Here is a 57671-nt window from a genome sequence, read left to right as displayed (position 1 = left end):
TTTATGGTTTGAATTCGAGGATCGCAAAATTCAATTACTTCGCCAGTATCGGTCATAATTATATGGTCGTGCTGTTTGTCAAAATACGATTTTTCATAATGCGCTTGATTTTGACCAAATTGATGCTTTCTAACTAGAGCACAGTCTAAAAGTAATTCTATAGTATTGTAAAGTGTAGCCCTACTGACACGGTAGTTTTTATTTTTCATTTTGATGTATAGATTTTCTATATCAAAATGATCTTCATTTTCATATATTTCTTGGAGGATTGCATAGCGCTCAGGCGTCTTGCGATGCCCGTTATTTTCAAGATACATTGTAAAAACGTTTTTTACAATCTCTTGATTTTTCGAATTATTTGAAGCTATAAGTGTCATGGTTGCAAAGATAATTTATTTTGTAAGAACTGTCTAAATCAGTTGATAAGTTTGTCAATTGTTGAAAAATATTTTACGAAGTATAAATCCTAATTACTTTATCCACTCCTTCAATTTTTTTGATATTGAGTATTAATTTTTTTAGAATAGTGTTATTTTGAACAATTACGGTTACTTGGCCTTCAAAAATTCCAGCTTCAGTAGATAGTGATATACTTTGAATATTGACATGCATATTATTTGATATCACTTTAGTCAATTGGTTGGTCAAACCTAACGAGTCCATTCCTGTAATTTTAATGATAGCTTTGAATTCCTCTTGACTTGAGTCAATCCATTTGGCTATCATTATTCTGTAGGCATAGTTAGATTGTAAACCAATAGCATTTGGACAATCGCTTTTATGAATTTTAATACCTTCATTTACCGTAACAAAACCAAAAACTTCATCTCCTGGAATTGGGCTACAACAAGGTGAAAATTTATAATCTAATTTATCATGTTCTTTACCAAAAACTAATGTGTCATAATTAGTACTTACTACTGGCTTATTTACATCTTCATTGGAATGCGTGTTGTTAGATCTTTTGATTTTATTTTTAAAGAAACTTAAAAATTTATTGCTCTTTTGAGAGGCAAAGTCTTTGAGTTGTTGGTTTTCAATAGCGCCAATTCCTATTCTATAAAATAAGTCCAAACTAGTTTTGAGCTTGAAAAAATTAACTAATTCGTTAACAGTTTTTTCGTCTAAGTTTATTTTAAGGTGTTTCAGTTTTCTAGTCAACAACTCTTTTCCTTCTTCGCCAATTTTTTTAGTATCCTCATTTAGGACATTTTTAATTTTTGTTTTAGCCCTTGCAGTGGTCACGTAATCTAGCCAATGAGAAGTTGGTTTTTGATTGGGAGAAGTAATCACTTCTACTTGGTCGCCACTTTTTAATTCGTAATTTAAAGGTACAAGTTTTCCGTTGACACGTGTTCCGCGGGTACGAACACCAATCTCTGAATGTATTCCAAAAGCAAAGTCAAGAGAGGTGGCACCTTTGGGTAATGATTTAATGTCTCCTTTTGGAGTAAAAACAAAGATTTCTTGCGAATATAAATTCATTTTAAAATCTTCAACAAAATCTACCGCATTGGTTTCGGCATTTTCTAATGCCTCGCGTAATAAATTTAGCCAAATATCTAATCCGCTTTCTTCTGTAGCTCCATTTTTGTATTTGTAATGCGCTGCATACCCTTTCTCGGCAATCTCATCCATGCGTTCGCTTCGAACTTGGATTTCTACCCAACGGCCTTTTGGTCCCATTACAGTGATGTGTAAGGCTTCGTAACCAGTTGATTTTGGTGACGAAATCCAATCACGCAAACGACTTGGACTCGGACGATAGTGGTCAGTTACAATAGAATATATTTTCCAAGCTAAAAATTTCTCGTCATGAGGATTCGATTTATAAACAATACGCAAAGCAAATTTGTCGAATACTTCGTCAAAACTAACTCCTTGTACTCTCATTTTTCTTCGTATAGAGTAAATGGATTTTGGCCTGCCTTTAATTACAGCTTCAACTCCTTCAGTTTCTAATGAAGCTTTTAAAACGTCAGAAATATTTTTTATGTAGTTGTCTTGTTCTTCTTTGGTTTCTTTTATTTTACTAACAATATCGTGGTATACAGCCGGCTCTGTATATTTTAATCCTAAATCCTCTAACTTTGTTTTGATATTATAAAGACCTAATCGGTGCGCCAAAGGGGCATAGATATATAAAGTTTCTGATGCGATCTTTGTTTGCTTGTCCTCTCGCATAGATCCCATAGTTTGCATATTATGCAAACGGTCAGCGAGTTTGATTAAAATTACTCGAACATCATCGTTGAGAGTTAAAATCATTTTTCGAAAATTCTCCGCTTGGATAGACGCATTTAAATCTTTTTGGACTAAAGATATTTTGGTCAACCCTTCCACCATTTGAGCTACTTTCGGATTGAATAGACGTTCGATATCTTCAACAGTAATGGGAGTATCTTCAACAACATCGTGCAATAAGGCTGCTGCAATAGAGGTAGCGCCTAAACCTATTTCTGAAGCCACAATTTTAGCCACCGCAATAGGATGGAAAATGTAAGCTTCTCCAGATTTTCTTCTTTGATCTTTGTGAGCGTCAACAGCCACGTCAAAAGCTTTCCGAATCAATTTCTTATCACTATCCGTTAGTGTTTGGTAACTAATTCGGAGTAATTCTTTGTATTCTTGGGCAATGGCCTTATTTTCTTTCTCAATATCTATTTCTGTCATAGTAGCCGGGGTTCAATTTCTAAAATTAGAAAATAACGACCAATTACACAAGTGAAATTTGAGAATAATTTTAAGAAAGAATTTAAAAACCTCTTTGTCTTTTGGCTTCAAAAATTAAAATAGCAGCAGCGACAGATACATTCATAGAATCAATTTCGCCTTGCATCGGAATGATAATATTTTTCTTGGCTGCGTCTCGCCATTCTTGGGATAATCCAGTCGCTTCTGTTCCAACAACTAATGCCGTTGGGGTAGTGTAGTTTTCTTTATGGTATTCGTTTGAGTTTTGTAAAGTAGCGCAGTAAAAGTCAATTTTATTGTCTTTCAAAAAAGCGATGATTTCAGGAGTTGTTCCTGTGGCAATTTGATTAGTAAATAAACAACCTACACTTGAGCGCACAATATTAGGATTGTATAGATCGCTTTTGGGATTAGCAATAATCACTGCATCTAAATTTGCGGCGTCAGCGGTACGCAATAAAGCCCCAATGTTGCCTGGTTTTTCAGGAGCTTCGGCAACTAAAATTAATGGATTTTGAGATAATTGTAAATCAGATAACTGCGTAGATTTAGTTTTGGCTACAGCCAAAATACCTTCGGTAGTATCACGATAGGCTAATTTTTGAAAAACCTCTTTATTGATTTCTATTAATTCGGCTGTAGGAGCCATTTGTTGTGCTTCTTTTTCGGAACAAATCTCAGGTAAAAAAAGTACAGTTTCGATTAGGTAACCGCCTTTGATAGCAATACTTATTTCGCGTTGTCCTTCTATTAAAAAAGAGCCGCTTTGCTTGCGTGCTTTTGCTTTTTCCTGCAATAACACCAATGATTTGATAAATGGATTTTGTAAAGAGCTAATTTGCTTCATTTTGAATTATGCTGTTTTTTGAACTACTTCAAAAATTTTAGCATCTTCACATTTCAACGTTTTAAATGGGAATTTAACTAATAATGCGTAATCGTGAGTTGACATTAATACTGTTTTTCCATTCTCATTAATTTTACGAAGTACTTCTAAAACTTCAGCACTGGTTTGTGGATCCAAGTTACCTGTTGGTTCATCGGCTAAAATTAATTCGGGGTCATTTAATAAGGCTCTTGCAATAGCTACACGTTGTTGTTCTCCGCCTGAAAGTTGGTGCGGCATTTTAGTAGCAAAATCTTTCATTCCCACTTTATCTAATACTTCATCAATTTTTTGAAGCATTTCAGGAGTATCTGTCCAACCTGTTGCTTTCAAAACAAAAAGCATATTGTCTTTTACAGAACGATCAGGTAATAATTTAAAATCTTGAAAAACAATTCCGATTTTTCTTCTCAAAAAAGGAATATCATCTTCTTTTAAAGTAGCCAAATCAAAATCTACAATATGTCCTGCACCTTCTTTAAGTTCCAAATCGGCATACAAAGTCTTCAATAAGCTACTTTTCCCTGAGCCGGTTTTGCCAATTACATAAATGAATTCGCCTTGCTTTACTTCAAGGTTTACATCAGATAAAATGATTCTTCCTTCTTGATATATTGTAGCGTTTCTTAAAGATAAAATGGATTGTGACATAATTTGCATTTGTTTAAGTGGTAAAAGTAATTATCAATTGCCAAATTTCAAGTATCAAACCCTAATTTTTTTTATTTTTTTGTTAAAACATTTGTTCATAATAAAAACGGATAGCTGTTCGTTATAAAGGGTATAAAACGATACATTTGAATTTTAAACAAAAATCACAATGCGTATACTTTCTGGGATTTTATTCACCCTATTTTTTTGTGGAACTTTTTCGGTTTCAGCTCAAAAGTCATCCATATACAATTCCAATATAAAAGAGTATGAAACTGCGGTTTCTCTTTTCAATGCGGGGCAATTTGGGAATGCTAAATTGGTATTTGATCGCTTAAATTCCAGTTCACTCCATCCAGAGTTACAATCTGATTTAATGTATTACACGGCAATATGTGCGATTCGCGAAAGACAACCCAATGCAGGTGTTTTGATGGAGCGATTTATAAATAATTATCCAACGAGTACCAAGAAAAATACGTCTTATTTAGAAATTGGGCATTTTTATTTTCAACAAGAGAATTATGAAAAAGCATTGACTTGGTACGATCAAGTAGATGAAATGTATTTGTCCGTTAGCGAAAGCGAGAAATACAATTTTCAAAAAGCATATAGTTTTTTTATTACCAAGAACAAAAAAGAGGCTACGACTTATTTTAATAAAGTTGTAGAAAGTGAAAATTATGGATCGCAAGCCAAATATTATTTGGGTTTTATGGCTTATGAGGGTGATGATTATAAACAAGCTACCAAGTATTTTGATGCAGTATCCAATGAGGGAAAATACAAGGAACGAATGTCCTATTACCAATCAGATATGAATTTTAAGTCAGGAAACTTTCAAAAGGCTATTGATTTAGGAATTACAGCACTACCAAAATCTTCTGTTGAAGAACAATCAGAACTGAATAAGATTATTGGCGAAAGCTATTTTAATTTAAAAGAATATGCCAAAGCAATCGACTATTTAAAGTTGTATGAGGGTAAAAATGGAAAATGGACGAATACTGATTTTTATCAATTGGGATTTGCATACTATCAGCAAAAAGAGTTTCAGAACGCAGTATCTCAGTTTAACAAAATTATTGACGGTAAAGATTTTATTGCGCAAAACGGCTTTTACCATTTAGGACAAAGTTATTTGAGTTTAAATAAGAAACAAGAAGCGCTAAATGCTTTTAAAAATGCTTCTGAAATGGATTTTGATAATTCATTAAAAGAAGAATCGAGTTTGAATTATGCGAAATTGAGTTACGAAATTGGAAATTCGTATGAGAGTGTTCCTAAAATTTTACTTTCTTATTTAGAACAGTTTCCTCAAAGTTCAAGCGCATCTTCCATCCGAAAATTGCTAGTTGATTCTTATATTTCTTCAAAAAACTACAAAGGAGCGTTGCTTATTTTGGAAAAAAATGAGAGTCAAGAGAATAAATTGGCCTATCAAAAAGTTCTTTTCTACAGTGGATTGCAATCTTTTACAGATGGCGAGTATCAACTAGCTTTACAACAGTTTGAAAAAGCGATTGGTCAACAAAAAGACGCTTTTATAACTGCTAGAGCTACGTTTTGGAAAGGAGAAACCCAATTTGTATTAGATGATTTTAAAAATGCCTTGTTGTCATTCAAACAGTTTCTTACTTATAGCGAAGCAACAACAACTCCTGAGTTCAGCAATTGCAATTACAATATTGCTTATGCGTATTTTAAAATGAAAGAGTACGATCAGGCAGGAAATTATTTTCAAAAACAAATTGACAAAGGCACAGACAAAGTACGTTTGAATGATGCCTATTTACGCCTTGCTGATTGCCGCTTTGTAACATCTAAATACGGTTCGGCTATGGAGGCTTATGCCAAAGTAATTGAGCAAAAAAGTGTGAATGCGGATTATGCGCTTTACCAGCGAAGTTTGTCTTTTGGTTTCATTGGAAAGAATGATAAAAAAATCGAAAGTCTAGTTTCGTTTTTAGAGCAGTATCCAAAATCAGAATACCGCGATGATGCTTTATTTGAATTAGGAAATACGTATGTCACTTTAAACAAAGATGATCAAGCAATAAAAACCTATGACCAATTAATCGTAGAATATGGAAACGGTTCGTTTGTTTCAAAATCAATATTAAGACAAGGTCTAGTGTATTACAATGCAGAAAAAGATGAAAAGGCACTGGCGAAATTTAAAAAGGTAGTAGCTGATTTTCCTAAATCTTCCGAAGCATTAGAGGCGGTATCAACTGCCCGTTTGATTTATGTAGAAAATGGCAAAGTAGATGAATATGCTGCTTGGGTAAGAACATTAGATTTTGTTGCTGTAACTGATGCCGATTTGGATAATGATACCTACGAGTCTGCAGAAAAGCAATACCAACAAAGTAATACTTCTGAAGCGATTAGTGGTTTCGCTTCCTATTTAACTGTTTTTCCAAAAGGAATTCATGCTTTACAAGCGCACTTTTATTTGGGGCAATTGCGTTATGCAACTGGTTTAGAGGAAAAAGCTGCAACTAATTATGATTATGTTATTGCAGAGCCTCGAAATGAATTTACTGAGCCTTCATTGGTGCGTTTGGCTCAAATTGTATTGAAATCAAAGGAGGTTGATAAGGCAATAGTAGTTTTAACTCGAATTGAGAACGAAGCGGATTTGCTATCCAACAAAACATTTGCGCAAGCAAATTTGATGAAATTGTATTACGATAAAAAAGACTATGCTAATGCTGTTGTGTATGCAGAAAAAGTGTTGGATAATCCTAAAATTGAAGTTGATGTAAAAAATGATGCGCAAATTGTAGTGGCTCGATCCGCAATGGAGACTGGTGATGAAGCCAAAGCTAAGGCAGGTTATGAAAAATTGATTTCATCTCAAGGAGAGTTAGGAGCAGAGGCCTTGTATTATGAGGCTTATTTCAAAAATAAAGCGGCTAATTATGAAGAATCGAATGCATCAGTGCAACAATTAGCTAAAAATTATTCTGATTATAAATGGTATGGTGCCAAAGGTTTGTTGTTAATGGCGTCCAATTTTTATGCTTTGAAAGACAGTTATCAGGCTACATTCATATTGGAAACCATTATTAAAAATTTTTCTGAATATCCTGAAATTGTGTCTAAAGCGCAAGCAGATTTAGATACTATTAAAGTAGAGGAGTCAAAAACAAATTCATCTATAATTAAAGAATAGCTATTTCATTATATAATATCCAACTCATTATGATAAAAATTTTTCAAAATACAGTCTTTTATTCTTTTGCTTTATTATTTGTTCAATTTGGCATAGCACAGAAAAAAAACGAAAAAATAAGAACTGAAGAAGTTAATGTGGTAAAATCATATACTCCAACAATTTCTGATGCTTTTAAAATTAAAGAGACACCTTCTTTGAATGACGAAGTTAACTCGGTTAAAGAGACTGTAAAGTATAGTATTTTTTCTTTTCCAGTGGCATCTACTTTTACTCCTTCGAAGGGTGGTGCTGAAAGTGTCGAAAAAGAAGAATTAGGACGTTTTTATAAAAGTTATGCAACATTGGGAGCTGGTAATTATGGAACCATAAATGCCGAGTTATTTGTTACTCAAGATTTAAATTCAGAGGAATATGTGGCGGGTATGTTTCGCCATTTGTCTTCTCAAGGCGGAATTAAAGGAGTGGATTTAGATAATGCATTTTATGATACTTCTTTGGATCTAACCTATGGAGCAGAGGCTAAAGAGTTGTCTTGGAATGTGAATTTAGGGTACCAAAATCAAATCTATAATTGGTATGGATTACCAACGGCTTTTATGAATTTGATTTCGCCTACAATAAAGACTAGTTTGATTAACTCGATTGATCCTAGACAGGTTTATAATACGATTGCTTTGGACTCTAAAATTGAGTTTAACGAAAGTATTTTGGAAGCGGCAAGCTTCAGATTTGCTCATTTTTCAGATGCTTTTGGTTCGTCAGAAAATCGATTCTATGCCAAACCTTCATTTAAATTCAACGCTTTTGGCAAAGAAATCAAGTTAAATGCTATCGTAGATTATTTAGGCGGTCAATTGGATGAAAATTATACAAAAACCAATTTGAATCCTATTGAATATCGTTTCACCAATTTCGGAATTTCGCCTAGTTATGAATTAGAGAAAGACGATTGGACTATGCGTTTGGGTGTGGGAATGTATTATAGTTTAGGCGGAAAAAGCAGTACAAATAAGATGTACTTCTATCCGCAAGTTTCAGCCTCACACAAAGTAGTGGGTGATTTAATGATTTTTTATGCTGGAGCAGAAGGTGGCTTGGACCAAAACTCGTATTTGAATTTTGTAGATCAAAATCCGTTTCTATCGCCAACTTCTATTATAAGTCCAACAGACAGAAAATATGATGTTTTTGCTGGTTTAAAAGGTAAATTGGCAGCTACAATTAGCTACAATATTAGAGGTTCATTCAGCAATGAAAAAAATAAAGCCTTGTTTAAAAGCAATGATTTCTCAGCTGAATTGACTAACCAGCCGTATGCTTTTGGAAACTCACTTCAAGTTGTTTTTGATCGAGTTAAAACAGCGCGCCTTTTTGGAGAAATAAAAGCAGATCTGTCTGAGGCATTGCGTTTTGGAGCCAATGGGACAATCGCTTTTTACAATACAGAATCACAGAAAGAGGCGTGGAATTTACCTGCTATACAATTGAATGCGAATGTAGATTATACTATTAATTCAAAATGGTATGCTGGGGCAGATGTATTTTTTGTAGGTTCACGAAAAGATTTACAAATAAATAGAGATATGGCTTATATACAAATTTACCCGCCAGTTTATAATAACGCTCCAACTACCTTAAAATCGTTTGTAGATTTGAATGCTCATTTAAGTTACAAACACAGCGCGCGATTGACTGGTTTTTTAAAAGCCAATAATATTGCGAATCAATCCTACCAAAAATGGTTGAACTATCCAGTTCAAGGATTTCAAATAATATTAGGGGCTAATTATAAGTTTGATTTTTAATTGAGCGTTTCTTTGAGTACTTTCAAACAAAAAGCACACGTTTATTATTTGCAATTAGTTCAGGATCGAATAGATGTCTTTCGGGATATGATTGCTGCTTTGACTGAAGATTCTAAAAACGATGCCAAAGGTTCAGCAGGCGATAAGCACGAAACGGCTTTGTCGATGATGCATATCGAACAAGAAAAACTAAACCACAAACTGAGCGAGGTCTTGGCTCAAAAAGCCATTTTAGATAAAATCGATCCTTTAAAAGTTTTGGACACGATTGCTTTAGGAAGCTTGGTTAAAGCAAAAGGGATTTTTCTGTACTTAAGCACTGCTTTGCCAAAAGTAAGTATCGAGGGAATTAACGTCATTGCTTTGTCGCCACAATCGCCACTTGGCGCTAAGTTGATGGGAAATAAAGTTGGTTTTACTTTTGAGATTAATGGTACACGCTATTTGGTTGAAAGTGTTGAATAAACTACACTTTTTGTAGATTTTATCGCTTGAAATTATAAAATGTAACTTAAAATTTATATTTCACTTCATTTTAATTACATTTTAAATATAAAAACTAATTTTAGGTTTTTATTTGTAAGTTAATTTTAAGTTTATGTTTTTCAATCGTAACTTTTAGCCCATCTTTGCCGTATCAAAATAACACAAAGTAAATTGTAAGATTATGTGCGGAATATTAGCCATCATAGGAAAAGGAAAAGATGAACAATTAGTGAGAGAACTTTCAAAAAGAATGACCCATCGTGGTCCAGATGAAAGTGATATTCATATAACAGAGAATGGGCATATTTTAAGTCACGAACGTTTGTCAATCATTGACTTGCATTCAGGGCGCCAACCCATTCAAGGAACTTCTACAGCTTGGATGGTGCATAATGGAGAAGTGTACAATCACCAAGCATTAAGAGATGGAGTTTTGAATGGACATACTTTTAGAACTAAATCCGATTCAGAGGTAATTGTGCATTTGTACGAAGAATTTGGTTATGATTTTTGTCAAATGTTGGATGGAGATTGGGCATTTGTTGTAGTTGACGGAGATGATTTTATTGCAGGTAGAGATCCAATGGGAGTTAAGCCATTGTATTACGGTTTAGACGACAGAGGAAGAATCTATTTTGCTTCTGAAATGAAACCTATTGCTGACCAATGTAAAACGTTTTCCACTTTTCCTCCAGGGCATTATTACACTCCAAATACTGGTTTTGTAAAGTACTACCAACCTGTTTATGAAGATTACACTAGAGCAGATCAAGATTTAGATTTGGATTTGATTAGAGAAACCTTGACTGAGGCGACTCGCAAACGTTTAATGAGTGATGTGCCAATTGGGGTGTTGCTTTCAGGCGGTTTAGATTCGTCTTTAACTTCTTCAATCGCTTCACGATTATTGAAAGAAAGTGGTAAAAAACTACATTCGTTTTCAATTGGTTTAGACGCTGATGCTCCTGATGCTAAAGCGGCAAAAAAAGTAGCTGAATTTTTAGGTACAGAACACCACGAAGTACACTTTACCATTGAACAAGGAATTGAAATTTTAGATAAATTGATTTGGCATTTGGAAACTTATGATGTGACGTCAATTCGTGCGAGTACACCAATGTATTTCTTGTCAAAAGCAATTACTGATATGGGAATCAAAGTAGTACTTTCAGGAGAAGGTGCTGATGAGATTTTTGGTGGGTATTTGTATTTTAGAAACGCACCAACGGTTGAAGATTTCCAAAAAGAAACCATTGAAAGAGTGCAGAAATTATTTACTGCCGACTTATTAAGGGCAGATAAATCAACTATGGCTCACGGTTTAGAGGCGAGAGTTCCGTTCTTAGACAAAGCATTCTTAGATATGGCTGTTCGTATCAAACCGGAAGAAAAAATGCCGAAAACGTATGATGGAAAAGAAAAATACATTTTAAGAAAAGCATTTGATACTCCAGACAATCCGTATTTGCCAGATGAGGTATTGTGGAGACAGAAAGAGCAGTTCTCGGATGGTGTTGGGTACAACTGGATTGATCAATTGATTGAGTATTGCTCTTCTCAAGTTACTGCCGATCAATTAGCTGGAGCTGAATCTGAGTTTCCTTATAACACGCCTACGACTAAAGAAGCCTATTTCTACAGATCCATTTTTCATAAATACTATCCACAAGTAAGCGCAGCACAAACCGTTAGAAAATGGATTCCAAAATGGCAAGAAAATCAAGATCCGAGTGGTAGAGCCAATGCAGCTCACGTTCAAGCCGATGTTGCAATAGCATTGTAATTTTAGATTAGTTTTATTAATGTTGGAAAAAGACGTTTCTCTTCATAGAAACGTCTTTTTTTGTCAAAAAATATAAACAAATGTTGATAACTTAACATTTATAAAAGGGATTTTCTTTCTCAAATACCCCCTGTTTTTATATATTTGCTCGTTATACAATTTTACATTTTAGAATAAAAATATGAGTGAGGAAATTAACAAGAATAATTATTCAGCGGATAGTATTCAGGCATTAGAAGGAATGGAGCACGTAAGAATGCGTCCTTCGATGTATATTGGAGATGTAGGAGTGCGAGGGTTGCATCATTTAGTGTATGAAGTAGTAGATAACTCTATTGATGAGGCAATGGGAGGTCATTGTGATACCATTAGTGTTGCTATCAATGAAGATGGATCGATTTCTGTTGAAGATAATGGTCGAGGTATTCCGGTAGGAATTCATAAAAAAGAAGGTGTTTCCGCTTTAGAGGTTGTAATGACTAAAATTGGTGCCGGAGGAAAATTTGATAAAGATTCGTATAAAGTTTCAGGGGGTTTGCACGGTGTAGGGGTATCATGTGTTAATGCATTATCATCTCACTTAAGAGCTACGGTTCATAGTAGTGACGGAAAAATCTACGAGCAAGAATACGAACGTGGTAAAGCTTTGTATCCAGTAAAACAAATTGGAGATACTACTAAAAGAGGAACAATTGTTACTTTTTATCCAGATCCAACTATTTTTACGCAAACTACAGAGTATTCATATGAGACATTGTCAGCGCGTATGCGTGAATTGTCTTTCTTGAATAAAGGAATAAAAATCACTTTTACAGATAAAAGAGAAGTAGATAAAGACGGAAACTTCCTTTCAGAAGTGTTCCATTCTACTGAAGGATTGAAAGAATACATTCGTTATTTAGATGGAAACCGTGAGCCAATTATTGCGCACGTAATTTCTATGGATCACGAAAAAGGTGAAATTCCTGTTGAGGTAGCCTTGATTTACAATACAAGTTATTCTGAGAATATCTTTTCGTATGTAAATAACATTAACACACACGAAGGAGGGACGCATTTACAAGGTTTTAGAAGTGGTTTGACAAGAACGCTTAAGAAATATGCTGATGCTTCTGGGATGTTAGATAAATTAAAATTCGAAATTGCTGGTGATGATTTCCGTGAGGGACTTACCGCTATTATTTCGGTTAAAGTATCAGAGCCTCAGTTCGAAGGACAAACGAAAACTAAATTAGGGAATAGAGAAGTAGTTTCTCCAGTGAGTCAAGCTGTTGGAGAAATGTTAGAGAATTATTTGGAAGAAAATCCAAATGATGCTCGTATCATTATTCAGAAAGTTATTTTGGCTGCCCAAGCCCGTCACGCTGCAAAAAAAGCACGTGAGATGGTACAACGTAAAACCGTTATGGGTGGTGGTGGATTACCAGGAAAATTATCAGATTGTTCTGAACAAGATCCAGAAAAATGCGAAGTTTACCTTGTCGAGGGAGATTCGGCAGGTGGAACTGCAAAACAAGGGCGTGATAGAAATTTCCAAGCGATTTTGCCTTTGCGTGGTAAGATTTTGAACGTGGAAAAAGCGATGCATCACAAAGTTTTTGAAAGCGAAGAGATTCGAAATATCTTCACGGCTCTTGGGGTAACTGTTGGTACGGCAGAAGATAGTAAAGCATTGAATATTGAAAAATTACGTTACCACAAAGTAATTATTATGTGTGATGCCGATGTCGATGGAAGTCACATTGCTACCTTAATATTAACGTTCTTTTTCCGTTTCATGAGAGAATTGATTGAAAGAGGTCACGTATATATTGCTGCACCTCCTTTGTACTTGGTGAAGAAAGGAAACAAAAAAGAGTATGCTTGGACAGAAGATCAACGTGATTTAGCTAACGAAAGAATGGGAGGTAGTGCTGCTATTCAACGTTATAAAGGTCTTGGAGAGATGAATGCAGAGCAATTGTGGGAAACTACAATGGATCCGAGTTTTAGAACTTTACGTCAAGTTACCATTGAAAATATGGTAGAAGCCGATAGAGTTTTCTCTATGTTGATGGGAGATGAAGTACCGCCAAGAAGAGAATTTATTGAGAAAAATGCGGTGTACGCTAAAATTGATGCGTAACAAACCATATTAAAAACAGTTATTATATAATTATTAAATAAAAAAACATGAAAGTTACAATTGTAGGAGCAGGAAATGTAGGAGCAACCTGTGCTGACGTAATCTCGTATAGAGGTATTGCAAGTGAAGTAGTATTATTAGATATTAAAGAAGGTTTTGCTGAAGGTAAGGCTATGGATATTATGCAATGTGCTACGAATACAGGATTTAATACTAAAGTAACCGGAGTAACAAATGATTACTCTAAAACTGCAAATAGCGACGTTGTTGTTATTACTTCTGGAATTCCAAGAAAACCAGGGATGACACGTGAAGAATTAATAGGTATTAATGCAGGAATTGTAAAAACAGTTGCTGAAAATGTATTGGTTCATTCTCCAAACACAATTGTAGTGGTAGTTTCTAATCCTATGGATACAATGACTTATTTAGCATTGAAATCAACTGGTTTACCAAAAAACAGAATAATCGGTATGGGAGGCGCTTTAGATAGCTCTCGTTTTAGATATTATTTATCTCAAGCTTTAGACAAGCCATCAAACGATGTTTCTGCCATGGTTATTGGTGGTCACGGTGATACTACTATGATTCCGTTGACTCGTTTAGCTTCTTATAATGGTATTCCAGTTTCTGAATTTCTTTCTCAAGAAGAATTAGATAAAGTGGCTGCATCTACTATGGTAGGAGGTGCTACTTTGACTGGTCTTTTGGGAACTTCAGCTTGGTATGCTCCAGGTGCTTCAGTGGCTTATTTAGTAGATAGTATTTTGAATGATCAAAAGAAAATGATCGCTTGTTCTGTTTTCTTAGAAGGAGAATATGGACAAAATGATATTTGTATTGGAGTACCTTGTATTATCGGTAAAAATGGTGTGGAAGAAATTTTAGACATCACTTTAAATGATTCAGAGAAAGCTTTATTTGCTAAAAGTGCAGATGCAGTAAGAAATATGAATGCTGATTTAAAATCAGTTTTAGCATAAAATTGTAATATAATTTAAAAAGACTGCGTTTTTGCAGTCTTTTTTTTGAGATTAATTGACAAATAAATTGGTTAATCTTAACCTTAAATTATATATTTGCTCGGTTTAAAAAAATGATTACTTAGATTTGGAGTGATATATTCACTTTGATTTAAGTTTTAATCGTTGTATTACAGCGATTTAAGGAAAAATAAATATAAAAGATTAATTAATTTTTAGTAATAATGCAGAATAAAGGCCTCATTAAATTTTTCGCAATTCTATTTGCATTGGTAAGTATTTACCAACTTTCTTTCACTTTCATAGCTAACTCAGTAGCTAGCGATGCTAAAGCTTTTGCAGGTGGAAATCCTGAAAAAGAGTTAAAATATTTGGATTCGATTGGTAAAGAAAAAGTATTAAATCTTGGATTTTCTGATTTTACTTATAACGAGGTAAAAGATAAGCAAATCAATAAAGGTCTTGACTTAGAAGGAGGAATCAACGTGATTCTTCAGGTTTCTGTTAAAGACATTTTGAAAGGTTTATCTAATTATTCTAAAAACCCAGTTTTCAATAAATCGTTAGATGATGCTACGGCTAATCAAAAAGGGAATCAAACCTATATTGATGCTTTTTTTGAAGCTTTTGAAGCTAACTCAAATGGAACCGTAAAATTAGCTTCTCCTGATATTTTTGCTAACAGAAATTTACAAGGTGAGGGTGGAGTAGATTTCCAAATGACGGATGCTCAAGTAAAAAAGGTAATCAAAAGAAAAGTTGATGAATCTGTTGAAAGTGCTTTTGGAGTATTAAGAAAACGTATAGACAAATTCGGAGTAACACAACCTAATATTCAAAAGTTAGGAGAGTCTGGAAGAATCTTAGTTGAATTGCCAGGTGCTAAAGATGTTGATAGAATTAAAAAATTATTACAAAGTACTGCTCAATTAGAGTTTTGGGAAACCTATAAAATTGAAGAAATTGGAAACTTTTTAATGGCTGCAAATGAGTCATTGAAGAAAACCGAAATCAACAAAACGGCTCCTCAAAAAGTGGTTAAGGATTCATTAAGTGCTTTATTGGCTGATACTAAAGATGCTGATGCTACTAAAAAAGGAAACAATCCTTTATTAGATAAAATTATTGCACAAGGTGGTGGACCAGTTTTAGGATTATTTGCTCCAAAAGATACCGCTACTGTTGGTGAGTATTTGAGAAGAGCTGATATTAGAATTTTATTAGCAGGTGACCAACGTTATGCTAAATTTGTTTGGGGAAAACCAACTAAAATTAAGGATGCAAAATCAAAAGAAATTGATGCGGTTGAATTGTATGCTTTAAAAGGAAATAGAGATAACATTGCTGCAATGAGTGGTGGTGTAGTAACTGATGCAAGTGATACTTTTGACCAACTTGGAAAACCAGCCGTTTCCATGCAAATGAATGGTAAAGGAGCAAAAGCTTGGGAAGAATTAACAGGTAGAGCTTACACTCAAAAAAGCAATATTGCTATTGTTTTGGATAACGTTGTATATTCTGCTCCAGGAGTTTCTAGCGGACCAATTGCAGGAGGAAGATCAGAAATTTCGGGTGATTTTGATGTTACTGAAACAAAAGATTTAGCTAATGTTTTAAAAGCAGGTAAATTACCAGCTTCTGCAGATATCATTCAATCTGAAGTGGTTGGACCATCTTTAGGACAAGCAGCTATTGATGCGGGTACAACATCCTCTATTGTTGGATTTATATTAGTTTGCTTTTGGATGGTGTTTTATTACGGTAGAGCAGGTTGGTATGCTAATTTAGCTTTGTTCTTAAACTTGTTATTCTTATTCGGAATTATGGCTAGTTTTGGTTTTGTTTTGACCTTGCCAGGTATTGCGGGTATCGTTTTAACATTAGGTACTGCGGTTGATGCAAATATCATCATATACGAAAGAGCCAAAGAAGAATTGCGAGAAGGAAAATCATTAACGGATACAGTAATTGCTTCTTATGGATGGAAAGGTGCTATGAGATCAATAATTGATGCTAACGTTACTCACATTTTAACTGGAGCGATCTTATTTATTTTTGGAACAGGATTGATTAAAGGTTTTGCCTTAACTTTATTAATTGGTATTGTAACTTCATTATTTACTTCGATTTTTATTGCTAGAATTTTTATTGATAGAAATGTTAGTACTGTAAATAATTTAACGTTTTCAACTTCTATCACAAAAAATTGGTTTACCAATTTTAACTTTGACTACATACGTATTAAGAAAGTAACTTATGTTATTTCATCTATCGTTGTTATTGTAAGTTTAATTTCAATTTTCTTTGTGAATGGATTGGATCAAGGAACTGATTTTGTTGGAGGTAGAACATTCCAAGTTAAATTTGAAAAACCAATTGATGCTTCTGTAGTAGCAGAAGAATTATCAAAAGAGTTTGGAACAACAGTCGAGGCTAAGATTTTCGGATCTGATAATCAATTGAAATTGACTACCAAATATAAAATTACTGAAGAAGGTCTTGATGTAGATAAAGAAGTAAACGAGAAATTGTATGCTGGATTGAAAAAATACTATAATGGTATTACTTACGATCAATTCATTAATTCATACGATGGAAAAAAAGTAGGAGTTTTACAAGCTTCTAAGGTAGGTGCTTCTATTTCTGAAGATATCAAAACAAATTCGTATTGGGCCGTAATTGGTGCAATGGCAGTTATATTCTTATACTTGATGATCTCTTTCCGTAAGTGGCAGTATTCATTGGGAGCAATTGCTGCAGTAGCGCACGACGTAATTTTTGTTTTAGGAATTTACTCTTTATGTTATAAGTTTATGCCTTTCCATATGGAAATGGACCAACATTTTATTGCAGCTATTCTTACTGTAATTGGGTACTCTATGAATGATACTGTAATTGTATTTGATAGAATTAGAGAGTTTATTTTAGGTAAACGTAAAGGTACTTTTGAAGAAATCGTTAATGCTTCTATTAACACTACTTTATCTAGAACATTAAATACTTCATTATTAATGATTATTGTATTATTGACGATGTTCATATTTGGAGGAGAATCAATTAGAGGATTTATCTTTGCGATGTTAATAGGTATTTTTGTTGGAACTTATTCTTCACTATTTATTGCAACTCCTGTTTTAGTAGATACAATTTCTAGAGAAGAGAAAAACCAAATTGAAAAAAATCATAAATAAGCATAAATAATTGTTCTATAAATTATAAGGGGGATTCGACAAATGTTGAATCCCCTTTTTTTATCAATTTAATTTGGAATGCAAAAATTGATTATTTTTGATAAAACTAATTCTCAAAAAATGAAAAAAGTATTTATAACTATGTTAGTATCTTCGACAATTGTATCAGTTAGTCAAGCTCAAATAAATTATCCTCAAACCAAGAAAACTGATAAAGTTGATTCCTATTTTGAAACTAAAGTATCCGACCCTTATCGTTGGTTAGAAGACGATCGTTCTCTTGAAACGGCTGATTGGGTAAAAGCCCAAAATCAAGTGACATTTGGATATCTTGCCACTATTCCTTTTAGAGATGCGATTAAGCAACGTATGGAAAAATTATGGAACTATGAAAAGGTTTCAGCACCATTCAAAGAAGGAAAGTACACCTACTATTATAAAAATAATGGATTACAAAACCAGTCCGTTCTGTATCGAAAAGATGCTTCTGGTAAAGAAGAACTGTTTTTGGATCCTAATACGTTTTCCAAAGATGCTACAACTTCATTGGCTGATATTAGTTTTTCGAAAGACGGTTCGCTTTGTGCCTATTCCATTTCTGAGGCAGGAAGTGATTGGAGAAAAGTAATTTTCATTAATGCAGAAACTAAGCAAAGCATTGGCGACAAATTAATAGATGTTAAGTTCAGTGGTTTATCTTGGAAAGGAAATGAAGGAGTCTATTATTCAAGTTACGATAAACCGAAAGGAAGTGAATTGTCAGCAAAGACTGACCAACATAAATTGTATTTTCATAAATTAGGGACTAATCAATCAGAAGATATATTAGTTTTTGGCGACAAAGAGAAAAGACGCTATGTTGGAGGTACTGTTTCAGAAGACAATCATTATTTGTTTATTTCAGCTGCTAATTCCACTTCAGGAAATGAATTATATCTAAAAGATCTAACTCAACCCAATAGCGAAATTAAATCGATCCATTCTGGTTTTGAGTACGATGTAGACGTTTTGGATAGTAAAGGTTCAAAGTTGTTTATTGTAACCAATTTTCAAGCGCCAAATAAGCGCGTTGTTACTGTTGATGTTGCTAATCCGTCTCCAGCCAATTGGAAAGACTGTATAGCCGAAACAGACCAAGTATTATCCCCTTCAACGGGTGCAGGATTTATTTTTGCTAATTATATGAAAGATGCCGTTTCGGTAGTTAAACAATTTGATTACAATGGAAAATTAGTGCGCGAAATCCAATTGCCTGGATTGGGAACGGCTTCTGGGTTTAGCGGTAAGAGTGAGGACGAAGCATTGTATTTTTCGTTTACCAATTATGTAACTCCAAATACAACCTATAAATTTTTGCCTCTTGAAGGAAAGTCTTCGATTTACGTGCAACCAAAAGTAGATTTCATCAGTGATAATTATATTTCTAAACAAGTGTTTTATTCTTCAAAAGATGGAACTAAAGTACCTATGATTATTACCTACAAAAAGGGGACTGAATTAACAGCCAAAAATCCAACTATTTTATACGCTTACGGAGGATTCAATGTGAGTTTAACTCCTTCTTTTAGTATAGCCAATGCGGTCTGGTTAGAAATGGGCGGAATCTATGCAGTAGCCAATTTAAGAGGCGGCGGAGAATACGGTAAAAAATGGCACGATGCGGGGACCAAAATGCAAAAGCAAAACGTTTTTGATGATTTCATTGCAGCTGCAGAATATTTAATTGCAGAAAAATACACATCATCTGACTATTTAGCGATTAAAGGGGGTTCTAACGGAGGTTTATTGGTTGGAGCTACAATGACGCAACGCCCAGATTTAATTAAGGTAGCATTACCCGCTGTTGGCGTAATGGATATGTTGCGTTACCATACTTTTACAGCTGGTGCTGGTTGGGCTTACGATTATGGAACTGCTGACGATTCTAAAGCGATGTTTGAGTATATCAAAGGCTATTCTCCAGTGCATAATGTGAAATCAGGAGTGAAGTATCCTGCAACAATGGTTACCACAGGAGATCACGATGATAGAGTAGTGCCAGCGCATAGTTTTAAATTTGCTGCAGAATTACAGGCTAAACAATCAGGTGTTAATCCAGTGTTAATCCGAATTGAAACCAATGCGGGTCACGGTGCAGGAAAACCAGTTTCTAAAACTATTGAAGAAGCAGCTGATTTGCAAGCCTTCACTTTATATAATATGGGAGTGAAAACATTGCCAATGAAATAAAAGTAACTTTATAATAATAAAAAAGGCTGTTCGTAATAATGGACAGCCTTTTTTGTATTAATTAAGAGCAGATTATAAATATATGTTACTCTTTCATTGATTTTGATGTAAAAACAAAATAGATTCCAATCAAAATAAAAGGAATACTCAACCATTGTCCAGTTGATAAAAGACCTAAAGCACTTTCAAAACCTCCTTGACTTTCTTTAACGGATTCGACTACAATTCGAACAGAAAATAATAATATCAAAAACAATCCGAATAGGTAACCTGATTTCTTACGCGCTTCCGTTTTCCAATACAAGAAAAACAAAATGGCAAAGACAAAAATATAACAGAAGGCTTCGTACAATTGTGTTGGATGTTTAGCAGGAACTTGTTCTAAAAGGGTGGTAAATTTTGGGTCGGTTGCAATGGCTTTATACGCTTCGCTAGGGTCTGCAATTTGAGTAGCATTAACCGCATCTCTTGGACTAAAATAATCTCGGATGAATTTAATTCCAAAAGACGAAGATGTTGTTTCACCAATAATTTCTGAGTTGAAGAAGTTTCCCAAACGCACAAAAATTGCCCCACTCGCTACTGGAACAACTATACGATCTAAAATCCATAATTGTGGTCTTTGAAGAATGTTTTTGCTGTAAAAATACATCGCTAATATAATTCCGATAGCTGCGCCATGACTTGCTAAGCCTGTAAATCCTGTAAAATGAAAACTAGGCTCAAATCGAACAGGTAAAAAGATTTCTAATAAATTGTTTCTGAAGTATTCCCAGTCGTAAAACAAAACATGTCCTAAACGAGCACCAGCTAATGTAGCCAGCACCATCCAGATGAATAATGAATCTAGTTTTTCAATAGATTCTCCTTCACGAACGAAAATATGTTTCATAATGTACCAGCCCAATCCAAAGGCAATTACAAACATTAAGCTGTAATAGCGAATCATGAAAAAGCCTAAATCAATTCCTTCTGATGGATTCCAAACAATGGCTAAAGTCTGTGTCATTTTGTGTATTTATTTAGTGTAAAAATAAAGTTTTAATTGAATTTATAATTTGTGATGGCATTTTTTGGGAGGAACCGGATCATAACCACTTCCGCCCCAAGGATGGCAACTCAGAATGCGTTTAGTTCCTAAAAATAAGCCGTAAACTAAACCATGTGTTTTCAATGCTTCTAGCATATACGAAGAACAGGTGGGTTCAAATCGGCAAGCAGCCGGTGTAAACGGAGAAATTGCCACTTGGTAAAAGCGCACCAACATCAAAAAAGGAAAAATGAGAATCTTAGATACCATAATTATATTTTTGAATGAGTTGCAAAAACGGGAATTCGATTACAAACTAAAAGTGGTTCCTTCTTTACCGTCTTTCAATTGTATCCCTAAAGCCAATAATTGATCTCTAATTTGGTCAGATAAAGCAAAGTTTTTATTCTCTCTGGCTTGCTTACGCATTTCGATAAGTAAGTTTACTGTACCCTCTAATTTGTCGTTGTTTCCGTCGTTTATTTTCTCATCTTCTAAGCCTAAAACCTCAAAAACAAAACCGTTCATTGCGGTAGTAAATGTTTTCAAATCTTCGGCAGTCAAGCTTTCTTTACCTTCTTTTAGTACATTCACAAAACGAACGCCTTCAAACAATTGCGCAATTAAAATAGGCGTATTAAAATCGTCGTTCATGGCATCATAGCACAATTGCTTCCACTCGGCAATATTTAATGTGCTTTGAGCAGCTGCAGTAATCGATTCTAAACTACTCATCGCTTCTATCAAACGTTTGTATCCTTTTTCAGCTGCTACAATAGCATCATCTGAGAAATCCAAAATACTTCTGTAATGGGCTTGCAACATAAAGAAACGCGTCACTGATGCTGAAAATGCCTTGCTCAAAATCGTATTTTCACCCGTCAAAATCTCTCTTGGTAAAATATTATTTCCAGTCGATTTTGCCATTTTTTTGCCATTCAGCGTCAACATATTGGCATGAAGCCAATAATTCACAGGTGTTTGACCTGTACAAGCTTCATTTTGTGCAATTTCACATTCGTGATGTGGGAATTTCAAATCCATTCCGCCACCGTGAATATCAAAATGATTTCCCAAATACTTGGTACTCATTGCTGTACATTCCAGGTGCCAACCCGGAAAACCATCGCTCCAAGGCGAAGGCCAACGCATAATATGTTGTGGTTCGGCTTTTTTCCATAAAGCAAAATCTTGCGGATTTCGTTTATCCGATTGCCCGTCTAAATCACGGGTATTGGCTAACATATCTTCAATATTTCTGCCACTCAAACGCCCGTAATGATTCGTTTCGTTAAATTTTACAACATCAAAATATACCGATCCATTGGCTTCATAACCAATTCCAGTGTCAATAATTTTTTTTATGATTTCGATTTGTTCAATAATATGCCCCGTAGCCGTAGGTTCAATACTTGGCGGTAAGAAATTAAAAGCACTTAAAATTTCATGAAAATCCACGGTGTAGCGTTGCACTACTTCCATCGGTTCTAATTGTTCCAAACGCGCTTTTTTGGCAATTTTATCTTCGCCTTCATCCACATCGTCCACAATATGCCCTACATCGGTAATGTTGCGCACATAACGCACCTTGTAGTCCAAATGTTGGAAATACCTAAAAATCACATCAAACGACATAAAAGTTCTCAAGTTTCCTAAATGCACATTACTGTACACCGTAGGGCCGCAAACATACATCCCAACATTTCCTTCATGAATAGGCGTAAAGATTTCTTTTTCCCCCGAAAGAGAATTGTATATTTTCAGTTGTTGACTTTTATATAATGGCATTTTTATTTTTTTAGGAGCTGTTTACTTTGTCAGTTCGCTTTGCTCGTGTCCTGCTATCCGCTGTATCTTTTTCTGTAGCCTTCGAGTGCCTCAGGCTACCTAAAAAAGGATGCCGCTGCTATCAGTGCTAGGCGTTTACAGTATAATAGACTATTTAGAACTTCGTTTCTAATTTGATGTAATCCAAAAATTCTCTTTTCGTTTGGGCTTCTTTGAATTTACCTCCAAATTCAGAAGTTACAGTACTACTTTCAATATCACCAATTCCTCTTGAATTCACACACAAATGTTTAGCATCAATTACACAAGCTACATCTTCTGTTCCTAAGGCAATTTGCATTTCTTGAACAATTTGCATTGTTAAACGCTCTTGAACTTGAGGTCTTTTTGCATAATATTCTACAATTCGGTTCATTTTAGACAAGCCAATAACGGTACCATTTGAAATGTATGCTACATGTGCTCTTCCAATGATAGGCAATAAATGGTGCTCACAAGTAGAATAGACAGTAATGTTTTTTTCTACTAGCATTTCACCATATTTGTAATTATTTTCAAACGTGGAAGCTTTAGGTTTTTTAGATGGGTTCAGTCCGGCAAAAATCTCTTTTACAAACATTTTAGCCACTCGGTTAGGAGTACCTTTCATGCTGTCATCAGTTAAATCCATTCCTAAAGTAGTTAAGATGTTTTCAACGTCTTTTTTAATTCGTTCGATTTTTTCGTCGTCAGCAATAGCAAAAGCATCATCCCTTACTGGGTTTTTTGCATTGGTACTAATATGATTGTTTCCTATTTCGTCTTGAAATTCTTCGTTGTTTATCATTAAAGCTTCTGTTATGTATAGTATAAATTTTGAGCGGTAAAGATAATTAATAATATGCAAAAAAAGGAAGCCCTTTTCGGATTTAATCATTGTTTGCACTAAAAGTAAAAAGCAACACTTTTTGAGTATTGCTTAAGTTTATATTTTATAGTCAATTAATTTGTTTATAGGGCTTTTCTTCTCCCGTTATAAGCCGGTATCGCTTCTTTCAACACCGCTACAGCACGAATTAAATCTTCTTTTTTCAATACGTAGGCAATACGCACTTGGTTCAATCCCATTCCAGGTGTAGAGTAAAATCCACCAGCTGGGGCTACCATAACGGTTTCGCCATTCAAGTCATAACTTTCTAATAGCCATTGCGCAAAATCATCCGTATTGTCCACGGGTAATTCGGCAATGCAATAAAAAGCTGCTTTAGGAGTACTTACTTTTACCCCTTCAATTTTATTTAATTCGGATACAAGCGTATCTCTACGATCACGGTATTCTGAAATCACTTCATCAAAATAACTTTTAGGAGTGTCAATAGCAGCCTCGCAAGCAATTTGAGCAATAGTTGGCGGGCAAAGTCGCGCTTGTGCAAACTTCATAGCAGCTGCAATTACGTCTTTATTTTTGGTTACCATACAACCAATTCGAGCCCCACACATACTATAACGTTTCGAAACCGAATCAATCATAATAACGTTCTGTTCTACCCCTTTTAAATTCATTACTGAGTAATGGATGTCGTCCCCGTAAATGAATTCGCGGTACACTTCATCGGCAATTAAAAACAAATCGTGTTTTTTTGCTAATTCCCCTAATTGTAGAATTTCCGATTCCGAATACAAATAACCGGTTGGGTTGTTCGGATTACAAATCAAAATAGCTTTAGATTTTGGTGTAATTAATTTTTCAAAATCAGCAATAGAAGGCAATTCAAATCCCGTTTCAAATCCCGAATTAACTGGAACTACTTTAGCAGCAGATTCAGCAGCAAAAGCACTGTAATTTGCATAAAATGGCTCAGGAATAATTAACTCGTCTTCAGGGTCCATGATACTTCCTAAAGCAAATAATAAGGCTTCAGAACCACCAGTAGTGATTAAAATATCTTCGGTATTTACGTTTACGTTTTGGTTGGTATAGAATTGGGCTAATTTTTTTCGGTAACTTTCATAACCAGCAGAAGGACCGTATTCTATAATATCGAGTTGTATATTTTTGATAGCATTAATGGCTATTTCAGGACTTTTAATATCAGGTTGACCAATATTTAAATGATAGACTTTGTGTCCTTTTTCTTTGGCTAAATCAGCAAAAGGAGCCAATTTTCGAATTGGCGACTCAGGCATGGAATTTCCTCGGGTGGATAGTTTCGGCATGTGTTAACTCTTGAATTGCAAATTTGCACTTTTTTTCTGTAATTTCTGTATATTATTAGTTGTAAATGCGCATAAAAATAGATAAAAATGTTACATTTTTAGGTATTTATTGATAAAATGGAATCTTTTTAAATTCTTATTTTTAATTAAAATCAAATTTCATTTTTTTTACCACATAGAAACATAGATTGATTCTTCTATAAAGAAAGGGATAGATGTTTCACTATTCACATAGCTATGTGGATAATAGCACTATTTCTATCCTGTTCAATGCATTAAAACTATGCTTCTATGTGGTTAAAGCCTAAAAATAGAAAACGCCTTTTGAAGTCAAAAGGCGTTTTCTATATGAATAGGGTAGTATATTTTATTCTGTAATTTCTCCTTTTATTTTTAAAGCAATCCTGCCTCCTTCATAGTTAGTAGCATTGGTTTCTACAGTTATTGTTTTACGGATAGGCCCTACAGCCATATTGTATTTTACTTCAATTTTTCCTTTTTGTCCAGGAGCAATAGGCTGTGTGGGTTTTTGGGAAATAGTAAATCCAGAAGTGGAAAGAACGTCTATGATAACTAAAGGCGCATCACCAGTATTAGTGAATTGAAAACTACGAATTCCGGAATCGGTAGTTTTATTCACTTTACCATAATCAATAGTATTGTCTTTGGCTGAAAATTCAATTTTAGCAGATTGTGAAAAGCTAATATTGCTAAACAAGGTGAATAAAAGGAGGGCGATAATTTTTTGCATCGTAATGTATTTAATAGTTTAGTAAAGTTAGTTTGTTTTATTTACACTACAAATTTTTATTTCGCTTTTTATAGTGTACTTAATTATTTACTTTTGTTGCTTGTTTGTCTCACAAAATGTAGGCAAAATACAAAGCGTTATTTTTGAATTGGATATATAAGTCACAAACTTTAAATGAACGCTACATAACGATTAAACGAATTTACTATACAATGACAATTCCTGCACAATTCGACGCCAAAACCATTGAACAAAAGTGGTACGACTACTGGATGAAAAATAATTATTTTCATTCAGAACCTGACCACAGAACGCCTTACACGATTGTAATTCCGCCACCTAATGTAACTGGAGTGTTGCATATGGGACATATGTTGAACAATACGATTCAAGATGTATTGATTCGTAGAGCGCGTTTGAAAGGGTTCAATGCGTGTTGGGTACCAGGAACAGATCATGCTTCTATTGCTACCGAAGCGAAAGTAGTTGCCAAACTAAAAGCCGAAGGAATCAATAAAAACGATTTGACGCGTGAGGAATTTTTAGCGCACGCTTGGGAGTGGACCGACAAATACGGTGGGGTGATTTTGGACCAATTGAAAAAATTGGGTGCTTCTTGTGATTGGGAACGCACTAAATTTACGATGGATCCCGATATGTCGGCATCTGTAATTCGTTCGTTTGTGGATTTGTACAACAAAGGCTTGATTTATCGCGGTTACCGTATGGTCAACTGGGATCCAGAAGCAAAAACGACCTTGTCTGACGAAGAAGTAATTTATGAAGAACAACAAGGAAAATTGTATTTCCTAAACTATAAAATTGAAGGAAGTAATGATTTCTTGACGGTGGCTACAACACGTCCAGAAACTATTTTTGGAGATACTGCGATCTGTATTAACCCGAACGATGAACGTTTTGCTCATTTGAAAGGTAAAAAAGCGATTGTGCCAATTTGCGGTAGAATTATTCCAATTATTGAAGACGAATACGTAGATGTAGAATTTGGTACTGGTTGTTTGAAAGTGACACCTGCTCACGATATGAACGACAAGACCTTAGGCGAAAAACATAATTTAGAAATTATTGATATTTTCAATGAAGATGCAACATTAAATAGCTTTGGTTTGCATTACCAAGGACAAGATCGTTTTGTTGTTCGTGAGGCAATTGCCAAAGAATTAGAAACGGTTGGTGCTTTAGCTAAAACCGAAACACACTTGAATAAAGTAGGAACTTCGGAACGTACTAAAGCAGTAATTGAGCCTCGTTTGTCGGACCAATGGTTCTTGAAAATGGAGGATTTGGTAAAACCAGCCATCAAAGCGGTTTTAGAAGATGACGAAATTAAATTGCATCCAAAACGTTTTGATAATACCTATGCACATTGGTTAAACAATATTCGCGATTGGAATATATCCCGTCAATTGTGGTGGGGACAACAAATTCCAGCCTATTATTATGGCGACGGAAAAGAAGATTTTGTAGTTGCCGAAACAATAGAAGACGCTTTGGTTCTAGCAAAACAACGAACCAACAATCAACAACTGACAACTGATAACCTAACTCAAGACATTGATGCTTTAGATACTTGGTTTTCTTCTTGGCTTTGGCCAATGGCGGTTTTTGGAGGAATAATGGATCCTGAAAACAAAGATTTTAACTACTATTATCCAACGAATGATTTGGTGACCGGACCAGATATTTTGTTTTTCTGGGTGGCGCGAATGATTATCGCAGGTTATGAATACACGGGTAAAAAACCATTTACAAATGTATATTTAACCGGTTTGGTTCGCGACAAACAACGACGTAAAATGTCTAAATCATTAGGAAATTCTCCTGATCCTTTAGATTTGATTGAAAAATTTGGTGCTGATGGTGTTCGTGTAGGCTTGTTGTTGAGTGCTTCGGCAGGAAACGACATTATGTTTGACGAAGAATTGTGTAACCAAGGAAAAGCCTTTACCAATAAAATTTGGAATGCGTTCAAACTGATTAAAGGTTGGGAAGTGTCAGATACAATTCCGCAACCCCAATCGTCTAAAGTAGCCATTGAATGGTATGAAGCTAAATTGCAACAAACCCTTTTAGAGATTGAAGATAATTTTGAAAAATACAGAATTTCAGATGCTTTAATGGGTATTTATAAATTGGTTTGGGATGATTTCTGTTCTTGGTTTTTGGAAATGATTAAACCAGCGTACCAACAACCTATTGATAGTATTACTTTGGCGAAAGCCATTGAAATGTTGGAAAACAACTTGAAATTATTGCACCCGTTCATGCCGTTCTTAACGGAAGAAATTTGGCAGTTATTGGCTGAAAGAACCAAAGAAGAAGCGTTAATTGTTTCGACTTGGCCAACAATGAAGTCATTCAACGCGAGTTTGATTGCTGATTTTGATAACACTATCGAAGTGATTTCAGGTATCAGAACCATTCGTAAAGACAAGAATATTCCGTTCAAAGATACGATTGAGTTGAAGGTGGTGAATAACGATAAAGCTTCGACTTATTTTGATTCGGTTGTAAGTAAATTAGGTAACATAACGGCATTGGATTATGTGTCCGATAAAGTGGATGGTGCTTTGTCTTTCCGAGTGAAATCGAATGAATACTTTATTCCAATTACAGGAAATATCAATGTAGAAGAAGAAATTGCTAAATTGACTGAAGAGTTAAATTATACCAAAGGTTTCTTGAAATCTGTTCAAGGGAAATTATCGAATGAAAAATTTGTGGCAGGTGCTCCAGATAAAGTAATCGAAATGGAACGCAAGAAAGAAGCAGATGCTTTGGCAAAAATTGCAACGATTGAACAAAGTTTGGCAGGATTGAAATAATCTATAAATTCATAAAAAAATCCCGTTCCAAATTTACAACGGGATTTTTTTTGAATTAAATATAAACTAACCCAATAAAAACAAGAAAAGTAAAGGGAAAATAATTCCAGCAACGGCTAATTTCCATCCCCGTTGTTTCCAACTGAACTTTCCGGCTTTGACCATAATAGTTCCAGTTAAAGCAATCGTTATTAAGCTTATGGCAAATATATCCGAATAGTAAATCCAAAAGTTTGAGGTGTTCTTATGTAACTTCATGGTTTGACTTATGATTGGTGTTTTCAAAAACGAAATAATTTCTCCTTTACCCGTTTTTAAGTCAATTTCTACGTCTTGGTTTTCAAAAGACATTCTGAATTCTCCTTTTTTAACCATTTGGCGTTTTAATTTTCCTTCGATGCCTAATTTTTTGGCTAATTCCTCAGCATATTTTTCATTTATTTCGCTTTTAGCAGGTAATTGTACTTCAATAGCTTTGGTTTCCAAAGTGTATTTTTCTGGATGCCATACATCACGGTGATTCATTAATAATCCAGAAAAGGCAAAGGATACAATCAATCCAATATAAAAATACCCTAAATCTCTGTGTAAGTCTCTCCAATTAATTTTTTTCATAAACACTATTTTTTTGTTTTGTATAGACGAAGCTATTCAAGAAAGGTTTAATTAAAATTTATATTTTAAATTAGTTATGATTTGGCGTGGAGCAATTGGATTCACACTGTAATTCTCATGAACAGTATAATTTAATTCATTGGTGATATTAGAAAGTTTACATAAAATGCTCCATTTTTTATGCGAATATCCAGCAGAAATATCTACAGTTGTATATCCTTGCAACGGAATGTCTCTGTCATTAATTGTCACTGCACCTGTAGTTGTATTTACCACATATTGATCGTTCCATCCCCCAAAACGCTCTCCAATATAGTTTCCTATTGCCCCTAAAGAAACCCCTTTTAGTTTTCCTGATGGAATGTTGTAAAAGAAACTTAAATTAGCTGTATTTGCAGGAGTTCGAACTAATCTATCGCCTTCAATAAAACCACCGTTCACTTTATTGGTTTTAGAATAACGGCTGTCGTTATAGCTGTATCCAGCTGCAATATTTAATCCGTCTATTGGTTTTGCATTAATGTCAATTTCAATTCCTTTACTTTTGGTTTCTCCATTCAACACTTTGATGGTAGTGTCCGTATTTTGAGTAATACCATCGGCTTTGAACTCGGCGGTTTGTGACAAATTGCTGTTGGTAATTTGATACACTGTAACATTAGTACTCAAGATTCCATTCCAAAAATCTTTTTTAATTCCTATTTCATATTGATCAATAATCGATGCTTCAATAGGTTTTAAATCAGCTGTAGTGCCAGTATTTGGTGTAAACGAATTAGAATAGCTTGCAAATACTGACGAATTTTTATCAGGTTGATAGATGAATCCAATTTTTGGCGAAAACGCTTTGTCTTGTAGTCGAATCCCTTTTGTAATACTAACCGGATTTGTAGTTAATTTATATGTTGCAGCTTGTGCTTCTTGCCAAGACCAACGGATTCCTGCCAACATCTTGAATTTTTCGGTAAACGATATTAAATCTTGAGCATAAATTCCAAAACGGTTGGTTGTTGTAATTGCTTTTTGGGTATTGGCTGCATTGGGTTCAGCTGTAGTTTGATTATTTGGATTGAAAGTAAAAACATTAATGGTGTCATAATATACAGGTGAGAAAACAAAAGTATTTGCTGTAGCTACTGAATTTTCATAATCGATTCCCGAAAAGGTTTGGTGTTTAATTTTTCCAGTAGTAAAACAACCTTGCAGACTTAATTGCTCTCCCAAAATTTCTTCTAAGTTTTTATTTTGTCCTAATGGACGACTCCAAGTGCCGTTTGGATTGTTAATTTGAATACGTTCAGTTCCTTTCCATTCACGATCATAATTTTGGTAGGATGAATTGAAATTGAGTTTCCAATTTTTATTAAACGAATGATTCAAGAGGGCAGATGCACTAGCGGTTTTCGTATTTCCGTTTGACCATACCGCACCATAATACTTTCCTCTTGGTACATCATAAATTTGCTTTCCAATTATAATTGTACCAAAATCGGGAGTCCAATTATCATTCATAAAATCGCCTTGTAAGGTTATTTGCGTTTTAGGACTTAGATTCAATAAAAACGATGGGTTGATGTAATAGCGTTCTCTTTGTACTACCTCTCTAAAATTTTCCGAATTTTCATAAGAAGCATTCAATCGGTACGCAATCCATTTATTTAAAGGTCCGTAAAAATCAATTGAAGGCTTGTAAAACGAATAACTTCCTGATTGTATTGCCACTTCGCCCCCTTTTTTGAAGGATGGAGTTTTGGTAACCAAATTTAGAATTCCTCCAGGAGAAACATTACCGTATAATAAAGCCGAACCCCCTTTTAAAAATTCCACTTTGTCCAAAGAAGACACTTCGGGAATGGATCCTGCATTGTAGCGAAATCCATTTTTGAGCATATTATTTGCCGACATATCATAGCCTCTAGACCAAAAGGATTCTTGTGTTCCTCCACGAGCTGATCCTACATAGACACCGTTTGCGTTTTTTATTACTTCGCTCAATCGAATAGCTTGTTGTTGCATAATAACTTCATTGTCTATAGTTTGCATGCTTTGCGGAATATCCATTGGCTTTAAACCAGAACGAACAGTACTTATTTTTCTTTTATTCGGACTTTCTTTTATAACGATAATAATTTCTCTTAATGTCTCCATTTGTTCCTCTAAAGTAAAGGTAACTTTGGTAGTTTCATTCGCAAACACTTTAACATCTTGGGTTTGTTTTTTCAGGCCTTCAGCTTCTATGGTAATAGTGTGCAAACCAACCGGAAAATTTTCAAAATGAAACCTTCCTATAACATCTGTTTTGGAAATTGACGCTTTCTTACCCAATCGAATTGAAACACCGGAAAGTGGTAAGCCGTCTTTAGAAATTATGTTTCCTTCAATCGAACCTGTTTCTTGTGCATAGCTAACAAAACAAGTGAGCAGGGCGATAATAAAAATGTATATTTGTTTTTTCATAATTGTTTATTTAGATTAAATAAATATAATAATGCAAATATAAGAACAATATTTGAATTGTTAAAGTTTATTTAGATTAAATCTTAATAAAATAATATTTGGATTTTAAAGTGTTGTAAATAAGATATTTAAATTTAACTTTAATTTTTAATAACATAAAATTCACCGATACAATTATAGATATCAATAATTGATCTATTTTGTTTCTATAAGTTTTTACTATGATTATATAATAAATATCATTAGGCTTTTAGTAATTCAAATGAATAATAACACCAACTTTGAAATATCTAATCTTTAAATATTTACAATATGAAAAAAGTATTTTTACTAACAAGCTTATTTGTTGCCAGTATAAGTATGGCGCAAGAAGCTACTTGTCCAGTTACAGGTAAAACAGCCAGTAGTGCTAAAGAATCAGCTGCTTATGACAAGCACGGTTCAATGTCTGCTGCGCATGGGGCTCCTGCTGAAAAAGGAAGTGCACAAGTTAATAAAAACAAAGAATGGTGGCCTAATCAATTGAATTTAGACTTATTACGCCAAAATTCAAGTATGTCAAATCCAATGGGAGCTGACTTTGATTACAATAAAGAGTTCAAAAAACTAGATTATGCAGCATTGAAGAACGATTTGCGTAATTTAATGACAGATTCACAAGATTGGTGGCCTGCTGATTTTGGTCATTATGGCGGGTTGTTCATTCGTATGGCTTGGCATAGTGCAGGTACTTACCGTTCAGGAGACGGACGTGGAGGTTCTCGTGCAGGTCAACAACGTTTCGCGCCTTTAAACAGTTGGCCGGATAATGGCAACTTGGATAAAGCTCGTCGTTTGTTATGGCCAATCAAACAGAAATATGGAAACAAAATTTCTTGGGCGGATTTGATGATCTTAACAGGAAATGTAGCTTTAGAATCTATGGGATTCAAAACTTTTGGTTTTGCTGGAGGTAGAGCCGATGTTTGGGAACCAGAATCTAATGTGTATTGGGGATCTGAAACTAAATGGTTAGATGACAAGCGTTATTCTGAAGGAAGAAAGTTAGAATCTCCATTAGCAGCGGTGCAAATGGGACTGATTTATGTGAATCCAGAGGGACCTAATGGGAATCCTGATCCAGTTTTGGCAGCGAAAGACATTAGAGAAACATTCGGAAGAATGGGAATGAATGATGAAGAGACTGTTGCATTAATTGCTGGAGGACACACTTTAGGAAAAACACACGGTGCTGGTGACGCAAAACACGTTGGTAATGCACCAGAAGCTGGAACAATTGAAGAGCAAGGTTTTGGATGGAAGAGCGATTACAAATCGGGTAAAGGGACTGATGCTATCACTTCTGGTTTAGAAGTTACTTGGACATCAACTCCAGCGAAATGGAGTCATGATTACTTAACTTTTTTGTTTAAGTACGATTGGGAGTTGACTACAAGTCCTGCAGGAGCTAAGCAATGGATTGCTAAGACGAATGATAAAATTATTCCAGATGCATTTGATAAAAATAAAATGCACAAACCGTATATGTTAACAACGGATTTATCATTGCGATATGATCCAATTTATGAGAAAATTTCAAAACGTTTCTTAGAAGATCAAAATGCTTTTAATGATGCATTTGCACGTGCTTGGTTCAAATTGACTCACCGTGATATGGGACCTAAAACTACCTATTTAGGACCTGAAGCACCTACTGAAGATTTAATCTGGCAAGATCCAATTCCTGCTTTGAATCATGAAGTAGTAAATGATAAAGACATAAAAGCATTGAAAGCTGAGATTGCAAAATCAGGTTTGTCAATTAGTGAATTAGTATCTACTGCTTGGGCTTCAGCGTCAACTTACCGTGGATCGGATAGAAGAGGAGGAGCAAATGGAGCAAGAATTCGTTTAGAGCCACAAAAAAACTGGGCTGCTAACAACCCTAAACAATTGAATAAAGTGTTGCCAGTTCTTGAAAACATTCAGAAAAATTTCAATGCTAAAAATGCTACTAGAAAAATTTCAATGGCTGATTTAATTGTTCTTTCTGGTGTGTATGCTGTTGAAACGGCTGCTAAAAATGCAGGACATGCGGTAAATGTTCCTTTTACAGCTGGCAGAATGGATGCTACTCAAGAACAAACGGATGTAAAAGGAATGGCTGTTTTAGAGCCAACTGCTGATGGTTTCCGTAATTATTTGAAAACAAAATATACGGTAGCTACAGAAGCATTATTGGTAGATAAAGCTCAGTTATTAACGTTGACAGCTCCAGAAATGACTGTTTTAGTTGGTGGTTTGCGTGCATTAAATGCTAATTATGACGGTTCTAAACACGGAATTTTCACTACAGAAAAAGACAAGTTAACGAATGATTTCTTTACTAATCTTTTGGATATTAACACAGTTTGGACTGCTGTTAATGACGAAAAAGAAGTATTTGAAGGGAAAGATAGAACTACGGGTGCAGCAAAATGGACTGCTACTCGTGCTGACTTGATTTTTGGGTCTAATTCTGAGTTGAGAGCTTTAGCTGAAGTGTACGGAAGTAATGATGCTAAAGGAAAATTCGTAAATGATTTCGTAGCAGCATGGAATAAAGTAATGATGCTTGACTTTTTTACTGCTAAAAAATAAGCAAATAAAGATAGATTAGAAAAGCCGTTCCAATTATTGGGACGGCTTTTTGCATTTAGTTAGTTTAACTATATTAATTGCTTTTCGTCATTTTAAATTGTTCGGATACTATTTTTTTAGCTTGTTTTCCTGAAACGGAAATAGTAATTCCTGATTTTGAGTTGCGTTGGTATTTGATTTTTTGAGGATAATCATTTTGGAGGTTCTCAAAAATCAATTCATTCTCCGTTTCTGAAAGTAAAGGGAATAGAATGGGTTTGTCATTGTTTTGGCCTTTGATGGTGGTTTCATACACTAATTCGCCCTCTGTTTCTTTTAAAATAATATTTTCAAAATGTAATGTATCTTCTTCTTTGATGTAATAAGAAGTTGCAATCAAGGTACTATCGTTGGGTTGGCTCCAATTTTCAGCTATAATTCCTTCTTCGGATGTGTTTTTCCATTGACCTAAAAGCCATTGAGATGCTCTTATTTTTTCGTTTTTTGAGTTGTTAGTGCACGAAAATAGCAATAGGCATATTGATAAAAAAAGAAAGACTTGACGCATTTTGTTGAATTTAAAAGTGTTGTTGAAACGAATACAATATTATGAAAAAGATTTGAATTAGCCCAGATGATAGCGGCATCCTGTAGCGGCGGGGTTCGCCGATACAGATATAGCGTACAGCTGGAACTAGCTCCTAAAAAATCTGAAATTCGGAAATTAATTATGCAATCTTTTTTGTATTTTTGCCGTCCAATAAAGGAAAAATAAGATGTTAGATAGACTTCAAATAGTAAAGCAACGTTTCGATGAGATTTCGGATTTGATTATTCAACCTGATGTAATTTCAGATCAGAAGCGTTATGTGCAATTGAATCAAGAATATAAAGGCTTGAAAGCCTTGGCCGAGAAACGCGACGAGTATGTTTTGTTAATGGCTAATATTGATGAAGCCAACGAAATAATTTCGGATGGATCTGATGCTGAAATGGTAGAAATGGCCAAAATGCAATTGGATGAAGCTAAAGAGCGTTTGCCAGAACTAGAAGAAGAAATCAAATTCATGTTGATCCCTAAAGATCCTGAAGATGCTAAAAATGTAATGGTAGAGGTTCGTGCTGGAACCGGTGGAGATGAGGCGAGTATTTTTGCAGGAGATTTGTTCCGTATGTACACTAAATATTGTGAGGGTAGAGGCTGGAGAACATCGGTTGTAGATATGAACGAAGGAACTTCGGGTGGATTTAAAGAGGTTATCTTTGAAGTCACTGGTGAAGATGTTTACGGTACGTTGAAGTTTGAAGCAGGAGTTCACCGTGTACAACGTGTGCCACAAACTGAGACTCAAGGACGTGTACACACATCGGCAGCTACAGTAATGGTGTTACCAGAAGCGGAAGAGTTTGATGTACAAATTGATATGAATGATGTTCGTGTGGATTTCTTCTGTTCGTCAGGGCCTGGTGGACAATCGGTAAATACGACAAAATCTGCAGTACGTTTGACACACATTCCAACTGGATTGGTAGCACAATGTCAAGATCAGAAATCGCAACATAAAAATAAAGATAAGGCGTTAACGGTTTTGCGTTCTCGTTTGTACGAAATGGAATTGGCTAAGAAACAAGAAGAAGATGCGTCTAAGCGTACTTCTCAAGTAAGTTCAGGTGACCGTTCTGCTAAAATTCGTACTTACAATTATGCACAAGGTCGTGTAACGGATCACCGAATAGGATTGACTTTGTATGATTTAGGAAATATTATGAATGGCGATATTCAGAAAATTGTTGACGAATTGCAATTAGTAAACAATACTGAGAAACTGAAAGAAGCTAGTGAAGTTTTTTAGTCTAATTGGTTTGCCACAGATTAAAGGATTAAGATGATTTTAAAATTATCTCTGATAATCAAAACAATAAAAATTAAGTTTAGAATAAATCAAATGCCATACTAGAATTAAGTTTGGCATTTTTTTTTAAAACATATCGCGAACTTTGCAAAAAACTTTGCGAACTTTGCGTTTAAACTCACAACAATGACAACACAACAATTAATTGACCAAATTCAACTCAAAAAATCATTCCTATGTGTAGGTTTGGATGTGGATTTGAATAAGATTCCGCAGCATTTATTAGAAACTGAAGATCCGATTTTTGAATTCAACAAAGCCATTATTGATGCGACGCACGATTTAGCAGTTTCGTATAAACCCAACACCGCTTTTTACGAAGCTTATGGAATTAAAGGTTGGTTGTCGTTAGAAAAAACTATCCGTTATATCAACGAAAACTACCCAGCTATTTTCACCATTGCCGATGCTAAAAGAGGCGATATTGGGAATACGTCTTCGATGTATGCCAAAGCATTTTTTGAAGATTTGAATTTTGATTCGGTTACTGTGGCGCCCTATATGGGAAAAGATTCGGTAGAACCATTTTTAGCCTTTGAATACAAACATACAATTATGTTGGCCTTGACTTCTAACGAAGGAGCGTTTGATTTTCAAACTTTGAATGTGAATGGAACTGAATTGTACAAACAAGTTTTGGAAACATCCAAATCTTGGAAAAACAGTCACAACTTGATGTATGTTGTGGGTGCAACCAAAGCAGAATATTTCACCGAGATTAGAAAAATAGTTCCGGACAGTTTCTTGTTAGTTCCTGGAGTAGGAGCGCAAGGAGGAAGCCTATCTGAGGTTTGTAAATACGGAATGAATGCTAATGTGGGATTGTTGATTAATTCGTCGAGAGCGATTATTTATGCTTCAAATGGAATTGATTTTGCTGAAAAAGCAAGAGCTGTAGCCTTACAAATGCAGCAAGAAATGATGGCTATTTTGAGTTAAGCTATTTTTTTATTTCTATATTTACAAAAAAAATAGATCCTTGATTAATTTTACCATTTACGAAAATAAAGATAGTGACCAATGGGTGACTTTTGTCCATGGGGCAGGTGGCAGTTCGTCTATATGGTTCAAACAAATTCGTGATTTTCAAAAAGAATATAATGTATTGTTGTTGGATTTACGAGGACATGGAGAGTCGAAAACCAATTTAAAAAAGGCTTTCAAACAAAAATATACATTTTCGGCACTTGCCAATGACATTCTAGAAGTATTGGATCATTTACGAATACAGAAATCACATTTCGTAGGAATTTCATTGGGTACAATTTTAATTCGCCAGTTGGCTGAAATGTACCCAGAACGCGTGCAAAGCATGATTATGGGTGGTGCTATTCTTAAAATGAATTTCCGTTCTCAAATTTTAATGTTTGTGGGAAATGTGTTTAAATATATTTTGCCTTATTTAGTATTGTATCGCTTTTTTGCCTTTGTAATAATGCCGAATAAGAATCACAAGCAATCTCGAATTCTGTTTATTAACGAAGCGAAAAAATTGTACCAAAAAGAATTCATTAAATGGTTCAAATTAACTGCCGAAATTAATCCGGTTTTGCGATGGTTTCGCCAAGTAGAATTGAATATCCCTACTTTGTATGTCATGGGAGAAGAAGATTATATGTTTTTACCTTCAGTGCGTAAAGTAGTGCAAACTCATTACCGAAGTTCTCAACTATGTGTAATTCAGAATTCAGGACATGTTGTTAATGTAGAGCAACCTAATGTGTTTAATGCTAAAGTACTTTCCTTTATTAAGGTTAATCGATAAATAAAAAATGCCGATTACTCCCCAAAGTAATCGGCATTTAAAAAACTAACCAAAACCAATATAATAAATAACCAGTTTATTATATCAACAAAGATCATATAACATTGACTACTATTGTGTTAACTTTTTGTTATTTGTTTGTTGGTGTTTAGTTAAGTTTTTTAATTTTTTAATCGTATGTTACTCTCTTTTTTAGAATTAGTAATCAATGGTACTTTCTCTTTTAAAAATAGTGTAAATTGCAGTTCAAAATTTTCATATTGCTATACTGCTTTTTGGATTTTTTGGAAAGGCCTAATCTAAAACCTAAATTAAATAAGATGAAAAAAATCTATTTATTCCTTTTATTCTTTTTGCTTAATGTGATTGTTTCTTATGCCGCTGTGGTAGATACGCTTAAAATACCTAGTTTGGCAATGAATAAAACCTATAAAGCAGCAGTAGTTTTGCCTAATGCGTATGCTAAATCTAAAACCAATTTTCCGGTTCTCTATTTATTACATGGAGCGTATGGACATTTTTCAGATTGGTTGTCCAAAACTCCAAATAAATCGTTAATTCAAAATTTATCAGATCAATATAATATTATTATAGTGATGCCTGAAGGTGAAACCTTTAGTTTTTATTTGGATAGTCCAGTAAATAAGGGGAGCCAGTTTGAAACTTATATTACTCAAGAGGTAATTCAAAAAATTGATGCTAGCTACAGAACAATTAAAGATAAAAAAGGACGTGTAATTACGGGGCTTTCAATGGGAGGACATGGTGCTCTATCGCTTGCAACAAAGCATCCTGATTTATTTTGTGCCGCAGGAAGTATGAGTGGAGTTGCCGATATGAGTACGATGTTAAATAGAGAGCCTAAAGACGGTATTTTAAAATTGATTGAACCTGTTTTTGGAATCAATCCTTCCCCTGATCTATTTAGTTCCAATGCTGTCTTAGGAATGGTAGATAAAATGAAAAACAACCAACTCCCTTTAATTTTAGATTGTGGTGTGGATGATTTTTTAATTGAAACCAACCGTGAGTTACATCGCCGATTGGTGTATCAAAAAGTACCTCACGATTATACGGAACGTCCAGGTGCACATACATGGGAATATTGGGAAAATGCATTGCCTTATCATGTTTTGTTTTTCGATAAAATTCTTAGAGGCAATCAACAATCTATTGTAAAATAAAAAAAAAGACCTTTCACTGAAAGGTCTTTTTAATTTTATACAATCTTGTCTATTTTTAAATATCCAATATGCTGAACATCTTCTGGTAAAGGAACTTCTGATAGAGTTATTTTTAAAGAATAATGGTCTTTAAAAATGGGAGCTAAAATATCTGCTACATTATAAATATCGTCTACATCAATTCCGTACTTATCGTCAATATGAGAGGTGGCACCTTCAAAACTATAGTGTTTGTAAAAGGTAGTGGTTTTGGCAACTTTTGAGGCTAACCCTAGACTTCCGGCAACTGCTAGTGTTTTATAATGGTATTCTTCAAATTCATTTTCTTTGTACCCTCCTAGATTTATAAAGAATAATTGGTCTTTAGTTGTTGATGCATTTTTAGGTTCGATAGTTATCGAAAAACCATCTACAGTTGTAACTTCTCGCCATGCATCGATATGAATTTTGCCTTTGGCTTCAGGCCAAAAAGATTTCATGTGCGGCACTAATTCTTTGAGAGAATTTCCTATGCCGAAAAATATATCATGTTGTTCTGTAAAACGGCCTTTGGGAGTACATCCCAGCATAACCATATATAATTTTAATGCATTTGTCATAAAAACAAAAATAAGGTTTTTATAGGATTTTAAAAGACAGGAGTTTGAAAATTTAGCACAAAAAAAAGTACCTTCTTTTGAAAGGCACTTTTTTAATATAATTGGGAATAGATTACAAAGCCGATTTAACAGTTTTGATAATTCTAGCAGCAATTTTATATGGGTCTCCGTTTGAAGCCGGTCTTCTATCTTCTAACCAACCTTTCCAACCTTTTTGAACAGTGATTAATGGAATACGAATTGAAGCTCCTCTATCAGATACTCCGTATGAGAAATCGTGGATTGAAGCAGTTTCGTGTTTACCTGTTAAACGTAAATCGTTATAAGCACCATAAACAGCTATGTGTTCTTTAGTAACTGGACGGAAAGCCTCGCAGATTCTTTCATAAGTAGCTTGATCTCCACAAGTTCTTAAAACAGTATTGGAGAAGTTAGCGTGCATACCAGAACCATTCCAATCGGTGTCACCAAGAGGTTTTGGGTGGTATTCAATATAGTAACCGTATTTTTCAGTCAAACGATCTAATAAGTATCTAGCAACCCAAATTTCATCACCTGCTTTTTTAGCTCCTTTAGCAAACAATTGGAATTCCCATTGTCCACAAGCTACTTCTTGGTTAATTCCTTCGAAGTTAATTCCAGCAGCAATACATAAATCAGCATGCTCTTCAACTAATTTTCTTCCGTGAGTATTTTTTCCGCCAACAGAACAGTAATACATACCTTGTGGTGCAGGGTAACCTCCAACAGGGAATCCTAAAGGCAATAACGTTTTAGTATCCATGATGAAATATTCTTGTTCAAAACCAAACCAGAAATCGTCATCTTCGTCGTCGATAGTTGCTCTACCATTAGAAGGGTGCGGCGTACCGTCAGCATACATAACTTCTGACATAACTAAATAGCCATTAACACGAGTTGGATCTGGATAAATAGCAACAGGAACTAAAAGACAATCTGAAGAACCACCTTCAGCTTGCTTGGTTGACGAACCATCAAAAGACCAATTGCTTAGTTCAGCTAAAGTTCCTTGAAAATTCTCGTGTTCTTCAACTTTTGTTTTACTTCTTAAGTTCTGTGTTGGTTCGTATCCATCTAACCAAAGGTATTCTAATTTAATTTTTGCCATGATAATCTGATTTAAATGTGTTGTTCTAAAGTAGATGCAAATTTAATTATTTTTTTTAAGTGGTAAAAAAAAGGGGGTGTTTTTTATTTTTTAAATATATACTTTTCACATAACCTCAATTTAGTGGGGGTATATTTTAAAAAATATAATTTTATATGGCAATAAAATATAAATTCGCAATTGTATCACTTAAATTATATTATTATATTTGCTATGTAAGTGAAAAAGAATTCTCATTACTTAAAATTATAAACATGTCAACACTACGTTTTCAAGCGCTTAGAGAAGCATCTACTCGAAAGCCTTTCCAATTTGAAGAAGCTGAAAAAAAATCAGTAATTTTTGGTTCCAATGTATTTAATTCCAAAGCAATGAAGCAGTATTTAACTTCAGAAGCTTATAAAGCGGTGCAAGGAGCAATTCAACACGGCACTAAAATAGACAGAAAAATAGCTGATTATGTAGCTATGGGAATGAAAGAATGGGCTTTGTCTAAAGGAGTAACTCATTATACGCATTGGTTCCAACCTTTAACAGGGACTACTGCTGAAAAGCATGATGCTTTTTTTGAAACTTCATACGATGGAAGTGATCCTGTCGAAAAGTTTGGTGGTTCGCAATTGGTACAACAAGAACCAGATGCGTCTAGTTTTCCTAACGGCGGAATTAGAAATACTTTTGAAGCGAGAGGATATACCGCCTGGGATCCAACTTCACCAGCTTTTATTTTTGGAACTACGTTATGTATACCAACTGTTTTTATCTCTTACACGGGAGAAGCATTGGATTATAAAACACCTTTGTTACGAGCATTAACCGTTATGGATGATGCGGCCACTGAGGTGTGTAAGTATTTTGATAAGAATGTAAAAAAAGTTACTGCTACTTTAGGGTGGGAGCAAGAATATTTTTTAATTGATCGTTCTCTGGCTAAATCTCGCCCGGATTTGATGATGACAGGTAGAACTTTATTAGGACACACATCTGCTAAAGGTCAGCAATTGGATGACCACTATTTTGGATCTATTCCAACTCGTGCGTTAACTTATATGAGAGATTTGGAACAAGAATGTATGTTGCTTGGAATTCCAGTTAAAACACGTCATAATGAAGTGGCGCCAAACCAATTTGAATTGGCACCAATTTTTGAAGAAACTAATTTGGCTGTCGATCACAACTGTTTGTTAATGGATGTGATGGAAAAAGTAGCCGAACGTCATGATTTTAAAGTACTATTTCATGAAAAACCTTTTAAAGGCGTGAATGGCTCTGGAAAACATAACAACTGGTCATTGGCTACCGATACGGGTGTTAATTTATTGAGTCCAAGTAAAACTCCAATGAGTAATTTGCAGTTTTTAACTTTCTTTATCAATACTATTAAAGCGGTAAACGATAATGAATCATTACTAAGAGCTTCTATCGCTTCAGCAAGTAACGATCACAGACTTGGTGCTAATGAGGCTCCACCAGCAATTATTTCAGTATTTATTGGTGATTCTTTGACTAAAGTTTTAGCTGAGTTAGAAGGAGTTACTACAGGAAAATTATCTCCTGAAGAAAAAACTGATTTAAAATTGAATGTTGTGGGTAAAATTCCTGACTTAATGTTGGATAATACCGATAGAAATAGAACGTCACCATTTGCCTTTACTGGAAATAAGTTTGAATTTAGAGCGGTGGGATCGTCTGCTAATTGTTCCAATGCGATGACTACCTTAAATGCTATTGTAGCAAAACAATTGCGACAATTTAAAATTGAGGTAGATACCTTGATTGAAGAAAAAGGCATGAAAAAAGACGATGCTATTTTTAATGTATTAAGAGAATATATCAAACAGTCTAAGAAAATCTTGTTTGAGGGAGATGGATACAGTGAAGCTTGGGAAAAAGAAGCGGCTAAAAGAGGTTTGAGTAATTTCAAAACAACTCCAGAAGCCTTAAAAGCGAGAGCATCGAAGCAATCATTAGATTTATTTTCTGAATTAGGAATTATGAATCATATCGAAGTTGAGGCACGATACGAAATTGAATTGGAAGAGTATACTAAAAAAATCCAAATTGAGGGTCGAGTTTTAGGAGATATTGCTCGCAACCATGTGATTCCGACGGCTATTCGTTACCAAAATAATTTGATTGAGAATGTACGCGGATTGAAAGAAATTTTCGGGAAAGATTTCGAAAGTGTTTCAAAAGAACAAATTTCAATTATCAAACAAATTTCGGCGCATATCGAAGGAATCAATACTAAGGTAGAAGAGATGACCAACGAAAGAAAAAAAGCGAACCAATTATCAGATGCTCAAGCTATGGCTGAAGCCTATTGTAATAAAGTTAAACCTTATTTTGATGTCATTAGAAACCATTGTGATAAGTTGGAATTATTAGTTGATAATGAATTATGGACATTGACTAAATACAGAGAGCTGTTGTTTACCAAATAATAATTTCCAGTACTATTTTAGAAAAGCCGTTTCATTGAAGCGGCTTTTTTATGGAATGAAAAATAGAAAAATCACACTCAATTTCTGCTTAGGCAAAAGCCAAAAAAATAATTATCTTTGCCCAAAATACATTTTGCCGAAAGGCAGACGACACACAACTAACTACATGAGTTCAGATACTTCAAAAAGATATGCACAACGCGGTGTTTCGGCATCCAAAGAAGATGTGCATAATGCAATTAAAAATATTGATAAAGGTTTGTTTCCTCAAGCTTTTTGTAAAATCGTTCCGGATTATTTAACCCAAGATGAAAATTATTGTTTGATTATGCACGCTGATGGAGCGGGTACTAAATCGTCTTTGGCTTATATGTATTGGAAAGAAACGGGCGATATTTCGGTTTGGAAAGGCATTGCACAAGATGCGTTGATTATGAATATTGACGACTTGTTGTGTGTGGGAGCGACCGATAATATTTTACTTTCTTCTACAATTGGAAGAAATAAAAATCTAATTACTGCTGAGGTAATTTCAGCCATTATCAACGGAACAGAAGAATTGATCAAAGAATTGGATTCTTTTGGTGTGACTATTCATTCTACAGGTGGTGAAACGGCTGATGTAGGGGATTTAGTTCGAACTATTATTGTAGATTCAACAGTTACGGCAAGAATGCCAAGAGCCAAAGTAATTGACAATGCTAATATTCAAGCAGGTGATGTAATTGTAGGTTTAGCCTCTTTTGGACAAGCCACTTACGAGAAAAGTTACAATGGCGGAATGGGAAGTAATGGTTTGACTTCGGCACGTCACGATGTGTTTGGGAACTATTTGGCACAAAAATACCCAGAGAGTTTTGACGCTGCAGTTCCTGAAGAATTGATCTATTCAGGTCAAGTAAACTTAACTGACGCGGTGGAAAATTCACCAATTGATGCTGGTCAATTAGTGCTTTCGCCAACAAGAACCTATGCACCAATTATCAAGAAAATTTTAGATAACTATTCTTCAAAAGAAATTCACGGAATGGTGCATTGCAGTGGTGGAGCGCAAACTAAAATTTTACATTTTGTAAATAATCTACACATAATCAAAGACAATTTGTTTCTGGTACCGCCTTTGTTTCAATTGATTCAAGAGCAATCCAAAACAGATTGGAAAGAAATGTACCAAGTTTTCAACTGTGGTCACCGAATGGAATTGTATGTTCCAGAAGCAGTAGCTCAAGATATTATAGCGATTTCAAAATCGTTTAATGTAGATGCCCAAATTGTGGGTAGAGTGGAAGCTTCAGATACTAAAAAATTGACGATTTCTAGCGAATACGGTACTTTTGAGTACTAATCTTAGTTTCTTATTTCTAAACTAATAAAACACAAACTTTTAAACTATTTAAATGTACGAATTAGTATTTTGGCAATATCAGGAGGGATTTTACTTGAACCATCAATTGGTATACGAATCATTGGTAGAACAAGAAATGGTGGAGGGTTTAGAAGAACTTCCAGTAACTGTGATATTAAATCGTATTGGCAGTGTTTTTTCTAGTTGGGAAAAAGTAGACGATAATAGTTGGAAAAATCCAAATGGAAAAGGTGCTTTTCAGGTAAAGACAACTTCGCAAAGCATTCAGATTGACTGTTATGGAACCGAAGGAAAAACAATGGAATTATTAGCTGCTACGATGGAAGAATTCAAATGTCCGTGCTATGATCCACAGGTTCCTGTTCGTTTTGATGAGATGAATGAATAGCCTTAATAAAGGTGTAAAAACAATATTTTAATTATGAAAATCAATCTAAAAAACGGAATCGATAAGTTGCTTTTTGGTATGAAACAAAAAGATGTGGAAGCAATTTATGGGAAACCTGACCGCAATTACAAAGACGAAGATGAGAATCAAATTTTGGTATACAATAAACTAAAATCACGTTTAACGTTCTACCAAGAGGAAGATTTTAAATTGGGATATATTGTAGCTTCTGGCGCTGATTTGGAATTATTTGGGAATACGATTATCGGTAAAAAGATATCTGAAGTTAAGAATGATTTGGTAGCAAAAAATATTACCAAATTCACTCAAGAAGAATTTGATACGTTTGAAAACTATTTCAACGAAGAAAATTGGATTATTTTTCAAACTGAATTTGAAGAAGTAGTTAAGTTTGAAATCGGAGCCATCATTAATGCGAAAGATGAGTTTGATTGGAAATTTGGAAAGTAATTTATATAAAATGCAATAAAAAAATCCTCAACATTGTTGAGGATTTTTTTATTACTAGATCAATTATTTTTTTGCAACAGGAGCTTTGTCTGTAATTTCCAATTCAAAAACTAAATTGGTATTGGGCGGAATGACACCTCCAGCACCTCTTTCGCCATATCCTAATTTAGAAGGAAGGAACAATAGTATTCTATCTCCTATATTCATCAAGCTTAATCCTTCTAAAAACCCAGGAATCATTCCATCTTTCTTACCTGCCTGAAAAGGAAAACCTTGGTAGCCATTTTGATCAGCGCGTGTTTGATTGAATTGTCCATAAGCTTTTGCTACGTCTTCGAAGTTAGTGTCAAATACAGTACCATCTTCAAAATACCCTGCATATTTAAAATAAATAGTACTTCCATCCACAGGCTTTACATCAGATCCTTTTTGTAAAAGAGCATATTGTAATCCTGAAGCTGTTGTTGTAGCTGTTGCTTTTGTAGCTGCTAAAAATGCAGCCTTTTCTTTGATAACTGGACCATATTTTTCCAGATAAACCCTTTTGTTTTCTGCTTGAATGGCAGCTTGTTTGGCTTTGTTTTCAGCGTCAATTGCGGCTTGTTTTTTAGCGTCTTCTGCTTTGTTGGCATAATAATCTGAGAAGATTTTAACAGCATTAAATTTAGTAGCCAAAATCCCTTTTCTAGCGATGGTTACTTTAAGTATAACGTCATTTTGTTCTATTTTGTTTACGACATCCATACCTTGTGTAACATGACCAAAAACGGTGTGAACACCATCTAACCAAGGAGTATCTTTGTGTGTAATAAAAAATTGACTACCGTTAGAAGCGGGACCAGAATTGGCCATTGAAAGAATCCCTCCTTTATCGTGTTTTAAATCAGTAAATTCATCTTTAAATGCATAGCCAGGACCACCTGACCCATTTCCAGCAGGATCACCCCCTTGAATCATGAAATCTTTAAGCACTCGGTGGAATTTCAATCCATCATAAAATGGTTTTCCTTTTAATTTTTCATTTGTTACAAAAGGATTTTTACCTTCTGCTAAGCTTATAAAATTAGCAACAGTAACTGGAGTTTTTTGGTATTCCAATTGGACAACTATAGTTCCTTTGGTAGTAACAATATTGGCAAAAATCCCAACTATTGATTTTGGTGCAGCTACTTGAGAAATAGCTGGTTTTTTAGTTGGTAGTCCTTTTTTAAATTTTTGTGCTTGCACACTGATGATTCCTAATAATAAGAATGCTATTAATTTTAATTTCATTTCTTTATAATTTAATTATTGTGCTTTTACTAACTCAATTTCAAAAATAAGATTCGCATTAGGTGGAATTACTCCTCCTGCACCTGCCTCTCCGTATCCTAATTTTGATGGGATAAATATGACTGCTTTATCTCCGAAAGAAAGTTGCTCAATTCCTTCAATAAAACCAGGAATCATACCATCTTTTTTACCCGCTTGAAAAGGAATAGGTTGGTAGCCGTTTTGAGCTGCTCTATTAGGATCAAAAGTACCAAAGGTTTTGCACACACCATCGATACTGCTGTCAAATAATATCCCATTTTCTAAAAAACCAGCATAATGAATAAAAATTCCAGTTCCAGCCTTAGGTTTAGCACCTCCGCCTTTTTTAGTAATAACAAATTCTAAGCCTGATTTAGTTTTAGTTGCTTTGGCTTTCAGTTCAGCAAAGTATTTTACTTTAGCATCAATGACGGTTTTGTACTTTTCATTAAAGATACGTTTGTTTTCAGCATCAATTGCGGCTTGTTTTTTTTGGTTTTCGGCTTCTGTAATAAAATAATTGTGAAACACTTTAACCGCATCAAACTTTTTAGCGGCATCTCCATTACGAATAATGGTTACTTTACTCATGTAATCATCTTGAAGAATTTTGTTTACGGCTTCCATTCCATTGCCAACTACTTGACCAAAAATAGTATGCTTTCCATCTAGCCAAGGTGTTTCAAGATGCGTTATAAAAAACTGACTGCTATTAGTAGCTGGACCGTTATTCGCCATGGCTAAAACACCTGCTTTATCAAAACGAGCATCTGTGATTTCATCTTTGAATTTATAACCTGCATCGCCAGAACCTGTTCCCAGTGGATCTCCTCCCTGAATCATAAAGTTTTCAATCACTCTGTGAAATTTCAATCCATCATAAAAAGGTCGGTTTTTGATGTTTTCATTGGTAACAAATTCATTTTTACCTTCCGCTAGTGTTACAAAGTTAGCAACTGTAATGGGCGCTTTTTCATAATCTAATTGAACAATGATTTCTCCTTTATTGGTTTCAATTTTGGCAAATAAGCCATCTGGTAAATTATTGTTATCCTCTTTACAAGAATATAACGAGACAATTAAAGCTAAAGCTAATAGAACTCTTTTTTTCATTTCAAATATTAGTTAGTTACAGAATCATTTTGAATTTTCGAAACTGGATTAGTAGTAGCTTTCATTTTTTTATCGTAATCAGCTTCCGACATAAAATCACGGAGGGTAACAATACATAAAAGAGGTTTGTTAGTTCCAATTTTGTTATTATCTCCATGATATCCGTATGCGATATGAGAAGTAAATAGAAAGTTTATCTTTTCCTTACGGTGCATTATTTTAATTCCCTCTCGAAGCCCAGCCATGATGTTTTGTTTGTCAACAAAATAGGTTTGAGGTCCCAATTCGTTTTTGGAATAAATAATTCGACCTTTTAAATCTTTAACTTCATAGTCAAATAAAGCCACATCGCCTTTTTTAGGAGTTAAGCTATCTTTTGTATTTACTGTTGCATAAGCATACCAATAGCCTTTAGGCGAGGCAATAAATTTCACTTTTTTGTTTTGACGAATTACTCTAGCAATTTCAGCTTCTTCTCCTGCAATTAATTTTTTATTTCGATCCACAGATTCTTTCATAAATGAACCGGAGCTTTGCGAAATAGGTTTTCTTGCTACTTGGCTCTTTTGGCAACTAGAAAGCACAAAAAGAATAGTTATTGCTGATGTATAGATAAATTTTCTCATGATTTAGACGGCTAAGTTTTTGACTAATTCTTCAAATTTTCGAATAGTGTCTTCCATCGAATTTTCTGATTTTCCTCCAGCTGCATTGATATGTCCTCCTCCATTGAAATGATCTCTAGAAAATTGATTTACATCAAAATCTCCTTGAGAACGAAACGATATTTTAATAATTTTTTCGTCTTTATTTTCAATAAAAATAGCAGAAAAAACAATTCCTTTGATACTTAATCCGTAATTAACAATTCCTTCTGTATCTCCTTTTATATGGTCAAAGGAATCCAATTCATCTTGCGTCAAATAGGTGTAGGCTGTTTTATGCTCAGTAAATACTTTCATATTTTGTAATGCACGACCTAAAATTTGCAAACGCCCAAAAGAACTGTTGTCAAAAAGTAAATTGGGAATTTCAGTATTTTTAACTCCTAACTCAATCAATTCTGCAATGATTCTATGAGTAGTCCCTGTTGTTTTCGGGAAACGAAACGAACCTGAATCGGTTAAAATTCCAGTATAAATACAAGTTCCTATGGTTTGATCAATGTCAGATTTTTTACCTAAAAAAGAAATGAAGTTGTACACCATTTCACAGGTTGATCCAAAATTAGTGTCAGAATAAGTATAAGTTGCATAATCATGTGGAAATTGATGGTGGTCAATCATGATATACGGAGCTGAAAGTTGGTTTAACACATTTTCCATTTCTCCAGTACGATGCAAAGCATTAAAGTCAAGGGTAAAAATGATTTCAGCTTCTTCCAGAATTTGTGTGCAAACTGCTTTGTCTTTTTCGAATACTTTAACCGAATTAGCTCCCGGAAGCCACTCTAAAAAGTAAGGCATTTCATTAGGTGAAATTACAGTAGCTTGGTGGTTGTTTTTAAGTAAAAAATGGTATAAACCTAAAGTAGATCCCATAGCATCACCATCAGGACCACGGTGTGGAATTATCGCAATTTTTTTCGGACTAGATAATAGTTCCTGAATGGCTTGAATATCTTCTTTTTTCATAGAATGCGAAATTACATTTTTTTAATTTAAACGGAAAATCATTTAAATATTTAACCTAGTTCATACAATTCTAAAAGAAGTCTAATTTTGTTTTTTTTATTCTTTGATATAAGTAGTGTTTTGGGCCTTTATGTATTTGCGAAGAGTAAATCCCAACAGAACCTGAAGTAAAATAAGCTACGACACAAGCAATGCCAATAAAAATTCCGCTTTCAATTCCAAACAATTCCATTCCCATAACAGTACAAGCAATAGGAGTATGGGTTGCCCCAGAAAAAACAGCAACAAACCCCATACCTACTATAAGCGCTATTGGTAAAGGAATAACAACAGATAAAGCGCTTCCTAAAGTAGCTCCTATGAAGAACAGCGGAGTTACTTCGCCTCCTTTAAAACCAGCTCCTAATGTAAAACCGGTAAATAGTATTTTTAAAAGAAAATCATAGGAATCATTAGGTGTTGAAAATGCTTTCACTATTTCTGGAATTCCTAAACCAATGTATTTTGTGGTTCCGATGAAAAAAAGGATAATCGCTAAAATAGTACCTCCAATTAAAGGTCGAATCGGAGCATATTGAATGTATTTTGAAAATAAATGGCTCCAAAAATGAGCTGATCTAGAAAATAACAAAGCAGCTAAGCCAAAAATAATTCCGACTACAATAGTCCAAAGTAAATTGGTACCATTTAATTCAGCTAAAATAGGAATACTGTAATGTGTGTGGTTAACTTGCCACAACTCGACTGTATAATAGGCTGCATAAGCTACCGCAAAAGACAAAAGCACACTTTTAAGATTGATTTTACAGAAATACACTATTTCTAGAGCAAATAAAGCCCCGGCCAAAGGTGTTCCAAAAACGGAAGCAAATCCGGCGCTAATGCCTAAAATAAGAATTGTTTTTCGATCGTTTTGATCCAATTTAAACCAGTTCGAAAATTGGTCGGCAATGGCTCCACCCATTTGTACTGCGGTACCTTCGCGACCAGCCGAGCCCCCCACTAAATGAGTAATTAAAGTGCCAATGAGAACCAAAGGCGCCATTTTGAACGGAATGGGTTGCTGCGGATTTTCGTATTCTTCTAAAAGCAAATTGTTGCCTTTTACTACTGAAGCCCCATAATAATGATATACTAAACCAATGAGTAAACCACCAAGTGGCAATAACCAAATGATCCAGTTATTGTATTCTCTAATTTGGGTAACCCATTCTAATGCTACTAAAAATAAAGCGGATGCCGAACCAGAAAATAGTCCTATCAAAGCACATATAACCATCCATTGAAAGGAAATACGTACTATTTTTTGTAGGGATATATTTTGCATTAGCATTATTATTATGGCTCAAAAATAGGTTAATTTCCGCAATCATTTATTTTTGATTTTAAAAAACAATCCAACTAAATTTAGAATTCATTTTTTGTATTCAAGCTTTGAACGCATCCTACTCTAATTATTCCTTTAGAATTGAACAGTATTTTGTTAAGAAATTTCAAATACGTTAGGCACAAAAAGTATTTATACTATTTTTGTGTATTGAAGTAATAGCAGTGCAAGGTATAATGAAACAATTATTTTTTTTTATTGTAATTTTTGGATGGACATATCAAGTACAAGCTCAAAGCGAGTTTTCTACTAAGTTCAAAGCTATCCCTGCAGCAAAATTTCCAATTGCACCGAAAAAATTGCCAGAGCCAAAAAAAACTACTCCAGCTAACTCTGATATTCCATCTATTAAAGCTCCTAATGTTTTTAATAGTCCAGAGGCACAGTTTACCAAACCTGCACCAGCAAAATCCTATCAGTTAGGACAAACCAATGGTTTTTCTATGATTCAAAAAAATGAGTTTATTAAGCCAGGTGGGGAAGTAGAAGCGCGTTTAAATAAAAAAGAAGATGATCCAGGCGCTATCATATACAGAAGAAATCAAAATTTAGGAGATTTTAAAACCAAAGCAGATAAAGCTAGAGTCATGTATCGAGATGCTGAGTTTGTAGATGGAGATATGATTAGAGTGTATTTGAATGATAAAATTATAGAAAGTCAAGTAACACTTGAAGGTGTGTTTAAAGGTTTTGAAATTGTATTGGAAAAAGGGTTTAACAAAATTGATTTTGAAGCATTAAATCAAGGAACTTCGGGCCCTAATACAGCTGAATTTAGAGTCTATGACGACAAAGGAAGTTTGATATCGGCAAGCCAATGGAACCTTGGAACAGGCTTTAAAGCAACGATTTTATTGGTTAAAGAATAAATAACTATTTTTTTTAAAATCCATTTTTCAATTCCGATTTTAAAAAGTATTTTTGCGCATGCAACACAACGTACTTATTTTAGATTTCGGGTCGCAATACACACAGCTTATTGCGCGTAGAGTTCGCGAATTAAATATATTCTGCGAAATTTTTCCTTACAACAATTTTCCAACAGATTTATCACCTTACAAAGCCGTAATTTTAGGTGGAAGTCCATTTTCTGTTCGTGCAGAGGATGCTCCTCATCCTGATTTGTCTCAAATTAGAGGTAAATTGCCTTTGTTGGCAGTATGTTACGGAGCGCAATATTTAGCTCACTTTAGCGGCGGAGAAGTTGCTGCTTCCAACACTAGAGAATATGGAAGAGCGAATCTATCCTACATAAAAGAAGATGAAATTTTCTTTCAAGGAATTTCTCAAAACAGTCAAGTTTGGATGAGCCATAGTGATAGCATTAAAGCGTTGCCTACTAACGGAGTTAAATTAGCAAGTACACACGATGTGGAATTTGCTGCCTACCGAATTGAAGGTGAAACTACCTATGCAATCCAATACCACCCAGAAGTGTATCATTCTTCCGAGGGGACTAAAATGTTAGAGAACTTTTTAGTTCATATTGCTGAGGTGCCTCAAAACTTTACACCAAACGCTTTTGTGACTGATATGGTAGCCGAATTGAAAGAAAAACTACAAGACGATAAAGTGGTTTTGGGTCTTTCTGGTGGAGTAGATTCAACTGTTGCGGCAGTATTATTGCACCAAGCTATCGGTAAAAACTTATATTGTATTTTTGTTAATAACGGTTTACTTCGTAAAAACGAATTTCAAAGTGTATTGAATCAATACAAAGGAATGGGATTGAATGTGAAAGGAGTAGATGCTGAAGATCGTTTCTTGTCTGAATTGGCAGGAGTAAGTGATCCAGAAACCAAACGTAAAATCATCGGACGTGTTTTTATCGAAGTTTTTGATGATGAATCTCATTTGATTGAAGATGTAAAATGGCTAGCGCAAGGAACTATTTATCCTGACGTGATTGAGTCGGTTTCTGTAAAAGGACCATCAGCCACCATTAAATCGCACCACAATGTAGGTGGTTTACCTGATTATATGAAATTACAAATTGTAGAACCTTTGCGTATGCTTTTCAAAGATGAGGTGCGTAGAGTAGGTGCTACTTTAGGAATTGATCCAGAATTATTAGGGAGACATCCTTTTCCAGGTCCGGGATTATCTATCCGAATCTTAGGAGATATTACACCAGAGAAAGTACAAATTTTGCAAGATGTTGATGCTGTTTTTATTGAAGGATTGAAATCTTGGGGATTGTATGATAAAGTTTGGCAAGCAGGAGCTATCTTGTTGCCTGTGAATAGTGTAGGAGTTATGGGTGATGAGCGTACGTATGAAAAAGTAGTGGCGCTTCGTGCTGTGGAATCTACTGATGGAATGACAGCGGATTGGGTTCACTTACCCTATGATTTCTTGATGAAAATTTCAAACGAAATCATTAATAAAGTAAAAGGAGTAAATCGTGTGGTGTATGACATTAGTTCAAAACCACCTGCCACAATTGAGTGGGAATAATTAGTACTTAAATTGAAATTTTTAATAGAAACGGTATCAGATTTTATCCTAAATTTGATACCGTTCGATTGTTAAAGAGGAATCGGTTAATAAAGAAAAAAATGAACTGTTATTTTAAAATACTTATTGGTGCGCTTTTGTTTGTCAACGGAATTGTTGCGCAAGAAATTACGACAACTCAAAATCAAAGTAACACATTACAGTTAGAGAAACCCTCGATTAATCAATCGAAAAAGGTAGCATTGCTTTTGCCTTTTAATTTAACTAAGGTACAAAACGACACGGTTAATACTCTTGCAGATCGTTTGAAGAAAGATAAATTTTTGAATATGACTTTGGATTTTTATTCGGGTGCAATATTAGCTATTGATTCAATTAAAAAGTTAGGAATTTCAATTGATGTAAGCGTATTTGATTCGGAAGAAACCAAAAGCAGCTCCAATATAGCCAAACTTATTAACGACAATCGACTAGATACTTTTTCAGCAGTTATCGGTCCTTTTTATCAAGCAAATATTGAGAAAACGGCGGAGTTATTATCGGCATCTCAAGTGGCAGTAATTTCTCCTTTGTCAAAAGAAGTTGGAAAATCATTTCCTAATTTGGTTCAAACCATTACCTCTCCCACTATAATTAGAGCCGCTATTTTTGATTTTATGCGTTCCAAAAATGGAAATGTGATTGCAGTAGTAGATAAGAAGAAAGTATCTGTAAAAAAATATATAGCTGAGAATCAAAAAGACGTTCGCTTTGCGGCTTTAGATCCAAATGGAGCTTTGAATGTGGGTAGTTTAAAATCGCAATTGGTAAAAAATAAAATCAATTATGTGGTTATGGAAACTGCGAATACCACTATGATTAAAGCCACCTTAACTGCTATGTTGAGTGCACAACCTTTTTACAATGTGCAATTAGTGATTTTGGAACCTAATGAAACTTTGGATACTGACGAAATTGAATTTGAAAGTTTAATCAAATTAAAGCTGTTGTATCCTTCAATGAGTAGAGAAAATGACTCGGCTGAAGCTATGTTATTTGAAAATACATATAAGGCAGAAAATAAAATCACTCCAAGTGTTTTCGCTATTCGGGGTTTCGATGTTACTTTCGATACCTTGATGCGTTTGTCTCAAACCACCTCTTTTTTAGACAGTCTTTCGATTCAATCTACTGAACAAGTAGAGAGTAAGTTTGAATACGTCAAAACAGAAAATGGTGGATATGCAAATAAGGGTACTTATATTTTATATTACGATGCCGATTTGAAACTTAAAGTGGCAAAGTAAACTGAAATGGAAAACGATCAAAAACAATTAATCAAACTGGCACATACTAAAATGCCTTTTGGAAAATATGAAGGTTGGCATTTGATCGATTTACCCGAATTTTATGTGGTTTGGTACAATAATAAAGGATTTCCAAAAGGCGAATTAGGTCAACAATTGCAATTAGTTTATGAACTAAAATTAAACGGATTAGAAGACTTAATTCGAAATATTAATAAGCAATATCCTAAACCCGTTAAATAGAAAAAGACATATAAAGAGCATTTTCAAAGCAGTCTAATTTTATTGAAAATTTCCTATTTTCACAATTTTAAATTCGTATTTTCTCAATATATAATTGTATTTTTGCTCCGTTTTTTACACAACTACAATACAAACTAATACAGAATGAATCAAACGAAATATATTTTTGTTACTGGCGGTGTTACTTCTTCTTTAGGGAAGGGGATTATTGCAGCCTCGTTGGCGAAATTATTACAAGCAAGAGGATACAGAACAACTATTCAAAAGTTTGATCCGTATATTAATGTAGATCCAGGAACATTGAATCCTTATGAACACGGTGAATGTTATGTTACTGATGATGGCGCTGAAACCGATTTGGATTTAGGTCATTACGAAAGGTTCTTAAATGTTCCAACTTCTCAAGCGAATAATGTAACCACGGGAAGAATATATCTTTCTGTAATTGAAAAAGAACGCAGAGGAGAATTTTTAGGAAAAACCGTTCAGGTAGTTCCTCATATCACCAATGAAATTAAAGACAGAATGCAATTGCTTGGTAAATCAGGCGATTATGATATTGTCATTACTGAAATTGGTGGTACTGTGGGTGATATTGAGTCATTACCTTATATCGAATCGGTACGTCAATTGGTTTGGGAATTGGGAGAAAATAACGGAATTGTGATTCATTTGACGTTAGTGCCGTATTTGGCAGCAGCCGGAGAATTGAAAACAAAACCAACCCAGCACTCAGTAAAAACTTTGATGGAAAGCGGAATCAAAGCAGATATCTTAGTTTGTAGAACAGAGCATGAAATTTCGGACGAAATCCGCAACAAATTAGCCTTGTTTTGTAATGTAAAAAGAGAAGCTGTTATTCAATCTATAGATGCTTCAACTATTTATGAAGTGCCTAACTTAATGTTAGAAGAAGGATTGGACGTTGTGGCATTGAAAAAACTAGACTTGCCTAAAAAAGCAGCTCCCGATTTAAAAAATTGGAATACTTTTTTAAAGCGATTAAAAAGCCCTAAACATACTGTCAATATTGGTTTGGTAGGGAAATATGTAGAAATGCAGGATTGTTACAAATCTATTTTGGAAGCTTTTATTCATGCTGGTGCAGCTAACGAAACCAAAGTAAATGTAATTTCCCTTCATTCTGAATATATTGACGCATTGAATGTTAATGAAAAATTAGGTGGATTAGATGCTGTTTTGGTAGCACCTGGTTTTGGAGAAAGAGGAATTGAAGGTAAAATCGAAACCGTTCGTTATGTAAGGGAAAATAAAATTCCATTTTTTGGAATTTGTTTAGGAATGCAAATGTCGGTAATCGAGTATTCTAGAAATATATTGGGTCTTGCCGATGCTAATTCAACAGAGATGAACGAGAAAACGCTGAATCCTGTGGTGAACTTAATGGAAGAGCAAAAAACAGTTACAGACAAAGGAGGTACTATGCGTCTAGGTGCTTGGAATTGTGATATTAAGCCAGGAACATTGGCTCATAAAATTTATGGAGCCACATCTATTTCAGAACGTCATCGTCATCGTTATGAGTTTAACAGTGCGTATTTAGATCAATTGGATAAAGCAGGTTTAAAGGCTTCCGGAACAAATCCGCAAACCGGCTTGGTTGAAATTGTAGAAATTGAGGATCATCCGTTTTTCATTGGAGTACAGTACCACCCTGAATATAAGAGTACAGTTGCTAATCCGCACCCAATTTTTGTAAATTTTGTAGCAGCAGCAGTTAAAGCTAAGAAAAAATAATCTCAAAGAAATTCGTTTCTTTACACAATAACTTTTTTTAAAAAATAGAATGGAAGAAAAAAAATTAGATTTTAATTCAATTATTGGTTTTATATTGATTTTTGGAATCTTGATTTGGATTATGTATCAAAATCAACCTGATCCTAAAGTAATTGCTGCTGAAAAAGCTAAAAAAGAATTGGTTGCCAAAGCAGCTAAAGCAAAAGAGTTAGAGCAAAAAATCATTGAGAAAGCTGCTGTTGCGGTGGTTGAAACTGGTGATTCCACTCAATTAGTACAATTACAAAAAACCTTAGGGAGTTTTGCTTATTCGGCTACTCTTCCATCTGCAAAATCCGATTTTACTACTCTAGAAAACGAGGTGGTAAAATTAAAAATTGCCAATAAAGGAGGTTTTATTGTAGAGGCTGTTTTAAAACAACACGAAAAGTTTAAAAAAGGTTCTGGTCAATTAGTAGAACTAATCAAGGATAACAATACCAATCTGAATGTAGTTCTTCAAACGTCTGACAACCGAACTTTGCAAACCAAAGATTTGTTTTTTGAACCTAGTTTAACAAAAGTAGGTGAAGATCAAATCCTTTCTATGAAATTGAAATCGGGCGCCAATGACTTTTTGGAGTACAAATATATTTTGAGACCAAACAACTATATGATTGGTTTTGATGTTCGTTCCCAAGGATTAAATAAAGTTCTTAATACTTCGAAACCATTGGATTTACAATGGAGTATGAAAACGTATAGAAATGAGAAAAGTATTTCTTATGAAAATAGGTATACTGAAGTGTATTTCGAACACCAAGATGGTAAAATTGACTATGTTAGCCAAGGTGAAAACTCCGAAGAAAATGCAGAAAATGCTACTTTCGTTGCATTTAAACAACATTTCTTCTCTACCATTTTATTGACAGATAAACCTTTTGCTTCTTCTAAATTAGTCTCA

The 57671-nt window shown here is 34.6% G+C and carries 44 protein-coding genes (2 of these 44 cut by a window edge); 24 read left to right on the top strand and 20 right to left on the bottom strand.

Annotated features, from left to right (window positions below; translation table 11 throughout):
* The 4 genes from LPC23_RS10145 to LPC23_RS10130 form a co-directional block, all read right to left on the bottom strand.
* On the bottom strand, positions 1 to 377 hold the 5' portion of the coding sequence (locus LPC23_RS10145; RefSeq protein WP_229330037.1) for a Fur family transcriptional regulator. The gene continues 79 nt to the left of window position 1, outside the view; 377 of the gene's 456 nt are visible here — the first part of the coding sequence; the start codon lies at positions 375 to 377; the stop codon falls past the left edge of the window.
* Positions 378 to 450: 73 nt separating this feature from the next.
* Positions 451 to 2673 carry a RelA/SpoT family protein gene (locus LPC23_RS10140; protein ID WP_229330035.1) on the bottom strand — a complete coding sequence of 741 codons (2223 nt, stop codon included), beginning with the start codon at positions 2671 to 2673 and terminating at the stop codon, positions 451 to 453.
* Positions 2674 to 2755: 82 nt separating this feature from the next.
* Entirely contained in the window at positions 2756 to 3541 is a 786-nt protein-coding gene (locus LPC23_RS10135) for a TrmH family RNA methyltransferase (protein WP_229330033.1), read from the bottom strand.
* Between the two features lie 6 nt (positions 3542 to 3547).
* Positions 3548 to 4231: a cell division ATP-binding protein FtsE gene (locus LPC23_RS10130; RefSeq protein WP_229330030.1), complete on the bottom strand. Its 684-nt coding sequence runs from the start codon at positions 4229 to 4231 to the stop codon at positions 3548 to 3550.
* Positions 4232 to 4400: 169 nt separating this feature from the next.
* Between LPC23_RS10130 and LPC23_RS10125 the strand changes: the two genes are divergently transcribed.
* The 8 genes from LPC23_RS10125 (at position 4401) to LPC23_RS10090 (ending at position 20017) form a co-directional block, all read left to right on the top strand.
* Positions 4401 to 7412 carry a tetratricopeptide repeat protein gene (locus tag LPC23_RS10125; protein ID WP_229330028.1) on the top strand — a complete coding sequence of 1004 codons (3012 nt, stop codon included), beginning with the start codon at positions 4401 to 4403 and terminating at the stop codon, positions 7410 to 7412.
* A gap of 29 nt (positions 7413 to 7441) precedes the next feature.
* Positions 7442 to 9220, top strand: a complete 1779-nt coding sequence (locus tag LPC23_RS10120) for a TonB-dependent receptor (protein ID WP_229330026.1) — start codon at positions 7442 to 7444, stop codon at positions 9218 to 9220.
* A 12-nt stretch (positions 9221 to 9232) separates the two neighbouring features.
* Positions 9233 to 9685: a hypothetical protein gene (locus LPC23_RS10115; protein WP_229330024.1), complete on the top strand. Its 453-nt coding sequence runs from the start codon at positions 9233 to 9235 to the stop codon at positions 9683 to 9685.
* 202 nt (positions 9686 to 9887) lie between these two features.
* Entirely contained in the window at positions 9888 to 11489 is a 1602-nt protein-coding gene (gene asnB, locus LPC23_RS10110; RefSeq protein ID WP_229330023.1) for an asparagine synthase B, read from the top strand.
* Between the two features lie 181 nt (positions 11490 to 11670).
* Positions 11671 to 13614: a DNA topoisomerase (ATP-hydrolyzing) subunit B gene (gene gyrB, locus LPC23_RS10105; protein ID WP_229330021.1), complete on the top strand. Its 1944-nt coding sequence runs from the start codon at positions 11671 to 11673 to the stop codon at positions 13612 to 13614.
* Positions 13615 to 13661: 47 nt separating this feature from the next.
* Entirely contained in the window at positions 13662 to 14597 is a 936-nt protein-coding gene (mdh, locus tag LPC23_RS10100; RefSeq protein ID WP_229325197.1) for a malate dehydrogenase, read from the top strand.
* 224 nt (positions 14598 to 14821) lie between these two features.
* Positions 14822 to 17788 (top strand): protein translocase subunit SecDF, encoded by a 2967-nt coding sequence (gene secDF / locus LPC23_RS10095; protein ID WP_229330019.1) that lies wholly within the window; start codon positions 14822 to 14824, stop codon positions 17786 to 17788.
* A gap of 120 nt (positions 17789 to 17908) precedes the next feature.
* A complete protein-coding gene (locus tag LPC23_RS10090; RefSeq protein ID WP_229330018.1) occupies positions 17909 to 20017 on the top strand; it encodes a prolyl oligopeptidase family serine peptidase in 2109 nt (702 codons plus the stop codon).
* An 85-nt stretch (positions 20018 to 20102) separates the two neighbouring features.
* On the opposite strand, the gene lgt is transcribed toward LPC23_RS10090, so the two are convergent.
* The 6 genes from lgt to LPC23_RS10060 all read right to left on the bottom strand — a co-directional run bounded on the left by lgt (position 20103) and on the right by LPC23_RS10060 (position 25782).
* Positions 20103 to 21026, bottom strand: a complete 924-nt coding sequence (gene lgt / locus LPC23_RS10085; protein ID WP_229330015.1) for a prolipoprotein diacylglyceryl transferase — start codon at positions 21024 to 21026, stop codon at positions 20103 to 20105.
* Positions 21027 to 21068: 42 nt separating this feature from the next.
* The gene (yidD, locus tag LPC23_RS10080; RefSeq protein ID WP_229330013.1) at positions 21069 to 21317 is read right to left on the bottom strand and encodes a membrane protein insertion efficiency factor YidD; all 249 of its coding nucleotides are present in this window, start codon (positions 21315 to 21317) and stop codon (positions 21069 to 21071) included.
* 39 nt (positions 21318 to 21356) lie between these two features.
* Positions 21357 to 22835 (bottom strand): cysteine--tRNA ligase, encoded by a 1479-nt coding sequence (cysS, locus tag LPC23_RS10075; protein WP_229330011.1) that lies wholly within the window; start codon positions 22833 to 22835, stop codon positions 21357 to 21359.
* A gap of 154 nt (positions 22836 to 22989) precedes the next feature.
* On the bottom strand, positions 22990 to 23661 hold the full coding sequence (gene folE / locus LPC23_RS10070) for a GTP cyclohydrolase I FolE (protein WP_229330009.1): 672 nt from the start codon (positions 23659 to 23661) through the stop codon (positions 22990 to 22992).
* Between the two features lie 164 nt (positions 23662 to 23825).
* A complete protein-coding gene (locus LPC23_RS10065; RefSeq protein WP_229330007.1) occupies positions 23826 to 25031 on the bottom strand; it encodes a pyridoxal phosphate-dependent aminotransferase in 1206 nt (401 codons plus the stop codon).
* Between the two features lie 367 nt (positions 25032 to 25398).
* Positions 25399 to 25782 carry a DUF1573 domain-containing protein gene (locus LPC23_RS10060; RefSeq protein ID WP_229330005.1) on the bottom strand — a complete coding sequence of 128 codons (384 nt, stop codon included), beginning with the start codon at positions 25780 to 25782 and terminating at the stop codon, positions 25399 to 25401.
* A gap of 212 nt (positions 25783 to 25994) precedes the next feature.
* Between LPC23_RS10060 and LPC23_RS10055 the strand changes: the two genes are divergently transcribed.
* A complete protein-coding gene (locus LPC23_RS10055; RefSeq protein ID WP_229330003.1) occupies positions 25995 to 28628 on the top strand; it encodes a valine--tRNA ligase in 2634 nt (877 codons plus the stop codon).
* 66 nt (positions 28629 to 28694) lie between these two features.
* Here LPC23_RS10055 and LPC23_RS10050 read toward each other — a convergent pair whose 3' ends face one another.
* Both LPC23_RS10050 and LPC23_RS10045 read right to left on the bottom strand, forming a co-directional pair.
* Positions 28695 to 29243 (bottom strand): PepSY-associated TM helix domain-containing protein, encoded by a 549-nt coding sequence (locus LPC23_RS10050; protein WP_229330002.1) that lies wholly within the window; start codon positions 29241 to 29243, stop codon positions 28695 to 28697.
* A gap of 51 nt (positions 29244 to 29294) precedes the next feature.
* Positions 29295 to 31700 carry a TonB-dependent receptor gene (locus LPC23_RS10045; protein ID WP_229330000.1) on the bottom strand — a complete coding sequence of 802 codons (2406 nt, stop codon included), beginning with the start codon at positions 31698 to 31700 and terminating at the stop codon, positions 29295 to 29297.
* A 312-nt stretch (positions 31701 to 32012) separates the two neighbouring features.
* Between LPC23_RS10045 and katG the strand changes: the two genes are divergently transcribed.
* Positions 32013 to 34319, top strand: a complete 2307-nt coding sequence (gene katG / locus LPC23_RS10040) for a catalase/peroxidase HPI (protein ID WP_229329998.1) — start codon at positions 32013 to 32015, stop codon at positions 34317 to 34319.
* A gap of 73 nt (positions 34320 to 34392) precedes the next feature.
* Here the strand turns inward: katG and LPC23_RS10035 are convergent, their stop codons facing one another.
* Positions 34393 to 34866 carry a DUF6265 family protein gene (locus tag LPC23_RS10035; RefSeq protein ID WP_229329996.1) on the bottom strand — a complete coding sequence of 158 codons (474 nt, stop codon included), beginning with the start codon at positions 34864 to 34866 and terminating at the stop codon, positions 34393 to 34395.
* Positions 34867 to 35074: 208 nt separating this feature from the next.
* On the opposite strand from LPC23_RS10035, the gene prfA reads away from it, so the two are divergent.
* From prfA to LPC23_RS10015, 4 genes are all read left to right on the top strand, one after another.
* Positions 35075 to 36151 carry a peptide chain release factor 1 gene (gene prfA, locus LPC23_RS10030; RefSeq protein ID WP_229325175.1) on the top strand — a complete coding sequence of 359 codons (1077 nt, stop codon included), beginning with the start codon at positions 35075 to 35077 and terminating at the stop codon, positions 36149 to 36151.
* Positions 36152 to 36337: 186 nt separating this feature from the next.
* On the top strand, positions 36338 to 37150 hold the full coding sequence (gene pyrF, locus LPC23_RS10025; protein ID WP_229329994.1) for an orotidine-5'-phosphate decarboxylase: 813 nt from the start codon (positions 36338 to 36340) through the stop codon (positions 37148 to 37150).
* Positions 37151 to 37190: 40 nt separating this feature from the next.
* Complete coding sequence (locus LPC23_RS10020; protein WP_229329992.1) at positions 37191 to 37976, top strand: alpha/beta fold hydrolase; 786 nt, start codon at positions 37191 to 37193, stop codon at positions 37974 to 37976.
* Positions 37977 to 38296: 320 nt separating this feature from the next.
* A complete protein-coding gene (locus LPC23_RS10015; RefSeq protein ID WP_229329990.1) occupies positions 38297 to 39160 on the top strand; it encodes an alpha/beta hydrolase in 864 nt (287 codons plus the stop codon).
* Between the two features lie 35 nt (positions 39161 to 39195).
* Here the strand turns inward: LPC23_RS10015 and LPC23_RS10010 are convergent, their stop codons facing one another.
* Together LPC23_RS10010 and LPC23_RS10005 are read right to left on the bottom strand one after the other, a co-directional pair.
* On the bottom strand, positions 39196 to 39759 hold the full coding sequence (locus LPC23_RS10010; RefSeq protein WP_229329988.1) for a DUF1543 domain-containing protein: 564 nt from the start codon (positions 39757 to 39759) through the stop codon (positions 39196 to 39198).
* A 112-nt stretch (positions 39760 to 39871) separates the two neighbouring features.
* On the bottom strand, positions 39872 to 40888 hold the full coding sequence (locus LPC23_RS10005) for a glutamine synthetase beta-grasp domain-containing protein (RefSeq protein WP_229325165.1): 1017 nt from the start codon (positions 40886 to 40888) through the stop codon (positions 39872 to 39874).
* A 254-nt stretch (positions 40889 to 41142) separates the two neighbouring features.
* On the opposite strand from LPC23_RS10005, the gene LPC23_RS10000 reads away from it, so the two are divergent.
* The 4 genes from LPC23_RS10000 (at position 41143) to LPC23_RS09985 (ending at position 45557) form a co-directional block, all read left to right on the top strand.
* Positions 41143 to 43332 (top strand): glutamine synthetase III family protein, encoded by a 2190-nt coding sequence (locus tag LPC23_RS10000; RefSeq protein ID WP_229325163.1) that lies wholly within the window; start codon positions 41143 to 41145, stop codon positions 43330 to 43332.
* Between the two features lie 166 nt (positions 43333 to 43498).
* Complete coding sequence (locus tag LPC23_RS09995; RefSeq protein ID WP_229329986.1) at positions 43499 to 44677, top strand: AIR synthase related protein; 1179 nt, start codon at positions 43499 to 43501, stop codon at positions 44675 to 44677.
* 52 nt (positions 44678 to 44729) lie between these two features.
* Positions 44730 to 45086, top strand: coding sequence for a hypothetical protein (locus tag LPC23_RS09990; protein ID WP_229329984.1), 357 nt, complete (start codon positions 44730 to 44732; stop codon positions 45084 to 45086).
* A gap of 33 nt (positions 45087 to 45119) precedes the next feature.
* Entirely contained in the window at positions 45120 to 45557 is a 438-nt protein-coding gene (locus LPC23_RS09985; RefSeq protein ID WP_229329982.1) for a hypothetical protein, read from the top strand.
* A gap of 63 nt (positions 45558 to 45620) precedes the next feature.
* Here the strand turns inward: LPC23_RS09985 and LPC23_RS09980 are convergent, their stop codons facing one another.
* The 5 genes from LPC23_RS09980 to LPC23_RS09960 form a co-directional block, all read right to left on the bottom strand.
* Positions 45621 to 46829, bottom strand: a complete 1209-nt coding sequence (locus LPC23_RS09980; RefSeq protein ID WP_229329980.1) for a peptidylprolyl isomerase — start codon at positions 46827 to 46829, stop codon at positions 45621 to 45623.
* Between the two features lie 15 nt (positions 46830 to 46844).
* The gene (locus LPC23_RS09975) at positions 46845 to 47963 is read right to left on the bottom strand and encodes a peptidylprolyl isomerase (RefSeq protein ID WP_229329978.1); all 1119 of its coding nucleotides are present in this window, start codon (positions 47961 to 47963) and stop codon (positions 46845 to 46847) included.
* A gap of 8 nt (positions 47964 to 47971) precedes the next feature.
* Entirely contained in the window at positions 47972 to 48589 is a 618-nt protein-coding gene (gene gldI / locus LPC23_RS09970; RefSeq protein ID WP_229329976.1) for a gliding motility-associated peptidyl-prolyl isomerase GldI, read from the bottom strand.
* Between the two features lie 3 nt (positions 48590 to 48592).
* A complete protein-coding gene (locus LPC23_RS09965) occupies positions 48593 to 49597 on the bottom strand; it encodes a DHH family phosphoesterase (RefSeq protein ID WP_229329974.1) in 1005 nt (334 codons plus the stop codon).
* A 70-nt stretch (positions 49598 to 49667) separates the two neighbouring features.
* On the bottom strand, positions 49668 to 50924 hold the full coding sequence (locus tag LPC23_RS09960) for a chloride channel protein (protein WP_229329972.1): 1257 nt from the start codon (positions 50922 to 50924) through the stop codon (positions 49668 to 49670).
* Between the two features lie 236 nt (positions 50925 to 51160).
* On the opposite strand from LPC23_RS09960, the gene LPC23_RS09955 reads away from it, so the two are divergent.
* The 6 genes from LPC23_RS09955 to yidC form a co-directional block, all read left to right on the top strand.
* Positions 51161 to 51853 carry a hypothetical protein gene (locus tag LPC23_RS09955; RefSeq protein WP_229329970.1) on the top strand — a complete coding sequence of 231 codons (693 nt, stop codon included), beginning with the start codon at positions 51161 to 51163 and terminating at the stop codon, positions 51851 to 51853.
* Between the two features lie 58 nt (positions 51854 to 51911).
* On the top strand, positions 51912 to 53441 hold the full coding sequence (guaA, locus tag LPC23_RS09950) for a glutamine-hydrolyzing GMP synthase (RefSeq protein ID WP_229329968.1): 1530 nt from the start codon (positions 51912 to 51914) through the stop codon (positions 53439 to 53441).
* Between the two features lie 101 nt (positions 53442 to 53542).
* Positions 53543 to 54727, top strand: a complete 1185-nt coding sequence (locus LPC23_RS09945; protein ID WP_229329967.1) for an ABC transporter substrate-binding protein — start codon at positions 53543 to 53545, stop codon at positions 54725 to 54727.
* A 6-nt stretch (positions 54728 to 54733) separates the two neighbouring features.
* Positions 54734 to 54970 (top strand): DUF3820 family protein, encoded by a 237-nt coding sequence (locus LPC23_RS09940; RefSeq protein WP_229329965.1) that lies wholly within the window; start codon positions 54734 to 54736, stop codon positions 54968 to 54970.
* A 144-nt stretch (positions 54971 to 55114) separates the two neighbouring features.
* Complete coding sequence (locus LPC23_RS09935) at positions 55115 to 56728, top strand: CTP synthase (protein WP_229329964.1); 1614 nt, start codon at positions 55115 to 55117, stop codon at positions 56726 to 56728.
* 49 nt (positions 56729 to 56777) lie between these two features.
* Positions 56778 to 57671, top strand: the 5' portion of a protein-coding gene (gene yidC / locus LPC23_RS09930; protein ID WP_229329961.1) for a membrane protein insertase YidC. It continues 1011 nt past the right edge of the window; only the first 894 of its 1905 coding nucleotides appear in the window; the start codon lies at positions 56778 to 56780; its stop codon lies beyond the right edge, outside the window.

The sequence above is a fragment of the Flavobacterium ammonificans genome (assembly GCF_020885975.1).
Lineage (GTDB): Bacteria > Bacteroidota > Bacteroidia > Flavobacteriales > Flavobacteriaceae > Flavobacterium > Flavobacterium ammonificans.
Note: the sequence above shows the minus strand (reverse complement) of the source record. Positions and strands in the feature narration are given on the sequence as shown.

What these genes read in the sequence shown, in the direction of transcription:
- yidD (WP_229330013.1), bottom strand. Translation starts at nt 21,317, where the DNA reads ATGGTATCTAAGATTCTCATTTTTCCTTTTTTGATGTTGGTGCGCTTT.
- LPC23_RS10125 (WP_229330028.1), top strand. Translation starts at nt 4,401, where the DNA reads ATGCGTATACTTTCTGGGATTTTATTCACCCTATTTTTTTGTGGAACT.
- LPC23_RS09955 (WP_229329970.1), top strand. Translation starts at nt 51,161, where the DNA reads ATGAAACAATTATTTTTTTTTATTGTAATTTTTGGATGGACATATCAA.
- LPC23_RS10135 (WP_229330033.1), bottom strand. Translation starts at nt 3,541, where the DNA reads ATGAAGCAAATTAGCTCTTTACAAAATCCATTTATCAAATCATTGGTG.
- LPC23_RS10000 (WP_229325163.1), top strand. Translation starts at nt 41,143, where the DNA reads ATGTCAACACTACGTTTTCAAGCGCTTAGAGAAGCATCTACTCGAAAG.
- LPC23_RS09940 (WP_229329965.1), top strand. Translation starts at nt 54,734, where the DNA reads ATGGAAAACGATCAAAAACAATTAATCAAACTGGCACATACTAAAATG.
- LPC23_RS09975 (WP_229329978.1), bottom strand. Translation starts at nt 47,963, where the DNA reads ATGAAAAAAAGAGTTCTATTAGCTTTAGCTTTAATTGTCTCGTTATAT.
- lgt (WP_229330015.1), bottom strand. Translation starts at nt 21,026, where the DNA reads ATGACACAGACTTTAGCCATTGTTTGGAATCCATCAGAAGGAATTGAT.
- LPC23_RS09995 (WP_229329986.1), top strand. Translation starts at nt 43,499, where the DNA reads ATGAGTTCAGATACTTCAAAAAGATATGCACAACGCGGTGTTTCGGCA.
- LPC23_RS09980 (WP_229329980.1), bottom strand. Translation starts at nt 46,829, where the DNA reads ATGAAATTAAAATTAATAGCATTCTTATTATTAGGAATCATCAGTGTG.
- LPC23_RS10055 (WP_229330003.1), top strand. Translation starts at nt 25,995, where the DNA reads ATGACAATTCCTGCACAATTCGACGCCAAAACCATTGAACAAAAGTGG.
- LPC23_RS10010 (WP_229329988.1), bottom strand. Translation starts at nt 39,759, where the DNA reads ATGACAAATGCATTAAAATTATATATGGTTATGCTGGGATGTACTCCC.
- LPC23_RS09965 (WP_229329974.1), bottom strand. Translation starts at nt 49,597, where the DNA reads ATGAAAAAAGAAGATATTCAAGCCATTCAGGAACTATTATCTAGTCCG.
- LPC23_RS10045 (WP_229330000.1), bottom strand. Translation starts at nt 31,700, where the DNA reads ATGAAAAAACAAATATACATTTTTATTATCGCCCTGCTCACTTGTTTT.
- LPC23_RS09945 (WP_229329967.1), top strand. Translation starts at nt 53,543, where the DNA reads ATGAACTGTTATTTTAAAATACTTATTGGTGCGCTTTTGTTTGTCAAC.
- folE (WP_229330009.1), bottom strand. Translation starts at nt 23,661, where the DNA reads ATGATAAACAACGAAGAATTTCAAGACGAAATAGGAAACAATCATATT.
- LPC23_RS09985 (WP_229329982.1), top strand. Translation starts at nt 45,120, where the DNA reads ATGAAAATCAATCTAAAAAACGGAATCGATAAGTTGCTTTTTGGTATG.
- guaA (WP_229329968.1), top strand. Translation starts at nt 51,912, where the DNA reads ATGCAACACAACGTACTTATTTTAGATTTCGGGTCGCAATACACACAG.
- LPC23_RS09990 (WP_229329984.1), top strand. Translation starts at nt 44,730, where the DNA reads ATGTACGAATTAGTATTTTGGCAATATCAGGAGGGATTTTACTTGAAC.
- LPC23_RS09935 (WP_229329964.1), top strand. Translation starts at nt 55,115, where the DNA reads ATGAATCAAACGAAATATATTTTTGTTACTGGCGGTGTTACTTCTTCT.
- gldI (WP_229329976.1), bottom strand. Translation starts at nt 48,589, where the DNA reads ATGAGAAAATTTATCTATACATCAGCAATAACTATTCTTTTTGTGCTT.
- secDF (WP_229330019.1), top strand. Translation starts at nt 14,822, where the DNA reads ATGCAGAATAAAGGCCTCATTAAATTTTTCGCAATTCTATTTGCATTG.
- katG (WP_229329998.1), top strand. Translation starts at nt 32,013, where the DNA reads ATGAAAAAAGTATTTTTACTAACAAGCTTATTTGTTGCCAGTATAAGT.
- asnB (WP_229330023.1), top strand. Translation starts at nt 9,888, where the DNA reads ATGTGCGGAATATTAGCCATCATAGGAAAAGGAAAAGATGAACAATTA.
- cysS (WP_229330011.1), bottom strand. Translation starts at nt 22,835, where the DNA reads ATGCCATTATATAAAAGTCAACAACTGAAAATATACAATTCTCTTTCG.
- LPC23_RS10090 (WP_229330018.1), top strand. Translation starts at nt 17,909, where the DNA reads ATGAAAAAAGTATTTATAACTATGTTAGTATCTTCGACAATTGTATCA.
- mdh (WP_229325197.1), top strand. Translation starts at nt 13,662, where the DNA reads ATGAAAGTTACAATTGTAGGAGCAGGAAATGTAGGAGCAACCTGTGCT.
- LPC23_RS10015 (WP_229329990.1), top strand. Translation starts at nt 38,297, where the DNA reads ATGAAAAAAATCTATTTATTCCTTTTATTCTTTTTGCTTAATGTGATT.
- LPC23_RS10130 (WP_229330030.1), bottom strand. Translation starts at nt 4,231, where the DNA reads ATGTCACAATCCATTTTATCTTTAAGAAACGCTACAATATATCAAGAA.
- LPC23_RS10005 (WP_229325165.1), bottom strand. Translation starts at nt 40,888, where the DNA reads ATGGCAAAAATTAAATTAGAATACCTTTGGTTAGATGGATACGAACCA.
- LPC23_RS10035 (WP_229329996.1), bottom strand. Translation starts at nt 34,866, where the DNA reads ATGCGTCAAGTCTTTCTTTTTTTATCAATATGCCTATTGCTATTTTCG.
- LPC23_RS09960 (WP_229329972.1), bottom strand. Translation starts at nt 50,924, where the DNA reads ATGCAAAATATATCCCTACAAAAAATAGTACGTATTTCCTTTCAATGG.
- prfA (WP_229325175.1), top strand. Translation starts at nt 35,075, where the DNA reads ATGTTAGATAGACTTCAAATAGTAAAGCAACGTTTCGATGAGATTTCG.
- LPC23_RS10050 (WP_229330002.1), bottom strand. Translation starts at nt 29,243, where the DNA reads ATGAAAAAAATTAATTGGAGAGACTTACACAGAGATTTAGGGTATTTT.
- LPC23_RS10065 (WP_229330007.1), bottom strand. Translation starts at nt 25,031, where the DNA reads ATGCCGAAACTATCCACCCGAGGAAATTCCATGCCTGAGTCGCCAATT.
- gyrB (WP_229330021.1), top strand. Translation starts at nt 11,671, where the DNA reads ATGAGTGAGGAAATTAACAAGAATAATTATTCAGCGGATAGTATTCAG.
- LPC23_RS10140 (WP_229330035.1), bottom strand. Translation starts at nt 2,673, where the DNA reads ATGACAGAAATAGATATTGAGAAAGAAAATAAGGCCATTGCCCAAGAA.
- LPC23_RS10060 (WP_229330005.1), bottom strand. Translation starts at nt 25,782, where the DNA reads ATGCAAAAAATTATCGCCCTCCTTTTATTCACCTTGTTTAGCAATATT.
- pyrF (WP_229329994.1), top strand. Translation starts at nt 36,338, where the DNA reads ATGACAACACAACAATTAATTGACCAAATTCAACTCAAAAAATCATTC.
- LPC23_RS10120 (WP_229330026.1), top strand. Translation starts at nt 7,442, where the DNA reads ATGATAAAAATTTTTCAAAATACAGTCTTTTATTCTTTTGCTTTATTA.